The sequence below is a fragment of the Desulfovibrio sp. JC022 genome (assembly GCF_010470665.1).
GTDB lineage: Bacteria > Desulfobacterota > Desulfovibrionia > Desulfovibrionales > Desulfovibrionaceae > Maridesulfovibrio.
This window is the reverse complement of record NZ_VOPZ01000016.1, coordinates 1-51,010: the sequence shown is the minus strand read 5'-3', so window position 1 is coordinate 51,010 and position 51,010 is coordinate 1. Positions and strand designations below refer to the sequence as shown.

55 protein-coding genes are annotated in these 51,010 nt (G+C 51.7%); 18 read left to right on the top strand and 37 right to left on the bottom strand.

The window, feature by feature from the left end; all coding sequences use genetic code 11:
- The 16 genes from FMS18_RS19525 to FMS18_RS19450 all read left to right on the top strand — a co-directional run.
- On the top strand, positions 1-144 hold a 144-nt coding region (locus FMS18_RS19525; protein WP_203544713.1), incomplete at its 5' end, for a transposase.
- A 64-nt stretch (positions 145-208) separates the two neighbouring features.
- Complete coding sequence (locus FMS18_RS19520; RefSeq protein WP_239061117.1) at positions 209-718, top strand: Fur family transcriptional regulator; 510 nt, start codon at positions 209-211, stop codon at positions 716-718.
- Between the two features lie 306 nt (positions 719-1,024).
- Complete coding sequence (locus FMS18_RS19515) at positions 1,025-1,303, top strand: FeoA family protein (protein WP_239061116.1); 279 nt, start codon at positions 1,025-1,027, stop codon at positions 1,301-1,303.
- 42 nt (positions 1,304-1,345) lie between these two features.
- On the top strand, positions 1,346-3,883 hold the full coding sequence (gene feoB, locus FMS18_RS19510; RefSeq protein ID WP_163296342.1) for a ferrous iron transport protein B: 2,538 nt from the start codon (positions 1,346-1,348) through the stop codon (positions 3,881-3,883).
- 92 nt (positions 3,884-3,975) lie between these two features.
- Positions 3,976-4,293 carry a hypothetical protein gene (locus tag FMS18_RS19505; protein ID WP_163296341.1) on the top strand — a complete coding sequence of 106 codons (318 nt, stop codon included), beginning with the start codon at positions 3,976-3,978 and terminating at the stop codon, positions 4,291-4,293.
- An 87-nt stretch (positions 4,294-4,380) separates the two neighbouring features.
- The gene (locus FMS18_RS19500; protein ID WP_163296340.1) at positions 4,381-5,208 is read left to right on the top strand and encodes a DUF4198 domain-containing protein; all 828 of its coding nucleotides are present in this window, start codon (positions 4,381-4,383) and stop codon (positions 5,206-5,208) included.
- 92 nt (positions 5,209-5,300) lie between these two features.
- Positions 5,301-6,113, top strand: coding sequence for a hypothetical protein (locus FMS18_RS19495; protein ID WP_163296339.1), 813 nt, complete (start codon positions 5,301-5,303; stop codon positions 6,111-6,113).
- A complete protein-coding gene (locus tag FMS18_RS19490; RefSeq protein ID WP_163296338.1) occupies positions 6,113-7,024 on the top strand; it encodes a metal ABC transporter solute-binding protein, Zn/Mn family in 912 nt (303 codons plus the stop codon). The genes FMS18_RS19495 and FMS18_RS19490 overlap by 1 nt, the downstream gene beginning before the upstream one ends.
- Positions 7,024-7,743, top strand: a complete 720-nt coding sequence (locus tag FMS18_RS19485) for a metal ABC transporter ATP-binding protein (RefSeq protein WP_163296337.1) — start codon at positions 7,024-7,026, stop codon at positions 7,741-7,743. Before FMS18_RS19490 ends, FMS18_RS19485 begins: the two co-directional genes overlap by 1 nt.
- A 120-nt stretch (positions 7,744-7,863) precedes the next feature.
- The gene (locus FMS18_RS19480) at positions 7,864-8,769 is read left to right on the top strand and encodes a metal ABC transporter permease (RefSeq protein WP_163296336.1); all 906 of its coding nucleotides are present in this window, start codon (positions 7,864-7,866) and stop codon (positions 8,767-8,769) included.
- Complete coding sequence (locus FMS18_RS19475; protein ID WP_163296335.1) at positions 8,769-9,668, top strand: metal ABC transporter solute-binding protein, Zn/Mn family; 900 nt, start codon at positions 8,769-8,771, stop codon at positions 9,666-9,668. Before FMS18_RS19480 ends, FMS18_RS19475 begins: the two co-directional genes overlap by 1 nt.
- Positions 9,669-9,939: 271 nt before the next feature.
- Entirely contained in the window at positions 9,940-10,179 is a 240-nt protein-coding gene (locus tag FMS18_RS19470; RefSeq protein WP_163296334.1) for an HMA2 domain-containing protein, read from the top strand.
- Positions 10,176-10,526, top strand: coding sequence for a hypothetical protein (locus tag FMS18_RS19465; protein WP_163296333.1), 351 nt, complete (start codon positions 10,176-10,178; stop codon positions 10,524-10,526). Before FMS18_RS19470 ends, FMS18_RS19465 begins: the two co-directional genes overlap by 4 nt.
- A gap of 31 nt (positions 10,527-10,557) precedes the next feature.
- Entirely contained in the window at positions 10,558-10,908 is a 351-nt protein-coding gene (locus tag FMS18_RS19460; protein ID WP_163296332.1) for a magnetosome protein MamC, read from the top strand.
- Positions 10,909-10,924: 16 nt separating this feature from the next.
- Positions 10,925-11,146 carry a hypothetical protein gene (locus FMS18_RS19455; RefSeq protein ID WP_163296331.1) on the top strand — a complete coding sequence of 74 codons (222 nt, stop codon included), beginning with the start codon at positions 10,925-10,927 and terminating at the stop codon, positions 11,144-11,146.
- A gap of 14 nt (positions 11,147-11,160) precedes the next feature.
- Positions 11,161-11,307, top strand: coding sequence for a hypothetical protein (locus FMS18_RS19450; RefSeq protein WP_163296330.1), 147 nt, complete (start codon positions 11,161-11,163; stop codon positions 11,305-11,307).
- A gap of 291 nt (positions 11,308-11,598) precedes the next feature.
- Here FMS18_RS19450 and FMS18_RS19445 read toward each other — a convergent pair whose 3' ends face one another.
- The 30 genes from FMS18_RS19445 to trbJ all read right to left on the bottom strand — a co-directional run bounded on the left by FMS18_RS19445 (position 11,599) and on the right by trbJ (position 44,916).
- Positions 11,599-13,683, bottom strand: a complete 2,085-nt coding sequence (locus tag FMS18_RS19445) for a heavy metal translocating P-type ATPase (RefSeq protein ID WP_163296329.1) — start codon at positions 13,681-13,683, stop codon at positions 11,599-11,601.
- Positions 13,684-14,427 carry a FeoA family protein gene (locus FMS18_RS19440; protein WP_163296328.1) on the bottom strand — a complete coding sequence of 248 codons (744 nt, stop codon included), beginning with the start codon at positions 14,425-14,427 and terminating at the stop codon, positions 13,684-13,686.
- Complete coding sequence (locus FMS18_RS19435; RefSeq protein ID WP_163296327.1) at positions 14,427-16,565, bottom strand: heavy metal translocating P-type ATPase; 2,139 nt, start codon at positions 16,563-16,565, stop codon at positions 14,427-14,429. The genes FMS18_RS19440 and FMS18_RS19435 overlap by 1 nt, the downstream gene beginning before the upstream one ends.
- A 98-nt stretch (positions 16,566-16,663) precedes the next feature.
- Positions 16,664-17,020, bottom strand: coding sequence for a YtxH domain-containing protein (locus FMS18_RS19430; protein WP_163296326.1), 357 nt, complete (start codon positions 17,018-17,020; stop codon positions 16,664-16,666).
- Between the two features lie 24 nt (positions 17,021-17,044).
- Positions 17,045-17,635 (bottom strand): magnetosome protein MamC, encoded by a 591-nt coding sequence (locus FMS18_RS19425; protein ID WP_163296325.1) that lies wholly within the window; start codon positions 17,633-17,635, stop codon positions 17,045-17,047.
- Between the two features lie 37 nt (positions 17,636-17,672).
- A complete protein-coding gene (locus FMS18_RS19420) occupies positions 17,673-18,329 on the bottom strand; it encodes a hypothetical protein (protein ID WP_163296324.1) in 657 nt (218 codons plus the stop codon).
- A 27-nt stretch (positions 18,330-18,356) separates the two neighbouring features.
- The gene (locus FMS18_RS19415) at positions 18,357-18,668 is read right to left on the bottom strand and encodes a hypothetical protein (RefSeq protein WP_163296323.1); all 312 of its coding nucleotides are present in this window, start codon (positions 18,666-18,668) and stop codon (positions 18,357-18,359) included.
- Positions 18,668-20,902: a cation-translocating P-type ATPase gene (locus FMS18_RS19410; protein ID WP_163296322.1), complete on the bottom strand. Its 2,235-nt coding sequence runs from the start codon at positions 20,900-20,902 to the stop codon at positions 18,668-18,670. Before FMS18_RS19410 ends, FMS18_RS19415 begins: the two co-directional genes overlap by 1 nt.
- A gap of 386 nt (positions 20,903-21,288) precedes the next feature.
- Positions 21,289-21,579: a hypothetical protein gene (locus FMS18_RS19405; RefSeq protein ID WP_239061115.1), complete on the bottom strand. Its 291-nt coding sequence runs from the start codon at positions 21,577-21,579 to the stop codon at positions 21,289-21,291.
- Positions 21,580-21,728: 149 nt separating this feature from the next.
- On the bottom strand, positions 21,729-24,044 hold the full coding sequence (locus FMS18_RS19400) for a zincin-like metallopeptidase domain-containing protein (protein ID WP_163296321.1): 2,316 nt from the start codon (positions 24,042-24,044) through the stop codon (positions 21,729-21,731).
- A gap of 2 nt (positions 24,045-24,046) precedes the next feature.
- On the bottom strand, positions 24,047-24,244 hold the full coding sequence (locus FMS18_RS19395) for a hypothetical protein (RefSeq protein ID WP_163296320.1): 198 nt from the start codon (positions 24,242-24,244) through the stop codon (positions 24,047-24,049).
- A 14-nt stretch (positions 24,245-24,258) separates the two neighbouring features.
- Positions 24,259-26,418 carry a DNA topoisomerase gene (locus FMS18_RS19390; protein WP_163296319.1) on the bottom strand — a complete coding sequence of 720 codons (2,160 nt, stop codon included), beginning with the start codon at positions 26,416-26,418 and terminating at the stop codon, positions 24,259-24,261.
- Positions 26,419-26,429: 11 nt separating this feature from the next.
- Positions 26,430-26,975 (bottom strand): conjugative transfer signal peptidase TraF, encoded by a 546-nt coding sequence (traF, locus tag FMS18_RS19385; RefSeq protein WP_163296318.1) that lies wholly within the window; start codon positions 26,973-26,975, stop codon positions 26,430-26,432.
- A complete protein-coding gene (locus FMS18_RS19380) occupies positions 26,972-28,516 on the bottom strand; it encodes a hypothetical protein (protein ID WP_163296317.1) in 1,545 nt (514 codons plus the stop codon). Before FMS18_RS19380 ends, traF begins: the two co-directional genes overlap by 4 nt.
- A 132-nt stretch (positions 28,517-28,648) precedes the next feature.
- Positions 28,649-30,595, bottom strand: coding sequence for a type IV secretory system conjugative DNA transfer family protein (locus FMS18_RS19375; RefSeq protein ID WP_163296316.1), 1,947 nt, complete (start codon positions 30,593-30,595; stop codon positions 28,649-28,651).
- A gap of 2 nt (positions 30,596-30,597) precedes the next feature.
- Complete coding sequence (locus FMS18_RS19370) at positions 30,598-31,824, bottom strand: TrbI/VirB10 family protein (RefSeq protein ID WP_163296315.1); 1,227 nt, start codon at positions 31,822-31,824, stop codon at positions 30,598-30,600.
- Positions 31,825-31,833: 9 nt separating this feature from the next.
- Positions 31,834-32,373, bottom strand: a complete 540-nt coding sequence (locus FMS18_RS19365; protein ID WP_163296314.1) for a phage tail protein — start codon at positions 32,371-32,373, stop codon at positions 31,834-31,836.
- Positions 32,374-32,385: 12 nt separating this feature from the next.
- The gene (gene pilV / locus FMS18_RS19360) at positions 32,386-33,537 is read right to left on the bottom strand and encodes a shufflon system plasmid conjugative transfer pilus tip adhesin PilV (protein WP_163296313.1); all 1,152 of its coding nucleotides are present in this window, start codon (positions 33,535-33,537) and stop codon (positions 32,386-32,388) included.
- Positions 33,538-33,645: 108 nt separating this feature from the next.
- Positions 33,646-34,074: a type IV pilus biogenesis protein PilM gene (gene pilM, locus FMS18_RS19355; RefSeq protein WP_163296312.1), complete on the bottom strand. Its 429-nt coding sequence runs from the start codon at positions 34,072-34,074 to the stop codon at positions 33,646-33,648.
- 18 nt (positions 34,075-34,092) lie between these two features.
- A complete protein-coding gene (locus FMS18_RS19350; RefSeq protein WP_163296311.1) occupies positions 34,093-34,572 on the bottom strand; it encodes a type 4 pilus major pilin in 480 nt (159 codons plus the stop codon).
- 1 nt (position 34,573) lies between these two features.
- Positions 34,574-35,644 (bottom strand): type II secretion system F family protein, encoded by a 1,071-nt coding sequence (locus tag FMS18_RS19345; RefSeq protein ID WP_163296310.1) that lies wholly within the window; start codon positions 35,642-35,644, stop codon positions 34,574-34,576.
- Positions 35,631-37,223, bottom strand: a complete 1,593-nt coding sequence (locus tag FMS18_RS19340) for an ATPase, T2SS/T4P/T4SS family (RefSeq protein ID WP_163296309.1) — start codon at positions 37,221-37,223, stop codon at positions 35,631-35,633. Before FMS18_RS19340 ends, FMS18_RS19345 begins: the two co-directional genes overlap by 14 nt.
- A 5-nt stretch (positions 37,224-37,228) precedes the next feature.
- Positions 37,229-37,888 carry a type IV pilus biogenesis protein PilP gene (gene pilP / locus FMS18_RS19335; RefSeq protein WP_163296308.1) on the bottom strand — a complete coding sequence of 220 codons (660 nt, stop codon included), beginning with the start codon at positions 37,886-37,888 and terminating at the stop codon, positions 37,229-37,231.
- A complete protein-coding gene (pilO2, locus tag FMS18_RS19330; RefSeq protein ID WP_163296307.1) occupies positions 37,875-39,098 on the bottom strand; it encodes a type 4b pilus protein PilO2 in 1,224 nt (407 codons plus the stop codon). Before pilO2 ends, pilP begins: the two co-directional genes overlap by 14 nt.
- 2 nt (positions 39,099-39,100) lie before the next feature.
- A complete protein-coding gene (locus FMS18_RS19325; protein WP_163296306.1) occupies positions 39,101-40,624 on the bottom strand; it encodes a secretin N-terminal domain-containing protein in 1,524 nt (507 codons plus the stop codon).
- A gap of 1 nt (position 40,625) precedes the next feature.
- The gene (locus FMS18_RS19320; protein WP_163296305.1) at positions 40,626-41,369 is read right to left on the bottom strand and encodes a TcpQ domain-containing protein; all 744 of its coding nucleotides are present in this window, start codon (positions 41,367-41,369) and stop codon (positions 40,626-40,628) included.
- Positions 41,366-42,241, bottom strand: coding sequence for a P-type conjugative transfer protein TrbG (trbG, locus tag FMS18_RS19315; RefSeq protein ID WP_163296304.1), 876 nt, complete (start codon positions 42,239-42,241; stop codon positions 41,366-41,368). The genes FMS18_RS19320 and trbG overlap by 4 nt, the downstream gene beginning before the upstream one ends.
- Positions 42,242-42,249: 8 nt before the next feature.
- A complete protein-coding gene (locus FMS18_RS19310) occupies positions 42,250-42,912 on the bottom strand; it encodes a type IV secretion system protein (RefSeq protein WP_163296303.1) in 663 nt (220 codons plus the stop codon).
- Between the two features lie 43 nt (positions 42,913-42,955).
- Complete coding sequence (gene trbL / locus FMS18_RS19305) at positions 42,956-44,113, bottom strand: P-type conjugative transfer protein TrbL (protein WP_163296302.1); 1,158 nt, start codon at positions 44,111-44,113, stop codon at positions 42,956-42,958.
- 2 nt (positions 44,114-44,115) lie between these two features.
- Positions 44,116-44,916 carry a P-type conjugative transfer protein TrbJ gene (gene trbJ, locus FMS18_RS19300; protein ID WP_163296301.1) on the bottom strand — a complete coding sequence of 267 codons (801 nt, stop codon included), beginning with the start codon at positions 44,914-44,916 and terminating at the stop codon, positions 44,116-44,118.
- Between the two features lie 53 nt (positions 44,917-44,969).
- On the opposite strand from trbJ, the gene FMS18_RS19295 reads away from it, so the two are divergent.
- Positions 44,970-45,266: a cytotoxic translational repressor of toxin-antitoxin stability system gene (locus FMS18_RS19295; protein ID WP_163296300.1), complete on the top strand. Its 297-nt coding sequence runs from the start codon at positions 44,970-44,972 to the stop codon at positions 45,264-45,266.
- Positions 45,223-45,597: a helix-turn-helix transcriptional regulator gene (locus FMS18_RS19290; protein WP_163296299.1), complete on the top strand. Its 375-nt coding sequence runs from the start codon at positions 45,223-45,225 to the stop codon at positions 45,595-45,597. The genes FMS18_RS19295 and FMS18_RS19290 overlap by 44 nt, the downstream gene beginning before the upstream one ends.
- 1 nt (position 45,598) lies before the next feature.
- Here FMS18_RS19290 and FMS18_RS19285 read toward each other — a convergent pair whose 3' ends face one another.
- Genes FMS18_RS19285 through FMS18_RS19255 form a run of 7 tightly spaced genes read right to left on the bottom strand, consistent with a single transcriptional unit; the run spans position 45,599 to position 50,972 of the window.
- Entirely contained in the window at positions 45,599-48,022 is a 2,424-nt protein-coding gene (locus FMS18_RS19285) for a VirB4 family type IV secretion/conjugal transfer ATPase (protein ID WP_163296298.1), read from the bottom strand.
- Positions 48,019-48,318 carry a conjugal transfer protein TrbD gene (gene trbD, locus FMS18_RS19280; protein ID WP_163296297.1) on the bottom strand — a complete coding sequence of 100 codons (300 nt, stop codon included), beginning with the start codon at positions 48,316-48,318 and terminating at the stop codon, positions 48,019-48,021. Before trbD ends, FMS18_RS19285 begins: the two co-directional genes overlap by 4 nt.
- Positions 48,315-48,635, bottom strand: a complete 321-nt coding sequence (locus FMS18_RS19275) for a TrbC/VirB2 family protein (protein ID WP_163296296.1) — start codon at positions 48,633-48,635, stop codon at positions 48,315-48,317. Before FMS18_RS19275 ends, trbD begins: the two co-directional genes overlap by 4 nt.
- Positions 48,622-49,581, bottom strand: coding sequence for a P-type conjugative transfer ATPase TrbB (gene trbB, locus FMS18_RS19270; RefSeq protein ID WP_203544711.1), 960 nt, complete (start codon positions 49,579-49,581; stop codon positions 48,622-48,624). Before trbB ends, FMS18_RS19275 begins: the two co-directional genes overlap by 14 nt.
- The gene (locus tag FMS18_RS19265; protein ID WP_163296294.1) at positions 49,581-49,994 is read right to left on the bottom strand and encodes a hypothetical protein; all 414 of its coding nucleotides are present in this window, start codon (positions 49,992-49,994) and stop codon (positions 49,581-49,583) included. The genes trbB and FMS18_RS19265 overlap by 1 nt, the downstream gene beginning before the upstream one ends.
- Before the next feature lie 7 nt (positions 49,995-50,001).
- Complete coding sequence (locus FMS18_RS19260) at positions 50,002-50,721, bottom strand: conjugal transfer protein TraL (RefSeq protein WP_163296293.1); 720 nt, start codon at positions 50,719-50,721, stop codon at positions 50,002-50,004.
- The gene (locus FMS18_RS19255) at positions 50,709-50,972 is read right to left on the bottom strand and encodes a TraK family protein (protein WP_163296292.1); all 264 of its coding nucleotides are present in this window, start codon (positions 50,970-50,972) and stop codon (positions 50,709-50,711) included. The genes FMS18_RS19260 and FMS18_RS19255 overlap by 13 nt, the downstream gene beginning before the upstream one ends.
- Between the last annotated feature and the right edge of the window lie 38 nt (positions 50,973-51,010).

Genomic DNA, 51,010 nt, shown 5'->3' with positions numbered 1-51,010 from the left:
GCACGCGGTTATGCGGGGCAAAGTTTTTGGGCTCGTGGCTATTTTGTGTCTACGGTCGGGCGTGATGAGAAAGTAATCCGCGAGTACATCAGGAAACAAGAACAAGATGACAAGCGGTTGGAGCAACTGAAATTCCGCCTTTAGGGGGGTCTTAAAGCCGCTTTGAGCGGCTCACAAATTTCAAGCCCCCGGCTTTGCCGGGGGTATTATGACTAGTGATATGTGTCGGCAGCGTTTATTTAATCTGCAACAAAAAGGGCGTTCTGCTATGCAAAAAGAACCGCAAACCGTATTCATTGAATATCTGAATAAAAAAGGTTTGAACATTACCCCGCAACGCAGGGCAATTGTTGAGACTTTTCTTGAGACTGAAGGTCATTTCACTGCGGAGCAATTAGCCGAATATGTCCGCAAAAGAGTGCCGGAAATCGGCATGAGTACTGTTTATCGGACCCTGAAGCTCCTGATTGATTCCGGGGTGGCCGATTGTCTTGATCTTGGCGAAAATGTTTCTATGTATGAACATGCATACGGGCATAACCACCATGATCACTTGGTTTGTACCCAGTGTGGTAAAAGGGTTGAGTTTGTATGCGATGCCCTTGAACGCAGGCAGGAAGTGCTTGCCGCAAATAATGGATATACTCTGACCCGTCACCGGGTGGTCCTTTACGGCATTTGCTCCGAGTGTCAGGAAAAAGGAATTCCCACAGCCTGATTTTTTAAGAACAGCCGCCACGTGAATTCAAAAATTGAATTTTATTGATAAATTTACCCACAAAAAAATTTCTTTTGTTTTTTTTTGAAAAAAACAAAAGAAAAACCTTTAACTTAACCAAAGCAAGAATGATAGGCAAATTTTATTTGTAAATTTATCCTTGCTATTTTTCGCTTAAAATAGCATAAAAAATTTTCTTTTGGGTAATTGAGAAACGTATTCAAATTCATAATCGCCGATAACTGTATTCAACTTCAAAATCGTCGAGAAATGAATTCAATTTCAAGATCATTGAGGGAGACGGATATGCCGGGACGTAGGGATAGACACGGCCATGGTCATGGTAAGGTTTGCAAGTGCTGCACACTCATGGAAGTAAGCTCTGGTAAAAAGGTAAAGATTCGCTGCCACCATGCGAAAGGCGCGGTTCGCCAGAGACTGCTTGATCTCGGCTTCGTACCTCAGACCGACATTGAAGTGATTCGCAGGGCTCCTCTTGGAGACCCCATTGAGTGCCGTGTTGCCAACTACAAGGTGGCACTTAGAAAATCAGAAGCCTGCCTCATTGAGGTTGAGCAGTACTAATCCAGCATAAACAGGACAGTCAGGACTGATAGGATAATAATAATGAACAGCAGCAACGAAGCCCGCAAAGATAACCTTTTGGTCGGGCTGGCCGGACAGCAGAACGCCGGTAAATCGACGACTTTCAATATGCTCACCGGGGCGAACCAGCATATCGTCAACTATCCCGGTGTTACCGTGGACAAGAAGACAGGTTTTTACCGCTACAAAGATGTGCGGGTGGAGACTGTCGACCTTCCCGGAACCTACAGCCTGACTTCATTTTCCCTGGAAGAGCGTGTTGCCCGCGACTTTCTGCTTACCGAACAGCCTGATGTCGTTGTCAATGTTCTGGATTCCTCATCCTTGAAACGCAGCCTGTATTTTACCTTGCAGGTGCTGGAAATGGACTTTCCTATTGCGGTGGCTCTAAACATGATGGACGTTGCCAAGCGCAACGGGACTCATGTGGATGTGGAACGACTTAGCCACCGTTTGGGGGTTGACGTCATTCCCACTGTTGGCCGTAAGGGCAAGGGAAAAAACGAATTGCGTGATGCCATCATCGCCACCGCCAATAGAAAGGAACACAACGTCCTGCGCGTAACCTACGAAGAACTTGAACCTGAAGTGGCTGCTCTGGAAGAGAGTATGGGCAAAACCACACTCTCCGGGAAATATCCTCTGCGCTGGATGGCGGTCAAGCTTATTGAGGGGGACAGTGAAGCGCGGCGCATTGTGCGCGAAGAACTCGGCGAAAACAGCGCAGCGCAGACCAAGGCGAACGAGATCAGGGACAAGTTCGAGGAAGACCATTACATGGATGTTGCCGATTTCATGCTCGGCTGCCGTGACCGTCTGGCTACTGATATTGTCGAATCCTGCGTGACCGAGGACAAAGAAGGTCGCGACACAATTACCGACATGATCGATAATATCGTCTTGAACCGCTTTGCCGCTCCTTTTTTTCTGGTGGCTACAGTTTTCGTCATTTACCAGTTGGCCATTGTGCAGGGCTATGAGCTTACCAACTACTGGTGGCCTTACCTCGCCAAAGTGAGAAGTTTCATCGCTGATCTCCTGCCCGCTGCCGGATTGCTGGAAGATCCCTATGTCCGCTCCATGGGCTTGTGGATGGTGGACTCCGCTAACGGGTTGCTTAACTATATCCCGATTTTTGTGATCCTGTTTTCGCTGATCGCCATATTGGAAGACAGCGGATACATGGCCCGCATCGCTTTTATTTTGGATAAGCTGTTCCATTCTTTCGGCCTGCACGGGCAGTCGACCCTGCCTTACATTCTCGGCGGTGTTTTTGCAGGGGGCTGCGCGGTTCCCGGTGTCATGGCTACCAAGGGCATCCCGGATGAACGTTCCAGAATGGCGACCATCCTGACCGTTCCCTACATGAACTGCCTTGCCAAGATCCCGTTTTACACCCTGCTGATCAACGTGTTTTTTGTTGAGTATAAATCGTGGGCCATGCTTTTCCTGTCCACTTTTACCATCTTCGCGGCCCTGCTGATTTCAAAGCTTTTGACCTCCACGGTGCTCAAAACCATGGAGACCGCTCCCTTTGTCATGGAGCTGCCCAAGTACCATCCCCCGACCATCTTCGGAGTGGGGCAGAGGGCTGTTGAGCGCACATGGCAGTACATCAAGAAGGTCGGTTCCATTGTTGTTGCCGTTTCCGTCTGCGTGTTCACCCTGCTTCAGTTCCCCGGCCTTCCGGCTGAGAAGATGGCTGAATTCGAGGGGCGCATGGATCAGGCTCTGGTGACCTTCCAGACCAAAATCAAGAAAAGTTCCTATGCTGGAGAGTTTCAGGATGTTCAGTCCGTTGTGAACTTGCTCAACCTTTATCACGACTACAAGAACGACAAGATGTCCACCCGTGGCAAGGAAGCTTCACTGGCTCTTAATGAGAAGTACAAAGCTGAATATCCGGGCATGTACATGTTCCTCAAGCCCGGAGCTGACAAGGACGCCAAGGTTGTGAACCGTGCTTTGCGTAAACTTTCTTCCTCCCGTAAATCATTGCGCCGTGAGATGAAGGAAGTCCGCATCAGCAACAGCTTTTTGGGCATGGTCGGGCGCAGCCTTGAGCCTGTGACCCAGTGGGCCGGGTTCAACTGGAAAATCAACGTGGCGATCATGTCATCCTTTGCGGCCCGTGAATCCAGCGTTGCCACCATCGGTGTGCTTTACCAGCAGGGTGCGGATGAAAATAAAAGCCTTGAAGAGCGCGTGGGCAGCGAGTCCGGCGAAGGCGGATTCACCCCGCTGCATGCACTGGCGGTCATGATTTTCTTCGCCCTTTACCCGCCTTGTCTGGCGACCACCATCATGATCAAAGTCCAGACCGGATCGTATAAATGGATGACCTTCTCCATTCTTTTCCCCACCGCCCTCGGTTTTCTGGTTGCATCGGTGATCTATACCGGCGGTAGTGCTGCGGGGCTGAACGGAATCCAGATGATGGGGGTCTTTTACAGTTTTGTGGTCTTGCTGACCATTGTGCTGGGGCTGTTTGATAACTGGCGCAAGGACCCGGTACCGCTACCGGATTTCAGTCAGCAGGCAACCAAAGAAAGAAGCTGATTACAGGACACCGGGGATGGAGTTTTGTTTCACCGTCCCCGACTGTCCTTGAATTATAGAAGTTTAATTAATCGTTCCACAGGAGAGATAAAATGAAAAAGATTCTCGTAGTTCTTACTTTGGCTGCACTTCTGGCATTTGCCGGGCAGGCTTTTGCGCACACTCCGCTCATGAGTTGCTTTGACAACGGTGACAACACCATTACCTGTGAAGGTGGATTTTCCGACGGTTCTTCCGCTTCGGGCGTAAAAATGTTCGTGAAAGACGGCAATGGCAAGACTATCCTCAAGGGTGCGATGAGCGAAGACAGCGAATACAATTTCGATAAGCCCGCCGGTGCGTACCTTGTTATTTTTGATGGCGGTGAAGGACATCAGATTGAAGTCAATGGCGTCGACATCGTAGAGTAAGGTTTTGATTAAGCATGGGGTGGTCCTGTGCTTAATTTTTTGTAATAATATTGAGATTAGCACTCAAATTCAAAAAATGGAGATGTGATGAAAGCTCGTTTTATTCTTCCCCTGGCTGCACTTTTCGTGCTCGCATTCGGTAGCACTGCCTTTGCTCATTTCATGATGGTGTACACCCCTGAAATCGCGATGGATAAGGGGCAGGAAATGGACATGCGCATTGTCTTCACTCACCCTGCTGAAGCAGGCCATATGATGGACATGGGCGGCATTGAAGAATTCTACGTTGTCAGCCAGCGTGGTGACTCTAAAGCCAAGAAAAAAGATCTCAAAGGTCTTTTGAAAGAAATTACTTGGAAAAACCCTCACTCCAGTGCTCCCGCATACGAAGCCAAGATTCCCAAAAAACTCGTCCGCTCCATGGGTGACTATGTTTTCGTAATGAAGCCCGGCTACTACTTTGAAAAAGAAGAAGACGTTTACATGCAGCAGATCACCAAGCTCATCGCCAACGTCGGCGGTGTTCCCGGTAACTGGGCCGAGCCTGTAGGTCTTCCCTGCGAAATAGTTCCCCTGATCAAGCCTTACGGCGTATGGACCGGCAACGTTTTCAAAGCTCAGGTTCTTTCCGAAGGCAAACCCGTTGCAGGTGCTGAAGTTGAAGTTGAGTACATGAGCCACATGCCCAACCTCAAAAACAACTCCATGCCCGAAAAATCCTCCGTTGATTATCCCCACGATTCTTTCGTGACCCAGACCATCTTCTCCGATGCCAACGGCTACATCACCTTCGGTATTCCCAAGGCCGGCTGGTGGGGCTTCGCAGCTCTGGGCGTAGGTCCTGAAAAAGAATACAAAGGCAAAGAACTCGGTCAGGATGCAGTTATCTGGATCAAAGCCGAAGACATGAAATAATCTCTCGCAAAGCGTACTCTACAGCAACAAGAGTATCCTCCACTACACGGCGGGTCGGAGCCCGGCCCGCCGTCTTTTTATGAGGTTTTCACATGGGCCATACAGATAATGCGGGGTGCGTAAAAGTCATCCGCCCCTCCAGTTCCGGCAGGGAAACAAAACTTGTTTTTGCGACCATGCTGCTCACACTTGTCATTTGCGCTTCCAGCATAGCTATCAGACATATTTCCAAGAAAGAATATTCCCATCCCGACTGGCAGATAAATGCCTTTGATTCCCTTAATGCGCAGGAGCTTGCGGTTTATAACGGGCTGGTCAGCGCGGGGGCTGAAATCGATGCCATTCATGCGGACGATAACAACCGCTGGCCGACTATTGTCGAGTTGGAAGAAGATTTTATTCCGCCCTTTACTAAGGACAGCGGTTGGGAAAAAGATGGCCGTATCTTTTGGCAAAGAAAAATTCTGGACAGCGGCTATTCTCATTTGGCTCTTTACCGGGGCATTTCAAAACAGAATGATAAGATCAGGGGAACTTTCCTGCTGGCTATGATTCATGACCACGTAAAAAAGCAGGGTAATGCCGTGTCCGATGCACAGGCGGAACTCGATTCTTTTAAAATAGATTCCTATGAGACAACTCCGCAGCCCGCAGAGAAAAAATTTCCTGCCATGACCACAGGTATGGAGGAGATGGATTCTGAGCAGCCTCATGTCCACCCGCAAGGGGGGCACAAGGTGAAGCAGGGTCACGCTCCTTATGAGATCTGGTTTCATGCAGCAAACGATAAACCCTTTCCCACCATAATTACGGATCAAGCTTTGATTAACGCGGGCTGGAAGGAAATAGTCTCCCGCAGCGGAGAAGACGAAATGAAACGCACCAAGGGTGAGGAGTTCAATTAATGCTTAGAAAAATAATTTTCATTCTGCTTTTTGTCTGCCTGCTCCCGGCAGCCGCATTTGCAAACGCCAAACCGCGTATTGGGGTGACCCTCCATCCCTATTACAGCTTTACCAAGGCCGTTGTGGGTGACGGTGCCGAAGTTATTCCGCTCATCGGCGAAGGGTTCAACCCCCACAACTACCGTCCCCAACCCGAAGACATTAAAAAATGCATGACCCTTGACGCGCTGGTGGTCAACGGCATCGGCCATGATGAATTTGCCTTTGAGATTGTCGAGGCTGCGGACATGAAGGGCAAGCTGCCCCTGATCATGGCCAACAAGGATGTCTCGCTCATCCCGGTCAGTGGTACTCTTGACGGACGCAAGATAGTCAACCCGCATACCTTTGTTTCAGTCACCGCTTCCGTGCGTCAGGTCTACACCATCGCCAAGGAATTGGGGAAGCTTTACCCCGAAAACGCAGCCTTTTACCGCAAGAATGCCCGCAACTATGCCCGAAAGCTCAGAAAGCTCAAGGCCCGCTACATGAAGCGTATTACAGGGTTGCCGAGCATGGAATTCCGCTGCGCCACCATACACGGCGGCTATGATTACCTGTTTCAGGATTTCGGATTGCAGGTCACTGCGGTCATTGAGCCGGGGCACGGCTTGAAGCCCACCGCCAGCCAGCTTGCCAAGACTATTGACGAGATCAAACGGCTGGGCGTGGACGTGATCTTTACCGAGATGTCCTTCCCGGACAAATATGTGGATACCATCCACAAGGAAACCGGAATTCGCATTCGCCACCTCTCCCACCTGACCAACGGCAAATACACTGAGGAAGGATTCGAGCAGGGCATAGAAGCGAACCTGAAAGCCCTGACCGATGCTCTGGTGGATGCCCAGAAATTGAAGGAAGGGCAGTAATGCAGAGTGAAATCACTTTAGAAAAAGGGCCATCCATCAATTTTGAAAATGTTGGTTTGAGGCTGGGCGGCAATCTTATTCTGGATAAGGTTGCTTTCACGGTGCAGTCCGGCTCCATCCATTGCATTATCGGTCCCAATGGCGGCGGCAAGACTTCACTCCTGCGTTGCCTGCTGGGTCAGATGCCCCACAGCGGAGAGATCACTGTTTGCTGGAACGGCAAAGCAGTAGTGGGCTATGTGCCGCAGTCCCTTGATTTTGACGATACCCTGCCCATGACCGTGGTCGACTTCATGACCATGGTCGGCCAGAAAACACGGCCCGCTTTTTTGGGCATGAAAAAAGATCGCAGCAGGGAAGTCCGGCTGGCCCTTAAAAGAGTCGGCATGGAAGCAAAGATGGAACGGCCCTTCGGGTCACTTTCCGGTGGGGAACGCCAGCGGGTGCTGCTGGCCCAGTCACTGATGCCTGACCCGAAGTTGCTAATTCTCGATGAACCGGCCACCGGGCTGGATAAATCCGGCGCGGCAATCATGCACGGGATCATTGAAGATCTTGCCGCAGCCGGGACCACCGTGCTCATCATCCATCACGATCTCGCGGTTGTGCGCGACATGGCCCACGGGGTGACCTGCATCAATAGGAATGTCCTCTTCTCCGGTGATCCACAGCAGGAACTGACCGCGGAACGCATCTTCACTGTTTTTTCTTCTAACTAATATGCCTTCGGCGACCCTGCCGGGGGCTTTAAACCCTTTTTTGCAAAAGGGTTTAAGAATCCCAAAACCTTTTATTAGGGCTTCGCCGTTTGGGATTCCAAATCGTCTACGGGATATACAATGGAACAATTATACGATCTTCTGCGTCTTCCTCTTATGGAATGGGGAAAAGCCGGACTGCTGCCGGAATTTTTCCAGTATGCTTTTGTGGTCAATGCTTTGATCTGTGCTTTGATGGCCGGGCCGCTTTTGGGCGGTATTGGAACCATGGTTGTGGCTAAGCGGCTGGCTTTTTTCTCGCAGGCAGTGGGGCAGGCCGCTTTGACCGGGGTCGCCATCGGGGTCCTGCTGGGCGAGCCGGTTACCGCGCCCTATGCATCGCTTTTCGGGTTTTGCATAATTTTCGCGCTGGCCATGAACTATACTCGCAATCGGACCCGCATGACTCAGGATACGGTCATCGGGGTTTTTCTTTCCATATCCTTGGCGGTGGGGGCCTGCGTGCTGCTTTATGTGACTGGTAAAGTGAATATGCATGTGCTGGATAATATCCTTTTCGGTTCGATTCTGACGGTTAACGATACTGATATGAATGTGCTGCTGATCATTGCCGCCCTTTGTATCGGAATTGGTTTTCCGCTCTACAACCGTATGCTGCTGGCAAGCTTCAATCCCTCGCTGGCCATGGTCCGGGGAATCAACGCCAAGCTTTACGATTATATCTTTGTACTCATGATCACGGTCATTACCGTGGCTTGTTTGAAACTTGTCGGCGCGGTGCTGGTGGAAGCTTTGCTGATTATTCCGGCTGCGGCGGCGCGTAACGTGAGCCGTTCCATCAAGGGATTCTTTTTTTACAGTGTTGTGTTTGCTACTGTCAGCTGCATTCTGGGGATTATTATTCCCATGCAGTTCGAGATTCCGGTTCCCTCCGGTGGTGCGATTATTCTTGTGGCTTCGTTTATTTTTGCCGGAACTGCGGCCCTGCGCTCTGTTTCCGGTTCATTCAAACAGGCTGGTGCGTAATGAAGAAATCAGTGTTTGTTTTGTTGTTGGCGGTGCTTTTATTCGGGGCAGTTTCTGTTGTTCAGGCAGAAGAAAGGCCTACTGTGCTGACCTCGCTCGATATCACGCAGGTGCTTTGTGAAGTGCTTTGCGAGGATACTAATATTAATATTGAGAACGTGGTGCCCGGAGCTTATTCCATGGGCGGACACAAAGCCTATTTCAAGAAGCACCAAAAGAAATTTTTTGCCAGGGCCGCGAAAGCTGATGCTGTAGTTGCTGTCACTTCAGTCTGGGCTGCTGATCCCCTTTACCTGTGGGCCAGAAGGGGAAATATCCGTATTGTGGACATTGATGCCGGGAAGCCTCTTGACGGATACGGTGCCGGGGTGCCGCTCACGGAAATTAACGGAAATTATGTTCCTTACGTTTGGCGCAGTCCGGCCAACCTGACCCGCATGGCGTCCATTGTGGCTGATGATCTGGGCCGGATGTACCCGGATCAGGCAGAGAAGATTAACGGGAACTTGAAGAAATTACAGGCTGCTTTGTTCAAGCTGCGGTCAGAGTACGAGGATAAACTTCTTGATCTGGAGTCCTATGAATTCGGTGCGTTGACTGCCGGTTATGTTTATCTTGCTGATGAATTCGGTCTCAATGTGCATTTTCATTTCCTGAAGCAGGAAGATTACTGGACCGAAGGTGATGCGCAGAACCTCGGTGCGTTGATCAAACAGGATGAAGTCAAAGTAGTTATCTGCCCTTGGGAGCCGGGGGAAGCTGCAGCCAAGGTTATCGCTGATTCCGGGGCGCGGGCGGTAGTGTTGAATAAATTTGTTTATTCAAAAGAAGCGGTTCCTCTTGAGCAGCTTTTAAAGTGGTATAAGAGTAATCTTTCGGCTCTTATTGGAAAGAGTTGACGCTGAAATTGATTTTATTATATCAAAAAAGATTTAAAAAAAATTATGGAAGATAACCCTGTATATTTAGACAGGGTTTCTTTTTTTTGCTTTGTTTCTTGTAAGTGTCTGAATTTAAATGTGTTCTATTTGGTAATGTATATCAATTTCGATCTCACGTGAAAATGGAACTCACTGTCCACGTTTTACTAAAAGATTTTGCGGCGTATAATGGGCTTATATTAATTGTCCACAACTGATTTAAAATATTTGCCATTTAAGGAGTCTAGCTATGCAAAAAGTTAGAGTAAAACACAGTTTGCCCCACCGCGTGAGAATTAAGCTTCCCGCTGTGCGCAATGCCAAGACTGCCAGCTGTCTTGAAAAATACGCTGAAGATATTGAAGGCATCCACTGGGCCAGAGCAAACAGGCTTTGCGCCGGACTCGTGGTCCGTTTTGACGGTTCTGTATATACTGAAAAGGAAGTAGTTGATATGTTTAAAAATCAGGCTACCCAGAGGGTTATGTGATGGATCTTGATCTCATGCTCGGTCTTCGTGACCATATAACCGTAGGAAGCCATGTTCCAGGAAAACTGAAACTCAAATTCGACCTTGGTGTTATCGGCAATCCTAAGGTAATAAAGTACGTGAAGGTGAACGGTTTCGGACCGCCCAAGGGGCAGGATATGCCCGGAATCAATAAAACATCATTCAATCCGCTGACCCGTTCCATGACTATGCAGTATGATGATGAAATTATTGATCCGCAACTCATGCACAAACTTTTTACTTGTGACAGTGCGGATGAGTTTCAGGAAACAGCAGTGGAGCTGGCTGATGTAGTAAATTTTGATTTGTCCACTTTTTTGAACTAACCCCGGTTTCCGGGTTTTAAGGAGTTTCGTTATGGCTGTAGATTCCAGAGTATTACTCCCTGCCGCAGTAAGCGCGTCAGGTACTGTGGGTGCTGTTGTCGGTGCTACTGTCGCAGCAGCCAAGGATATTAAACGCATTAGCGATGGCGAAATGACCAAAGGCGAAGCCGCAGCCGACATCGGCAAAGAAGCGGTTGGAACCGGGCTTTCCACAGCCGCGGGCGTTGCGGTGACCGGTATTCTAGGTTTTACCGGGTTGTTGGGAGTAGTCAGCATCGTGGGCGTGGCCGCCGGAACCAAACATCTTTGGGACAAGAAATTCGCTTTTAAACCCGAATCCAAAATTGAAGTTGAACCCAACGCTGAAGAAGTTTCAGCTTAAATGTAAGGAGAAAGTTATGAGTCTCGGAAGAGTAGCTATTTTTGCAGCTGGCACTGTTGTTGGCGGTGTTGTAGGATACGCAGCCACCAAATCTGAAACAGTTAAAAAAGCAACCCAGTCCACCATCAAGGCCGGTATCAAGGCTAAAGACTGGACCGTTGACACTTTTCAGAAAGCAACCAACGAAGTAAAAGAAATGATCAATGACGCCAAGGCGGAAGCTGAGGTTGAAGCATAGATCAGGGAGGGATTATGAATTCTCTGTTTACCTTTGCATTGGGAGCTGTTTCGGCTCTTGTTTTGGTCCCCATGATATTCGGCGGTAAAAACCGTCATCGCCATACCCATAGAAAGGGCGGACTTGTCGCGAAAAAAGGCGGCGGCAAGCGCGGTAAATAGTCAGTCCCTCAAATGAAGATCAAAAAGCCCATGTTCCCGGTCACGGAAACATGGGCTTTTTTGATAAGCCTCCGGCGGCTGGGGAAGGGGAGAAAACCTTTTGCTAACGCCCAAAAAGGGTTTCTCCCCTTCCCCAGACCCCATCCCCTCTTCCCAAAAGACGTTTTGGTTATGCTTCGCAAGTAGCTCGCTAAGACTATCTTTGAATAAAAAGCTGGCGAAGCCCTACTAAAAGGGTTTAAGCCGCCGGAGGCGAAATCTTTCAATCAAAAAGCGCGAAGCGCATCCAAACTATATTTTTCGGGATGAACTCCAGGCGGCCGCGCCGAGTATGGCGAAGGTGTTCAGGTTATGCAGGGCTGCTGCTGCGGTGGGCTTAAGCAGCCCGGCAGTGGCTGCGCCCATGAGTCCCACATTGACTCCCACCCCGGCCCGGAAACAGTTCTTCAGGATGGTATTAACCCGCAGTGAAATGTTCCGTGCATCAAGCAGTCCGTGCAGGGAATTCTTGGTCAGGACAATTTGTGCGGATTCACGGGCCAGTCCGGTACTTTGGGACATGCAGATTCCCACGTTCGCTACAGTGAAGGCCGGGGCATCATTTACTCCGTCACCCACTACCGCGACTTTGTATCCTTCATCCTGAAGTCTTTTTACCTCGGCTGTCTTTTTGTCCGGGGTCAGTTCAGCCCTGATTTCATCCACGTGCGGGAACTGCGCGGCGAAAAAATCGGCGGTTCCTTTATGGTCCCCGGTAAGCATGATTACTTTTTTGATGCCGTTTTCCTTTAATGATTCAACAATCTCTGCGGCTTCATCACGAATGGTGTCCATGAGCGCGGCAATACCGATCAGCTTTCCGCCAGCGGAAACATAGACAAGGGTTTTGCCTTCAGCGCGTAGTTCTGCTGCTTTTTCGGAAACAGCGGAGCAGTCCACCCCGCAATCATCAGCAATAAAATGGCGGTTGCCGACCCGGATCAGTTTCCCACCCACCATGCCGCTGACACCGTGGGCAATGGTCAGATCGATTTCCGTTGCCGGGCGGGGAGTCAGATTCCGTTCCTCGGCATTGCGGATGATAGCCAAACCGACAGGGTGCCCGTAACGGTCTTCGACCGCCGAGGCCAGCCTGATGAATTCATCTTCATCATAATCGGCGCAGAGTTCGATGTCTGTGATAGCCAGTTCGCCTTTGGTCAGGGTTCCGGTTTTGTCAAAGACGATGGCATCAACCTCGGCCAGATATTCAAGGGCCGATCCGCTCTTAAAGAGTATGCCCTCTTTGGCGGCGGTGTGCATGGAAGTCTTGATGACCACCGGGGCGGGGAATTTTACCGCGCAGGCGAAATCAATGGTCAGCACGGACAGAGCCCGTTCCATGTCGCCGGTGACAGCGTAAAGGGCCGCGCCAAGGCCGAGGGTAATGGGAGTGAGGGCATCGGCAAGGCGGTCACTTTGTTTCTCGGCTTTGGATTGTTCCTGCAATGCACGGGTCATGAACTCGGCAATGCGGGCCATGCTGGTGTCGGCACCGGTCTGTGTGGCGGAAATCGCCAGCTTGCCTTCCACAACCACGCTTCCCGAAATGATTTCATCACCCGCAGTGACCATGACCGGAGTTGATTCCCCGGTGATGGAACTTTTATCGAGCAGGGCTTCACCTTTTGTGACCACTCCATCCACAGCGACCAGATCTCCGTTGCCGCAAAGGACTGTATCTCCGATTTTGACTTCATCGAAGCTGATGCCCTGTTCTTTGCCGTCCCGTTTGACCCAGACCTTGTCCACCGGATCGGCGGTCAGGCTTTTGAGCAGGGAGTTGGATTTATCGTCGGTCATGGTGCGCAGATAATCACCGACTACCACCATGGCCGCGATTGAAGCGGCGGTGGTGAAATCGGTTCTGAGCAGACTGGCTCCGATGGTGGTCATATCAAGTACACGGGCCGTAAGCCCTTCGTTGATCAAGGAATCAAGTCCGCTGAGCACCACCGGGCCGCCCATGGCAATGGCTACAGGGGCCTGTACAGCCGGAGGCACGAAGGGCAGGACTGCGGCAAGATGTGCGCTGAAGGCGGCGTCAATCAATCTGCGCCTGCGCTTGGCAAGTGCCTTTTTCCCGAAAGCATCACTGGGAATGCGCTCAAAGCCGGCGAGAATCTGTTCGCGGCTGTCCGTTGTGCCATCATATTTAATGACCAGACTGCGGGCCGGGGGATTGATTCTTGCCGCATCCACACCGGGCAGGTTGCTGAGCCACGCCTCCAGATAATCCGGGTCAAGTTCCGGGCTGAGAAGTTTGGACCATTTGAAGCGGATTCTTTTGGCAGTCTCATGGACTATGCGCGGTCCGTGAGCTTTTGCTGTGCTCATTTATGCTTCTTCCCCGGTCTCGTCTTCATCGTCATAGGTGACGATGACCATGTCCGACTGGTCGTGGCGCAGGAACAAACGCAACCCTTCATGGGTGTTGATGACGCAGCGACTGCGTCCGGTCATCTGGTAGCTGGGGGCTTTTTCCACGGATTCCAGACGCAGGGTCAGTCCGGGGGTGATTTCAAGGGAACCGATGGCCCGCTGTGCGCGTTTGCCGCCGATGATTTTGTCGACCACAAAATCAACCCCGGCCTGGGCATTGGCGAACTGGCATTCAATATCGCCCATGTGTCCGAGAATTTTGGCGGCCATGCCTTCGGCAAGGCGGATGCGCCCGCGTCCTTCGATCACGGCGACAAATTCCATGGGCGGCAGGATGCGGATCATTTCAATGTTATCGTCATCCTTCAGGCCTAGGGCTTCCATGCCTTCACGCAGGGGACCTCCGGCGGTGACGCATTCCACATGTCCTGTTTCGCCGGGTTTCATTTCCAGCAGGGGAACCATGCGTCCGTCATCAAGGTGGGCAATAACTTTACCACCCATGCCTCCGCCAAGGACAACTTCACCCTTGGGACCTTTGACCCGGATGGTCTGCAGGGCTACCTCTTCATCAAGGCGGGTGATTTCCCCGCCGATGAAAAGCCCCATGCGGCCCATGCGGGCTTCCAGATCTTCATCGTTTATACGTGATATTTTGAGCGGAACCCCGGTGGGGGCATTGAATAAGCTTGTATACATTAGTTCTTCTCCTGAGTTGCGGCAGAGGGAATCAGGTCTGCGGAAGCCGGTTTCTTGCGGCCTGCTGTGGCTGCGTAGCCCAGAATGCCCAGTGTGCTGGCGTTGTGCAGGAAGGCGGAGACAACCGGGGAAAGTTTTCCGGTGGTGGCTCCGACGAGAACTGCGGAGTTGATGCCCACTGCGGCCTGAAAACATCTTTTTAACACATGCTGGGTGTTTTCGGCTACATCGCGGGCCACGGCCAGAATGCGCAGGTCGTCTTCAAGTAGGACCACCTGTGCGGATTCGCGGGCAAGGTCCGCACCGCCGGGCATGCAGATACCCACATCGGCGGAAACCAGTGCCGGGGCATCGTTGACCCCGTCTCCGGCAAAGGCGAGGAAATCGCCGGATTCCTGAAGCTGCTTGACCAGATCGGCCTTGTCTTCGGGTTTGAGTTCCCAGTGCACTTCATCAATACAGTCCAGTTCGGCGGCAATTGCTTTGGCTGTATCCTGATGGTCCCCGGTGAGCATGACAATTTTTTTGATGCCACGCTCTTTGAGCATTGCCATGGCCTCAGAGGCTTCTTCGCGCAGTTCGTCGCGCAGGGCTATCAGCCCAAGCAGTTTTCCTGAGCGGGCAACATAGAGCAAAGAATTTCCGGTGGAGCGGAGCTTCTTGCCTTCATCCTCCACGTCGGAGCAGTCCACGCCTTCGTCGTCTTCAAGGAAATGGCGGCTGCCCACCAGAACCTGTTTCCCATCAACATAGGCAGAAACGCCGTGGGCGACGATAAAGTCGACCTGACTGATGGGCGGCAGTTCCAGTTCGCGGGCTTTGGCTTCAGCCACAACTGCGCGGGCTACCGGGTGGGAGTAGTGTTCTTCCGCTCCGGCGGCCAGTGCGAGCAGTTCTTCTGCTGACATGCCCGGCTGGGGCATAATGTCGGCAACCTGCAAGTCGCCTCTGGTCAGGGTTCCGGTTTTGTCAAAGACAATAGTATCGATGCGGGCCAGGTTGTCCAGTGCCTGCGCACCTTTGAGCAGCACTCCGCTGTGTCCTGCCGCATGCATGCCTGTTTTTACAGCCACAGGTGAGGCTAGCTTGATGGCGCAGGAATAGTCAACGGTAAGCACAGATGCCGCACGGGTGATGTCGCGGGTCAGGGCGAAGAGCCCCAGACCGAGCCCGAAGGTGATGGGCACCAGTTTATCGGCCAGTTCGTCGCTTTTTTTCTGGGAGGTGGACTGGGTGCGCAGGGAGTTTTCAAGAAATCTTCCGATGCGGGCCATGCTGGTTTCGCCGCCGACGTTGCTGGCCGAGATTTTGATGCGTCCGTCTTCAACAACCGCTCCAGAAAGGACTTCGTCTCCTTCGGTAACGGCAACAGGCAGGGATTCCCCGGTAATAGAACTCTGGTTCAGGGCGGCGTCACCGTCGACAACCACGCCGTCCACAGGGATCAGTTCCCCGGAACCGCAGATGACCAGATCGCCGACGACCAGTTCAGTGAATTCAATCTGGACTTCCTGCGCATCGCGCTCAACCCAGACCATCTCCACTTGCGGACGGAGTAGGCTTTTGAGCAGGTCGTCTGATTTTTTCTCGGCCAGTCCTTCCATGTAGGAACCAAGGCCGAGCATGGCCACAATGGCGTTGGCCGTAAAATAGTCCTGTCTAAGCAGGGAAAAGGCTACTGCCGAAGCATCGAGCACTTCAACTTTTACGCCGTCATAAAGCAGGGTATGTAGACCTTCGAGCATAGTCGGCATGCCCATGAGCCAACTGGCCGGAGCTGCTGCTTCGGGGGGCATGAAGGGAGTGAGTGCTGCTGTAGCCCCTTGCGCTGCCACTGTGGGTAGGGAAACTTTTTCGGAATGCGTTCCTCCGGGCATGTATGCTTCCATGGGAATGTTTTCGAGCAGATTGAGGATGCGTTCCCGGTTTTTCCGGTTGCCGTCATATTCAATCACAATGCTCGAACCCCACTTATTGGTCCTGACACTGGATACGCCGGGAAGGTTTTCAGCCATTGCTTCAAGATAATTGAGGTCCAGCGAGGGATCGAAAAGCCTGCGGCTGCGCAGCCGGATTCTTTTCTTGACCTCATGAGCAATGGTGAAGGCTTTTTTCTTTTGTTCCGCTTTCACGGTCATTTTTTTTCTCCGCAAAGATAGCGTGCATCAAATTCGAGTATTTAATGCATAAAGTGAATGTTGGTTCAGTCTTGTAGTGATTGGCTTAAAAAGCCGCACTAATCCTGCTGGCTGATTTCCGCTTTTGCGTCCTGAACCTGTTCTTTCAGCTCTTCAACTCCCCCCTGAAGGGCAGCCCAGAGTTTGACAGTACCGGAGACCACTGCTTTCTGCACGGTTGGGTTGGTTGCAACAAGGGCGATACCTGCGCCGAGAGCCAGTCCTTTGAGATAGTCTGTGTTGGTTACATTTACCCATGAAGTCAGGGAGGAATCAGTAGTTGCCGGAGCAGTTACCGGGGCGGTGGTTACTGCGGTCTGGGTAGGTTGCTGCACAACGAAATTCTCGGTGCTGGACTGGGTAACGGTTTCGTCGGGAGAAGTGCCGGGCTGGGGCTGGTTAATATAGTCGTTCACTTTTTTATTCCTTGCGTTTGTCCGCTATTTTTCAGTGGTTTCGGTTTTGCCGGAGTCAGTCTTGGGTGCTTCAGTCTTTTGGGTGGCTGTTTTTTTTGTAGTAGTTTTCTTAGGTGCTGCTTTTCGGGTTGCTGTCTTCTTGGTGGTTTCTTTTTCAGCTGTATCTTTTTTAGCAGTAGTCTTCTTGGGTTTTTCGTCTTTGGATTCCATAACCAGAGGCGCATGTTTTTTCTTCGGTTTGGTCTTAGGTTCCATAACCAGAGGAGCATGCTTTTTCTTGGCCGGAGTCTTCACTTCCGCAAGAGCTTCAGCAGGCTTGAGTACGCTGTCCATGGCGTATTTTGTTCCGGTTGCCACGGCAATGATGCCTACTGTGGATAGGACCGGGCCGAGTTTAAGAGCACCGACTGCCGCAGCGGATATGCCCGCCGCAACAGCTGTTGCTCCGGCTTCCTTGGCAACGTCAATTACAGCTTCCTCTTTGCTTTTCTGCTCGTTGCTTACTTCACGGATTGCTTTTGCAGCCGCTCCGGTGCCGCCGATGATTGCACCGAGGAATGCGGTGCCGAGGGTTGTCTGGAGCAGGGTTGTTTTGTCGTTGTTTTGTTGTGCCATGTTAAAATCCTTCAAATTAGAAACGGATATTTATAGATTAAGAGTCTTTTTCAGTATCAGTGGGTACGGTAACCTGCGGGCCTTCGGGATCTTTTTCTCCGCCGAGCATGGAACCGACTACTCCGGCCACTGCACCGCGTACTGATTCATTGCTGGCCAGAAAGCCTACTGCGGCACCGACAATGGCCCCTTTCCAGAAATCACCGTCAGTATCCTGAAACAGAGACATTATTTTTTCGGGATCGGCCTCACCGTTCATGATGTCGGTCATTACGCCGTACATCTGGCCGAGCTTGTTCTGGTCAACTTTAGCCTGGGCGGTTTCGGGGGCAGCCTGAGCGTTTAAATCGGGCTGAAATGTCTGGGCTGCCTGCATGGTCGGCGCGGGCTGTTGTGCTGGTTGCTGCGTTGGCTGCTGCATCGGCTGAACCTGCACGAATCCTGCTCCGGGCACATACTGGTAAAATCCCCCGGCCTGCGGCTGGGCATACTGCACTGAGCCCATGGCGGGCTGAGCGTACTGGGCAGAGGGCTGCTGGGGGGCAGTCATCTGGGGCTGTGCAGCATTCATTTGCGGGGCAGCCTGTTGCGGCTGAACCGGTTGCTGTGGTGCGGCCTGCTGGACACTGGGCTGGGCCTGAGCATTCTCAGCGGAATCGCCGGGGGCGACATAGGCCTGTCTGGTGTCTTCCATTTTTTAGTCTCCTTTATTAAACGATGGTTATGCGGTCATGATTGATTCAAATTCCGCAGCCAGTTCCTGAAATCTTTCCGGGTCGTCGGTGGTCAACGCCTCATGCAGTTTTTCCGGGATAATTACTTCCGGGTCGTACTCAATGACAGCGTTGCGGGTAAAAAAGTTGAACTTGCTGCTAATAATACAAGGAGGCGGGGTTTCCCCTGCCTCCTCTTTTAGCTTTTTAGTTCTTGGATCAGCCAGCAGTTTTGCAGCTAATTTTATGCGGATGCGTCCGGGAACATGATGTTTTATCGTCAGGTAATCCCGGAGTTCCATCAACAATTGAAAATCCATTATGTCGGTTGCTCCTTTGGAGTTACTTCTATTGGAGTTGCTTCTATTGCCAGTGTCGGCGGTTCGTAGCGCAGCAACCGTGCTGAGTTTGCCAGTACTCCCAGAGAATGTCCAATGTGGATCATACCAGCCATGATAGGGGTCAGCATGCCCATGGCACCGAAAACGACACCCATAAGGTTGGATCCGGTGGCGATCCAGAAGTTCTGGTGAACCACTTTCAAAGTCTGTTGGCTTAAAGACTGAACGTAGACTAGTCCGTTCAGGTCGTCATTGACCAGAGCGATGTCCGCCGCTTCAATGGCGACTTCGCTTCCCCCGGCACCCATGGCAACACCTACGTTTGCGTGGGTCAGGGCAAGAGCGTCATTCACGCCGTCGCCGACCATGAGTACTGCTGCGCCTCCGGCCTGCATTTCATCGACAATATTTGCCTTGTCTTCAGGCATTACCGAGGCATGAACCGTGGGGATGCCCAGACGCTTGGAAAGCTCTTTGGCAGTGTTCGGTTCATCCCCGGTAATGAGAACAATATTTTCGGCACCGTTGTGTTTCAGTTGCTGTACCACCTCTGTGCTTTCGGGCCTGATCAGGTTGTCGAAGGCCAGCAACCCGATGATTTTTTTGCTTTCTGCTACGAAGAGCACTGTGCGGCCCTGTCTGCGCAGGGGAGCGGCTTTTTTGGCCGCATCCGCAATTTCCACCTCATGTTTATCCATGAGCTTGCGGTTACCGACCAGAATATCGTTGTCGCTGACTTCCGCACGCATGCCCATGCCCAGAAAATATTCGCAGACCGAATGTTCTTCAGGCGCGATCTCGCGGGCGTCGGCTTCCATTTTAATGGCCTGTGCCAGCGGATGATGGTTGTGCATTTCCACTGAAACAGACATTTGCAGGATGCGCTGTTCGTTTGAGCCGTTCAAAGGAACAATCTTAGTCAGCACCGGTTCGTTGGTGGTCAGGGTTCCTGTCTTGTCAAAGCAGACGGTATCGGTTTTACCGACCTCTTCAAGGTAACGTCCGCCTTTGATTAAAATGTTGCGCTTGGCAGCCGCGCTGATTGCTGCGGATACCGCAGTGGAAGCCGCCAGAACAGTTGCACAGGGGCAGGCCATGACAAGCAGCACGGTGAATGCCCGGTAGAGGCTTCCGGTCAGCAGCCATGTTCCCGCAGTGGTTACAAAGCCCACTTTGATAAGGTTGGCGGCCAGTTGGTCGGCGACACCTTCAATGGGGGCGCGGTTTTCCAGCGAATCTTCAACCATTTTCAGAACCCTTGAGAGGTAGGTCCTGTCACCTACTTCATTGGCCCGCACATAAATAACACCCTGACGGACAAAGGTTCCGGCCAGAACTTCATCGCCCACTGTGCGGGGCACGAAGTCCGAACGTCCGGAAATGGGGGATTCGTCCATAAGAGCTTCGCCGTCGATGATTTCGCCGTCCACGCAGACCTTTTCGCTGGTGTGCAGGACGACAATATCGCCTTTGCGCAGGTCCTTTACTTCCCTTTCAACCTCCACGCCATCCACCAGAACGAAGGTGTGATGGGATGTTACTTCCAGAATACTGCTGATGGATTTGCGGGAACGTTCGGTAATCCAGGCCTTGACCAGTTCGGCACCGGAGTTGATCCAGAGTACTTCAAAGGCGGTCAGGGCTTCCCCGGCTGCAACAGCGGCAACACAGCTGGCTCCAAGGAAGGCTTCAAGGGTGAACCGTTTCTTTTTCAACTGGTCGTATGCTTTTTTAAAGAGCGGCAGCGAAAGCCCCATGGCGATGATGCCCAGAGGGCTGAGCGCAGTTTCAGCCACAGTCAGCCCCAGAATCGATGTGCGTACAAAGACAACACCCATAACGGCACTGACAGCCACAAATCGTCTGAAAGCTGATTTTACCGGATTGCATCCGGCATGGGTCACTTCACAGGCGTTGCATTCGCAGAGGTCGGAAGCACAAGCGGGACCGCCGATGCCCAGCGGTCTGTTTATTTCAGCCGAGCCGAGCAGCTTATTAAGGAACGCGAAGAGTTGTTCCACGCTGGTTTTATCTGCCTTGAAACGGATGACGAGGCTTCCGCAGCGGATATTGGTGCGTACATTTTCAACATACCCGGTCCTGCCTAGTTCCAGATCAATATTACCGGCAAGGTGCTCATTTCTAACGAGACTGCGAATGTTGAATCTTACTCTGCCGCGAGTAGAGTGTCGTAATACAATATTTTGTTTCACAGTTAATCCCAACTAATTTTAATAGTCATATTTGGTTTTTATACAAATCAAGAACGTGATATTCATTTTCAATGGGGGACTCGATTTGTTCAATTAAATAAGGTTTGTCTTGTCCGGCTATAGTTTACAAAAGCTCGCAGTATCATTGCGGCGTATAATTATAAATAATGTATTAAAAGCCGAACATGAAGTTGATAATGAAATTCCAAGTCATTGTCACGGGTTTATTATAAATGATAGATAAGAATTAAAATGAAGAGGGCGAACTCGGAGGTATAGCAACAAAATCATTCACAGCGCAGATGAAATCAGCGCATTGGAGCCTGGAAGTCGTGATTATGAATGAAATTTCTAAGGAAATAGCTCACTGAACAGCGTGTGCCTTGTTATTTTGCAGGTCTTGCCGGTCTGGCCGAAACCGCCCAGTGTACGGCAGTAAAGCCGAGGAAAGCAACCGAAGCCCAAAGGTGCAAGGGTCTGGCAGCCCTGAATTTAAGTATGCCCGATGCTGCGGAAGCACCAAGGGTAGCAACCATGCCGACCTTGGAAACAGTCTTGGTTGTGCTGGGCTGCAGGGGACAGTCCTTACACTGGCGGAATTTTTTTGTTTTGGTTTTCTTCTGTTTCATTTCCACTTCGGGGAAAGAATATTTTGAATTTTCGGGGAATGTATTCATGGTTGTTGCTCGTGGTTTTTTTTGTTGAGTTTGAGATTGAATCTCAATTTAAATCATAGGTACAAATACAAATAGATTTTGTCAATTGGTAATAATTGCAGTCTCAGCCATTCTAAATGGTCCCCCCTCAGAGCCCATCTGATTAATCCTTACATTGCCATAGCCAAAGGCAATTCCCCAGCCTTCATGGATTTTGCCATCTTGATAGTCTGGGAGAGTTTCTTCTGTACTTCTCCTATCCCGCGAGACTGGTGCAGATCATTGAAGTCGGATAGGCCTTGCGTTTTTTCGTCCTCGCTGAACTTGGGCGTTACCAGCAAGCCACCGACGGCTTTGGCTGCGGCTTCTGCCTTTTCTACCCCGACATTGTTTTTGAGGTGATGGTCGTTGTCGCTGACCAGCACGATGGTGCTTTTGGGGTATTTGGCTTTCAGGGCTTTAGCGACCGGTTCGAGATTGGAAGCGTCGAACGCTGCGACAGTGGGCATATTGCTTGCCATGTGTGCGCTGGCAGCCGTGGCGTAGCCTTCGGCAACGAGGATCGGCCCGCCTTTGGCGATCTTTTCGCCGGGGTCAATGGTGTGGAACATGCCTACTTTTAGGCCGCCTTTTTCGAATAGTTTACCGTCCGAGGTGATGGTTTGCAGGGTGTGGATATGGCCTTCAACGTTACGGCCCGGCACAAGCAGATCCCCGCGTTCGTTTACCTTCACCGCGTAGTTGGGAACTCCTTTCTTGCTCAGGTATTCCTGTTGTTTGGTGGCCCATTGAGCGTTGGTCCACTTGGCATAGGAACGTTTTGAGGCTTTTTCGCGTTGCTCGGCGAGGGCCCTTTCACGTTCCTGTTTTTTTTGGGCGGCCTGCGCTTTGAGCTGTACTTTCTGTTCTTCGGTCAGCTCGGTGCCTTCTGCTTTCCAATTCATTTTCAGGCCGGTTTTGTGGTTCTGGATGAAACCGGCGGGGTGGCCGTCAAGGAAGCCTTTGTATGCGCCGTCTTTTGAATTGAGCTTGCCGTCTATTACTGGCACGCGGTGTAGTGTTCCGTCCATGATCGGCATCTGGCCCTGAAGATCAAGCCCGGCTTCCTGTATGGCCTTGGCGAACTCCTGAACCGCGTTTGTTTCCGGCGCGATGATCTTTTCCTTAGGCAACCATTGAGCCAGTGGTCCAAGATCAGTGCCAGTGGGGGCAAACCAGAGCTTTGCGGACTTGTCCCAGCGTGCTCCGTGCTTCTTGGCAAGCCATTTCTGTTTATACGGCACGTTCAGGTAAGTCTTTTTCATTGCTATATTTTTCACTGTGGCCTCTTTCTGTTGTTTAGATTCTTTGGCCGGAGCCTGTGATTTTGAACCGGGCATCCAACGGGCGAGCTGTTCAAGGTCTGTGCCTTCAGGAGCGAACCACATTTTCTTGCCCTTATCCCACTTGGCCCCATGGTTTTTAGCTTCATTCTTTTCAGAGAACGGGACTTTGAGATATGTCTTACCGTTTGCCGGGACTCCGTACATTGATTCCCGTTGCTCAAGATTGGCCTTATCCGAGGCGGAGATTGAGATTCCTTCTTCCTTTGCTTTTTGCAGGCTGCGTTCCTTTTCAAAATCCAGCGTGTAATCCTTGATCTTTTCCGCACTCTGGCAGGCCCGGATAATTTCAAAGGGGTCTTCCTCAAGCACTTTGACCCAGTTTTCAACGTAACTGAGATGCTGGCCGGGGTCATGGCTAAGGCCGAGTTCCGCGCTGATCATCCAGCTTGCAATTTCGGCACGCAGCTCCTCTTTCGCGTAAATTTCGGAACCGAAAGGCCCGAATTCACGGTCAAGGCGCGATTCATGGCCGGTCCAGTGCCCCAGCTCGTGCAAAGCCGTGCTGTAATACTGATCAGAGTTTCCAAAGGCGGCGTGCGGCGGAAGATGAATCTCATCTGAGGATGGCCTGTAAAATGCCTTGTTACGCTGGTCATGGGTGATGCTGGCCCCGGAGTTATTGAGAATGACTTCGGCCCGGTCATCCGGGTTCCATGTGATTTCCCGGCCATCCCATTCCGGGATTCCGTCAATCTGGCTGGCGTGGAAGACATTGGAGAAGCGGATAATCGGCTTTGCGAGCATGACCGTCTGCGTCTGGGCGTTGCCGTCATCATCCAGAATGTTCTTGTTCTCATCATCCTTGAGCGCGATCTGGCGGGACATCTGCCAGAAAACAATGGACCGGGATGTTGAGCCCTTGCGGACCTGCCAGCCTTTGGACTCTGCCTGCCTGTAGGTTATGAATCTGGGGTCATTCAGATCATCCAAACCGAGCATGAGCTGGTTAATTCCACGGTACACAGTACCGGAAACCGGGTTGAAAGCAGGCTTATATTCACCGGCTTTCCAAGGCTTGATCCATGGGGCTGTCCCGTCCTTCAGCTTCTCAATGACTTCTTCAGCAAACCGTTGATAGTATGGAGTTTTGTCTTTCGCCATGGCTATTCTGCCTCCTCAAAAGGATCGAAACAAGCGTCCTGCGCATCTTCAAGGCTGAGCGCGGTTTCTTCAAAAGCCCCCATATGATCGGCCAGTTCCTGATCCACTTCCATGGCCGCGCCGGGGTTTTCGCTCAGTTCCCGGTCAATCTGCCGGGCCTGTGCGTCCATATGTTTTTTGATTTCATTGTTTGTGTACATTTTTACTCCTTGGTTTAATTTTCAAGTTTGGGTTTTCCTTTCTCGTCAAAGCAACGGAATTTGCAATCCGGGAATCCGCTGCAACCCCACCAGAACAACCCTTTGCGCTTGGCTGGCCTACGAATCAGACCCTTGCCGCAATCCGGGCAGGTGTGTTCCGTGGATGGGGCCATTTTCTTGGCAGGCTTGGCCTTGAGATCAGGCTTGCCGGATTTATCGGGGAAGGTTGCTTTGCAGTCGGGGTAATTTGAGCAGCCCCAGAATTTTGTTTTGCCTTTGCGTGCTCGCAGAATTCCGGTTTTGCATTTGGGGCATTGCACACCTTGAATCTTGATATTCAGCCCTTCGCGTTTAACGCGCTTAATCTCCCTAGCAACCGAATTGTCCACCTCCTCAATGAACTTGAGGTGATTCAGTTCTCCGGCTTCAATCTGCTTTTGCTTCTCATGCCAGAGCGCGGTCATGTCCGGCTTAACAGCGAATTCCGGCAGGGCATCATGGAAATTACGGCCCAGTTCGGTGCTGACTACTTTTTTTCCATCCTCACCCAGAAAGCCGCGCCTGAAGAGCGTGTCGATATGAGCATCACGGGTGGCCGGGGTTCCGATTCCACCGGCTTCATCCTGCTTGTCGCTGTCTTTGTCCAAGAGCAGCTTTTTGATTTCCGGGTCGGTCACGTACTTTGCGACTGAGGTCAGTTCTTTGAGCAGTGTTTTCATGGTGTAACGTGCCGGAGGCTTGGTGAAAGCCTGCACAGATTCGGCGGATTCCGCCGGACCTGAATCTCCCTGCTGAAGCCGGTACAGCTTCGGTTGCCGTTCTGCCTTTTCGTATTCCTTGAGGGCCAGCTCATCCAGCATCCTCCAGCCCGGCGAGCTGTTCACTCTGCCTTCAGCCTTGAAAGTGTGACCGGCAATTTCAAGTTCAACTTTGGTGCTTACAAACTCCGCCGGGGGATAGAACTGGGCAATGTAAAGCTTGGCGATCAGCTCATAAATGCGCCGTTCATCCTGTGTGAGTTTGTCGAGCTGCGGCACGTTCATGGTCGGAATGATGGCATGGTGCGCGGTAACTTTTTTGGAGTTGAAAGCCTTGGATTTGAGCTTGGGTGTGGCGTATTCGGCCATATCCCCGAAGGGCGGAGTCAGGGACAGCAATAGCTCCGCAGCTTCCGCGTGCCGCTCGTCATTGAGGTAACGGCAATCACTGCGGTTGTAGGTGATGGCCTTGTGCTGGTCGCGCAGCCGCTGAGTGATTTCCAAAACCTTTTTGGGCTTGTAGCTCCAGAGTCCGGCGGCATCGGCCTGCAAAGCCAGCAGGTTGTACGGCAATGGAGGATCGTTCTTGCGCTCAGTGGTCTGTGCAGAAAGGGTTGTTGCCGGTTTGCCTTTAATATTGCTGACAATTTTGCTGGCAAATTCAGCCTCAATGACCCGCCCTTTGGCGTCCACGGGCGCATCTTCCGCTGGAACAAATTCCACTTCCACAACCTGATCCGTCAGAGCTATCCGGGCTTTGACGATGTGGTATGCCTGCTTTTCGTGCCCTTCATGGGCGCGGTCACGGGCAACTACCAGCCCCATAATTGGAGTCTGGACCCGGCCCACGGAAAGGACACCCTGATAGCCTTTTTTCTGGGCCATAGTGGAATAGCAGCGGGTCAGGTTGTATCCGACTCGCTGGTCGCAGACCGCACGGGCCAGAGCGGACATGGACAGCCCGTGAAACCTGCGGTTGTCTTTCATGTCCTTCAGGGCCTTAAGGATTGCCGGACTGTTGTTGTCGTTAATCAGAATTCGTTTGGTCGGCTTGCCTGTTAATCCGGCAAACTCGATAACCTCATCCACCAACCGCTGACCTTCAGGGTCCGGGTCGCCTGCGTTGACCAGCTCGTCTGCCTGATGGGCCATTTCGATGATTTTTTTCAAATGGGCGGCGTGCTTTTTTTCCGGGACATAGCTGACCGGCCATTTCATAGGCAGTGTTTTGAGATCCCAGAGCTTGTAACGCTCATCGTGTTCTTCAGGATCAGTAAGCCGCAGCAAATGCCCCCAGAGCCATGTGATACGGTCGTCGTTGACATGGAAAGCCGCTCCGGTCGGTCTGGCAGGACCGCCGAGAGCTTGAGATATGGCTTCCGCCACATCCCGTTTTTCCGCTATGAATAAACGCATAATCTATCCTCCTAATTTGTCAGGCTGTTGAAAAACGGCGATTTGTTTTTGAACAGCCTGATGGTTAAAACAGGTACAACCCTCTGCAACCGGTCAAGATCGACCAGCCCGAAGTAACGGCCATCAAAGCTGTTTTCGGAATGAGTGGACAGGGCCAGACATTTGCCGGAGGGAATAACTGTTGAGTTCAGGAAAATTGGTAAAGGCTTGCCGTGTCGGTCGGTAGGCTTGGCTTTGCTGCGCGGCAGCAGCTCGGAATTGATACTGATGCCTTCTTTGTCGATCTGGAGAGTGTCGCCGGGAAGACCGACCAAAACCTTGAGCAACGGCCTGTTGTTCCAGCCCAGATAATGACGCTCTAGGGCGATGCTGAAATATGGATTCTGTTCATCGAGGCTGAAGGTGATCAGGTCCCCGCGCATAGGTTTGCCGGGAACGATTTGATAGACGCCATGGGCCATGGAATCGGTCAGGTTGATCCGATACCCGGCAGAGTGCAGCAGGAAAACAAGTGTCAGCGCATGACAGCAGAAAGAGATCAGCAGGAAGTTTTTCATGCCGCCTTCCTGTTGATATTTTTATTCCAGTAAAACTTGCGCCATGTGCGTTTGGATTGGTCCGTTTTAGGGGGCGTTGGACAGCAGCGTCCGTCTATTTGGGTCAGCTCTTCAGGTGTCTGCGCAGCGAGCCATTTTTCAAATTTTTCATCCTGCCCGGCCAGTTTCGCTTCTTTCGTTTGCTGCTTTTCCAGCTTTTCTATCTTGCGGATTACTGTTTTTTCTTTCTCCATGTTGGCAAGAATTTGCTCGTTTGGAGTCTGGAATCCCACCGGCTTACGCCATGTGCCTTTGCTTTTCAGGGTGGCAAAAAGATAATTGCACGGACCTTTGTGGGCTTCGGGGAAAGTGTCGTGTTCCAGTTCCCATTCAACGGCATGGAGTGAGTTCTCGATGTCAGCAACGCTTTCGTCTACTGGCAGCCGATGCTGAACAATCTGACGAATTTGATTCGGGCCGAATTTTTCGGCATGGAGTCTGGGCCAGAGAATTTCAAAATCGTCCGCGCTGAGGGACAGCAGTCTTCGCGCCCATAATTCATTTTCTTTAAAACCAGATAGATTTCTTTTCTGTCTATCTAATAAGAGGAGGTCTTGATACCGATCTCCATTGGTTTCAGATTGCGATTCGGAATTGCTGTCAGCCCTTGAATTGCAAGGGGTAACAGCCTGTTTTACATGATCGGCAATAGCGGAAAACGGATACCGGTCCCGCTTGGTATCAAGATCGGTATCATTACGATCAATATACCGATCATGTTTGATAACACCGGATTGATACCGATCAGCTTTGCAAGCATTTTCGGTATCAGCCTGCACGGGAAAGGCTTGCAACAGCTCCTTCATACGTTTCATAGGCTTGGCATTCAGCTTAAGAATGATACCGAAACGGGGCCCGCGTTCGTGCAGACTTTTGGTATAAAATCCGTTTTCATGGCCCTGTTTGATTACCCTCCGTGCGGTCACTTCGCTGCAAAATGCTTCTCTGGCAACGGACTGAATTACAAGTGGAATTTCATCATTCTCGGCATGGTCAGCAAGCCCTGAGATGATACCGAAAACACGTTTGCCCTGATCGGATAAGCGGGAAAAGAGCAGGTCGGCATTGTCCTCCAGATTCAAGGATTGGAAGGCGTCCCGGTCCTTCCGGTCATGGCTGTTACCAATGGTATCGGGATACCTGTCAGCATTGGTAACACCATGCTCTTGATATCTTTCATCTTTGGTAACAGGTGACTGACCGTATTCTTCGGTATGCAGCTTAAGAAACCGCTCGCAGCGTTCTTTATTCAGGGTGAGAATACTTCCGTGTCTGCGGCCTGCTTCGTGGCTCTTGCGTTCAAACAGCCCGGCACGCTCACCTTTTGGAATAGTGCGCAGGACGCTTAATTTGCTACACCCAGCAGTGTGTTGCAGGCTGGAAAGAACAAAAGGAAACTCCCTTTCCATTGTCGGTGCAGACTGGATAAGGGCGGCAATGATCCTTTTGCCGGTCGGGGAAAGGGAATTGTAAAATTCGTTTTTATTCGCCACTGAAGTCATAAAAGTAAGGTGCTGTTATAGGTTCTGGAAATCGCAAGGACGGAGTCATCTCTTCTTTATGTTTGCCGGGAATGCGGACATAGACAGCGTTGACAATGTCCGCATCTCTAAAAGTTCTTTTAGGATTTAGGGCTATTCGTGTTTTTCATCGGGACTATTTTCTTCAATGAGTTCATCCATCTGCTCGCTTAATTCTTCAGCGGTAGGCTTCGTTTTTACCGGGCCTTCAGATATGGACACATGGATGATATCGGACTTCTCCGGGGCCGGGATCATCGACCGTTCAAGGAATTCAGGATCAAGGAAAAATAAGATTTGCATTCCGTAGATAGGCGCGAAACCGGCGGGGAATATGAGCATGTCCCCGGCCTTGGTAATCCCGCCGCTACCGTCCTTTTCCGCGCCGGGTAGGCGCATGCATTCGTCTGGAGTGAGCAAGGCTCGCTTGGCTTCGGAAATGCTGACATTGGCCTTGTTCATATGCCCGGAGCGCGTGCCGGAGAGTGAAGTCTTTTTTTGGACTATGGTTGCTTCGCCGGTCATTTTGGACAGGATCTGCGCGGTTTCGATTTTGTTGGGTGCGTAGGCGATACGCAGATGGCAGTTGCTCATGATCGATTCTTCCTTGCCGTAAGCGGACTGAAGTTGAGCCAGATCCTGCACAATGATGTAGGCCTTGATTCCGTACCCGGCCATGAAGGCCAGAGCGCGTTCAAAGATTTCCATCTTGCCCAGTGAGGTGAATTCATCAAGCATGAGCAGCAGACGGTGGCGGTATCCGGCTTTAGCCTGCCCGTTTTCAAATTCCATATTCTCAGTGAGGCGGCGCAGAACGATGTTCAAGATCAGGCGTACCAGCGGACGCAAACGGTCAATATCTGAGGGCCGGATCACCAGATAAAGCGAAACTGGTTCCTCAGTGTTCATCAAATCCTTGATGCGGAAGTCACAGCCGGAAGTGGCCCGGCTGACCACCGGATCACGATAAAGGGCCATGTTTGCTACGGCAGTGGAGACAACCCCGGAAAGCTCGGCCTCGGCTTTGTTGAGCATTTCACGGGCAGCGGCGGAGATGAATTTCTTGATAGCAATGATTGAATTTTCGTCCATTGCATCACCGAAGAGTTCACGCAGATATTTGTCATGCTTGTCGGTGAGCATCTCCTCAAACAAAGCGGAAATATCACGTTCCTCGTCAGCAAGCATGAGTGAAAGATCGTTGAGTGTGGCGTGCCGATCTTCCCTGATCCGGTAAAGAATCAGGCAATGCAGGATGGTTCCGCCGAGGAAGGAAAAAGCGGCTTTGTTCCAGTAATCCTTGAGGCCCTTGCCGTCCGGGTCGACAATCATGCTGGCAATGTTCTGGGCATCGGGGATGGCGTGCGGTCCGCCAAGACGAATTTCGGAAAGCGGATTGTAACGTGCTGCGTTGCCAGTGGCATCCGTAGGGTCAAACCTCATGACCTTGTGGCCCTGCGCCTTGCGCCAGCCGGAGGTCAAAGCCCAGTTTTCACCCTTGATGTCCAGAACAATAGTACTTCCTTCCCATGAAAGAAGGGTCGGCAGTACCAGACCAACTCCCTTACCTGAACGGGTTGGGGCAAAGGCCATTATGTGTTCGGGGCCGCTGTGGCGCAGATAGCGCAGGACTTTCTTGTTCTGCCAGCCGCCCACATAGACCCCGGAACCGCCGAGTAATCCAGCCTGTTTGATTTCCTTTTTATCGGCCCAGTGGGCGGTTCCATGGATGTCCTTTACTCCTTTAGGCTTTTGGGCAAAGAGCAGCAGAAAGCTGATCTGAAGCATCAAAGGGATGGCAAAGACGAGCTGGGCATCGGATATGATTTTATCCAGATATTTGCCGGACGGCAGCAGGGGAAGCCACCTAAAGAACATCCATGGCCAGTAGAAGTTCTTATAAACGGGCATCCCAAGATTTTTATGATAGCCGAAAATCTCCGCAATTTGCTGCGTGGCATAGCCCATGGCGGCTAACGCAATTACAAACATGATTGTCAGCTGATAAATCCAACTTTTGGAGTCAGCCTTTTTGCCAAGGCCATAAACATTCCTGCTCATAATCAGCTCCGATACGGGGTATAGGGGCGGGCAAAAACGATGTCCTTGGTGACCACCATGTTGAATCGCTTACCCGGCGCGGTGCTGATGGCCGGTTTGATGCTCATGTTGCTTTGCAGCAAAGAGAGGGTAGACTGGCCGAGCTGGCTGGAAAGAGCCGAACCCAGTTCATCCTGAAGGGACGGATTGTTGTTTGAGGATGAACTTTTATTGAATTTGTCCATGGCGTAGGCCGTGCCGCCGCTGACCATGCTCATGATGGCAGAAGATCCGAAGATACGCAGATAATGGTTGTCCACATCTCCGGTGTAACCGGCATAACCGCCTACATCCGTACCGGGCATAATGCCGAGGGTGATGGAAGAGCCATCGGGAAAGATAATCCTGTTCCACGCGACCAGAACACGTGATTGCCCCACGGCTATCCGTGAATCATAAACCCCGATCATGCGCGAACCTTGCGGGATCAGCAGGTGCTGGCCCGTGGCAGTGTCATAAATATTTTGACTGACCTGCCCAAGAATCTGGCCGGGCAGATCGGAATTAATACCGCTGATCATTATCCCGTTAATGACCGCCCCGGTTTTCAGCTCAAAAGGCTTGCCGGGAACACGTTCATAAGGAAGCTGCCAAGATCCATCCTTGCCAGCGCGGGAGTTAAGAAAATCTTCCTTTGCCTGCTTATCATCTTTTTGAACGGGTATTGTGGACGCTTCGTTTATGCCCAGCGGATGTCGGGAACGGATGTCCTCAATGCTCGGCGTGCTGATGATTTGCGTCTGGGGCAGTTTCTTTTCAGGAATAGCAGCCGCAGCCCTGAGCGGAGAATTAAGAGCGGCCTTCATATTTTCAATGCGGAAAGCTCGCAGCTCGACTTCTTCTTTTCTTCGCTGCTTTTCAAGCTCTGTAGGCTCTTCAGGGCGAACTACTGTGACCAGTGATTTGCTCAAAGGTCTTGTCTTTTCCTCTTCATGCTTTTCGCTCTGCGGAGGCATGGAAAGCCCGGATTTTTGCTCCGGGTCCTGAAGAGGCTGCCTTGTGTCTGCTTCGGTGATCTGCGCAGTGGTGCTAGAGTCCTGTATGGCTTCTTTTTTATTGGAGTTCTGGACGGCATAAACCAGAATTACCACCAGCAGCAGACCGACAGCGGCGATGACGTACATGATGCGTTTATCCAGTCTGGCTACTTTGACCTTGGGACGGGCGAGGCTGTTGGGAGAATCTGACATATCCACCACCTACTCAGCCTTGATGATGTACATCATCGCCACGTTGCGCGGGCGAGTCTCAGAGCCGCCGGTTGTGGAGGTGAAGAACCAGCGATTGCTGACGCGCCCTTCATCATCACCAACTCCGCCATGGTCGGGACCACTGGTATATCCATATCTGGTATGTCTACCGGGGTTACGCACGTTTGTTTCAGGCAAACCCTGAATATGGTTGTGCGCACCCAGCATGTGGGACTGCACATTCAGCAGACTTCTGCCGCCATCAACGCCTCGGCCATGATCCCAGCCGCGAATGAATTCACCACGCAGATCGGGGACTCTGCTGCCCACAATTGCGGTCAGCTCTGAATGGCCGCTGGTGGATTGTCCGTTGCATTCAAGCCAGCCGTCGGGGACTGACCCGGCAGGCCATGGAACAACGGTTCCCACTGGAACGCCGCTGATTTTTTGCGGTGTGACGTTGCTCAGGGTGTAGCTGGTGGCGTCTCCGGCAAAGGCTGCGGAGCAGAACAGCAATATAAATATGAGGGGAAAGAATATCTTTTTCATGTTTAGTTTCCTTTAATTGCAGGTAGTGAGGACCATGATTCTGCCGGTCCCGGCAGGTGGAGAAATCCACGATGAATCAGAATCAGCGGTGCGGATGCGCATGTGTACGCGCCAGTTGTTGGCGTCTTCACTGGTGGCCCAGCACTGAACGGCAACGATGGATTTTGAAACAGAACCTTCGGCAAATGCGGCAGGAGCCACAAAGATTTGCGGGGTGGAACTGACGCCGGGGGCACAGGTCGGTTTGGGAATAAGTTCGCCGTTGATGGCAACAGTGGAGCCTTTCAGGAATTGAGAGTTGCCGGAATCGGCAATGACTTGCGGTTCACCGGCACGGCAGATGTAAAGGCCCACGGCAGGATCAAAGAAAACACGGCCTTCCTTGTCTGAATCTCCACAGAAACCGGATGCGTCGATGTCGGCAAGGGTGTGTTTTTCAAAGTGAATTTCTTTGACTCCCTCAATGGCGTGATCGGTCATATCCAGCTCGGTGGACATTTCATTCAGTTCCGGGTGGCCGGGGACTTCCACGCGGTATAGGAAGTCCTTGCTGATGTCCTTTTCACGCAGGAAAGCACGTCCGCCGATATGGCCGGGAGCAGGAACAGGGATGTCCGTGCTTGCAAGATCAACAGTCCAGCCGCCGTAAGATCCGCGCAGCTCCGATGCTGATTGGCCGGGCATTTCTCCGGTAGGGATATAGCCTCCGGCACCGCCGACCATGGCCGCAGTTGCCGGGGCGATGGTGGTGCTGAAGTTTTTGTCATTTGCTGAGTGGGTACGTCCGGCATAGGTCAGAACTACGACCTGTAAATCTCCGGCTGAGGGCTGGAGCACATAGATTCCGTATCTCTGACCCCAGCCGTTGAGATCCTGAAAACTGTCAGGGAGAAAGCCCCCGCTGCGGAGCTGGGCCATAGTGACCGCAGTCGCACCGGAAGCAGTTGAAGAGGTTCTCAGGGAGGAGTAGTTTTCCTTGGCGTAATCGGAGGCGGCATCAAGCACGGCTGCAAGGTGATTGCTGACATTACGCTGCTTGATCTGCTCGACACCGCGGTCGATGAAATCACCGAGCAAGGGCATGAGCAAGGCAAGGATGATTAAAGCCGCCAGTACTTCAATTAGGGTGAAGCCCTTCTGTTTAATTTTATATTTATCTGTCATTTTAATTCCTTTCCCGCCTTCCAACTAAGGATTCCAAAGGGGATTATCCCCTTTGGCCGCCGGAGGCGAAATGCGATCATCAAAAGCGCGAAGCGCATCCAATTCTTCTTATTTCTTAATCATGCTGACGATGCAGCCTTCGGGTATGAACGAGGGCAGCGAAACGCCGTTCCCGTATTTGTTGAAAAGCTTGCCATTGCGGTTGATTCCGATGGCGTAGCTGTTCAGAAACAAGTCCCTGATAGCTTGTGCTTCCATGCTGTTGACCGATCCCCAGACGTAGATGTGTCCGTTGTCGAACCGGTTTGTCCAATTGCGGATGGGATTCCAACCGGACGGCAACCTTAGAAGTGAGGTGGATATTTCGCCGGATGATGGCGCAGAATTGCTGAGCGCGTAATTGTTTACGGCGTCGCGGTAGACACCGTAATTGGTGGCTACCGTTTCGGCCTGATATGTCCGGGGACTGAAGCTTGACTCGGCCATGACCAGAGCCATGACTCCGAGAATGCTGAACAGTGCGGCTAGGATTTTCATTTGGAATCAAAGCCTCAGCTAGTTGGATGTGAATACGATGGTATTGCTTTCGGCAACCTGATTGGTAATGGCCGCAACCATTCCGCTGGCCTGATCGATTTCCACGCCGTTCACAGATACGGAAACCCATGAACCGGCTTGAAAAGTTGCGAGCTTTACGCATGCATATTCGGGAACGCTGCTGTGGGTGATGGTGAAGGTGGTCGGGGCCGCGCCGGTGGCAACTGCGACCGCTCCGTTCCAGACGTTGCGGACTTCACCGGTACTTTTGATCATTCCATCGGGAACGGCTTCGTTAGTAACGGTAATGCTGGTCGTCAGCCCGTTGAAATCCGGCTCGCCCTGATAGAGGTTCTTGATGTCGAGGCGGAAGGTGGAAAGGTTCTGTTCTGCCTTGGCGATTTTGTCGTTGTCGATTCCTTTTGAAATCATGTAGCCGGAACCGCCGAGTACGATGAGGCCGATAAGTAATGCGCCGAGTGTTTCGAGTAATGTCATTTTAATATCCCATGTTTTGACCAAGTTGTTGTTGAAGTGATGTCACCGCGAGCACTATGCTGGTGATCATTGAGCTGATGCCGATGATGCAGGTTATGTTGATGATTTTGGCCTGCGTTTTGATTGTTTCCATGCCTTCTTCCAGCCATTCCTCGGCAATGAGGTGCAGCCGGGCATCGAAGCCGGGGAGAGTGGAATAGATGCGCAGATCTTCGATTATGGTTTGAGCGGGAAAGCGATAGCCGGAATCGTCCAAAGCTTCTCCGATTCCCTTTCCGAGGTTGAGCTGGGCTTTGACCGAGTTCAGCCGTTCCTTGAGCCATGGGCTTGAACCGGGAGTTTCAAGCATGTCGTTCATGGCTTGTGAGAGTTGAATCCCGGATTTCATCAGGGTTGAGAGGGTAAAAAGCCAGAGACTGCCGATGATAAGCCGGTAGAATGACCATGGCGGGATTCCGTCAAAGCGGACACGGATCTTGCCGGTCCAGATTTTGATGGTCACCAGTGAAGTGAGGAAGAGGAGCACCATTCCGACAAGCAGAATGGTCCCGAAGGTGGAATCCACAAATCCGGCCACTTGATAGAGTGTTTTTGCGCTGCCCATCCAGCGGGCAGAGTCGGAAAGCTCGGCAAGTTTGGGAACTACGTAGCGCGAGAGCACCAGCAGTAGTGCAATCAGGGCAATGATCAGGATTGCCGGATAGCTTAATGCTTTCCACATGGAGTTGACGATCTTCAATCTGGCTTTGATAAGCCGCACACAAAGTTCAAGGGCTTCATGGAGCTTCCCGGATTCCACGCCGCTCTGAAGGAGCATTGCTTCCTCAGCGGGAATGAAGCCGCGCAGGGCTTCATGGATATTGTCCCCGGAGTTGATGCGGGCCGATACTTCAGAGAGTACCGGGCTGAGCAGATTGCGTTGCTTGGCGTACCGTTCTTCAATGTAGGTGACAGCCTCAGCCACATTGATTCCGTGCCGGGTCATGGCCGCAAGCTTGCGGTAAACCCTGATCCGTACCGATTGGGTAAAGAAGAGTTTTGCCAGCAGATTGGTGTGTTTAAACAACTGCATGGGCAAACTCTTTTGTCTGGGAAACTGTTTCTAAGTGGCTGGAAATGAGACCATTGTGCTTGTGGTCATAATCCAGCGGAACGCCAAGTCTAAGCTCGGTGAGGCAGGGATCAATAACACCGGTCTGGATGAGCTCAAGGGCATGATCCACAAAGGTTCTGCCGTTCAAATCATGTCGCCAATGCTTGTATGCAGCGTCCATATTGCCGTTGCGGATGGCGTTGAGAATAACATGGTTAGTTGGAACCAGCTCAGCGGCAACAGTCTGGCCGATGATGCCCATACCCGCGCATTCTGAGCAACCTTCGCCACGAATATGGATCTGGTCCATGTCGGTTATGGTGTTCATGATCCGTTCTAAAAGCGGTTGCGGAAGGCTTCTGCGGCGCAGTTCGTTGTCGGGACCAAGGACGAAGACGTCTTTGATAGGCATCCTGCACTTGGGGCAGAGCACCGGAACCAGCCGCTGATGATGCAGGCCGGAAAGCACGGTGTGGTCGCAGAGGTATTCCAGCGGATCAGGGTAATTGGCCGCACGTAGCAAAGAAACCATGCGTTGAATGATTCCAAAAGCCGAGTTGGCGTGAACCGTGGTCCAGACGCCATGCCCGGTCTGGGCGGCATCCAGTGCGGCTGAAGCAGCCTGCGGGAAGCGGATCTCACCGATCATGATTTCATCCGGGTCGGAACGCATGGCCCCGGCAATGGCGTTGCGATAGGCCGCGCCTCTGTTTTCATCTTGATCGTTGGTGCTGACCCGGACCTGCTTGACCCGTTCCAGCGGGTATTCCGGCGGATCTTCAATGGCGAGGTAGTTCTTTTCAGGATTCTCCTCAGCCATGCTTTCCATGATGTGTTTTAGCGCGGTACTTTTGCCGTGTCCGGTGGGACCGGAAAGCAGGGAAAGCCCGGACCGCTGGGTCAAAGTCTGAAAGTCACGCATGTGCTGTTTGCAGTATCCGAGACTGGAAAGCCGCCCAGCCAGATTGCCTTTGGCCGTGGTGCGGTCGTAGAGCAGACGCAGGGCCATGAATGTCCCGGTGCCGTTGTCGGCCATGGCGCATTCCAGCGGTTCGGTGTGGATTCGAATGGAATGGACTTCCGAGGGCAGGAAGTCGTTGTTTACGATCCTGCCGTCCTGCCGTTCACGGGGAATGAAGGTCGAATCAACCTGATTGGACATGGTCTGATAGATGGCCACAATGACCTTGCGACCTTTCTCGCCCTTGAGTTGTTTGTAATCCTGCACCATGCCCAGCTTGCGGAATTTGATGGAGGCATACGGGCCAGCATCGGTGAGGTGGATGTCGGATGCGCCCTGTTTATGGGCGTCGGCGATAATGTCCACGGCCAGCGTCTGGATGTCGCTTTCAGTTTCGATGCGGGTGTAATGTTTTTTGCGCAGCTTCTGGAATTCACTGGCTTCAACCCGTTTGGTTTCCTTGTATCCTTTACGGGCGGCGTAGCTGAGAAAAGACATCAGATGCGCGTCATCTTCCAGCTCCGCAGAGATCAGGATTACGCCTTCAAGCAGTATGACACGTTCTTGCAGAATCTTTGGTATTTCGTTGTTGGTCATGCTGATTACTCCTTGAACTTCAAGGGAATATTCTTGCCGTTGTAGCGAACCACGACAGACTTTGAAGTGATGGAATCAACCCTACCAGTTCCTACTTTTTCGCCCTCGGTTACGGTCTGCACGCCGTCACGACTGACCAGAGTTGCGGACAGTCTTCCGTCCACACCCTGAATGGAAATGACTTTGGGCCAGACAGGACGGCTTTTCTTTTTGGCAGCAGCTTTGGGCTTTGTTGAAGCAGGCGGTAGGACCGGGATAACCGGCATGGTCAGCTCGCGCAGTTTCTTCTGTCTTTCAGCTATATTGACCTGCACATTGAGGACGTCGAGCTGTGAATGAAGCGCACTCAAGCCTTCAAGAGAGACGAAGGCAGGGCCGCTGATTTTAGATTTTACGGTTACCTGATTTTTCTTAGAAACATACGGTTTAACAGTAGCATTGCTAGTGCTATTGGTGGTTTCGTAAAAAGCCGGAATGGTCGCATTGGTTGCGTTACTATGTCCCGCAGCTGTTGCATTGAACGTAGTTCCATTTCCAACCGGCATGGAGCCGTTGACAGGTTCTGAAACCAGCAGTTCAGGTAAGGGTTCAGTGTCAGCCGATTCCTGTGCATAGACGGCAGTTGCCAGCAAGAGCAGGATTAGGACGAGGTTAATAAGACGCATAGATCTGTCCCTCCATGGTGTATTTGTTTTCAGTGAGGTCGATTTTTGTGAGAACCAGACCGGGGATGGTGTCCAGCTCGTAGAAGAGCGGTTCGGAAATGACCGAGATTGACGGCAGCGTGGACAGCTTCCATTCTCCTTTGATCCACGGAGCGGTGAGCTGATTTGTCTTGTCAAGCTTTTTGATTTCGGGATTTTTCCAGTTCAGAGTCAGCTTTGCACCGAGAACGCGAGTCAGCTCATAAATCCGGGCGGTAATTTCTGATTTATAGCCCAGCTCCTGCTTTGCCCGCTGATTTTTTAGTGAGTACGGAATGGTGATTTCAGCCAGTTCCGGGCGAGGGCCGAGAGTGGAATTGCCGGGACGGTCGGTGAACTGCGCACCCTGCTGATGCAGCCAAGCCATATAAATCCCTTCATCATTGCGGATGATGGATTTCAGCTTCCAGCCGAGGGTGTACGGCTCGGTATGACGCACGGCACGCAGGAATTCATTGGCGAAGTCTGAAGGCAACGCGGTTTCATTCCATGTCTTTGAGAAGAGCGTGGTGGGATCTAAGACAACCGGCTTCATTTCCTGCTGCTTGAGCTTGCTCTCAATGGCTGCAAGTCTGCGCAGTTCTGCAAGCTGATCCTGCTGGAACTGATCCCAAATCAACCAGCCCATGATTAGGGCAACACACAGCGCGACAAAAGAAATCCACAATCCCCGGCGATTCTCTTGGGCCAGCGGCTGGACTTTCTCGGAGATCCGCAGCAGTCCGTTGAAATGGTCCATGGACTCTTCAACTGTTTTACAAAGGATTTCATTGTCATCCCAGTTAGACAGGGATTTGAGGTTGTTGAAGTGGGCTTCTGCTTCAGTCCGTGAGCGGAAGTATTGGTCACCTTCAGCAGCGATATTTTTCTTGCTGACCGCGCAGACCCACCACAGATTTTCCTCCAGACAAAACATTCCGATCCATGTTGAATTGGAGCGTTCCACAAGTGCGCAGGCCAGTGACGGCAGACGTTTGATCTTTGTTTCAGCGCAGTTTCCAAGGCCGAACTGCTGTTTTCTGATTGCAACGCTATTGTAGCCGTCTTCGGGGAATTTCTCGGCCAGAATGCGGGCCTGTTCCAGCGCGTCTTTGCGTTTGCCGGAGCCGTTGATGAACTGCCACCAGAGGCCGATGGCGTACTTTTTATTTTTGATGAGAATATGTTGCATGGCTAGACCCCGGCACTTTCCATTTCAATGGTGATGATGATCAGACTTTTGCCGTACTGCTGGCTGAGTCCGCCGGAGGTGATGCCGATTCCCTTGGAATCCTGATTGCTTTCCTGCTCGAATCCGGCCAGCACCAGAGTCTGACCGCATTTCATTTTGACCCGCTGGCTGAAGCTGCGGGTGGAAACCTGCGGCAACTGGATAGTCATGGAGCCGGAGGAGAATTCCTTCATGGAATCCAGCGAAGACAGAGTGATGTTGTATTGCAGGATGGCCTTGCGGTTATCCATGATGTGCGGGAGCACGGTCATGGAAAAGCCGGTGGAAACCTCACCGGGAGTGAGTTCCGAGGTCTGAATGGAATTTTCGGTAGTGGTTGAGCTGACCCCGGCGAGATAGGAATCCCGTTTCACAACCTGAACCGGCAAAGCCTGATTGTTCATGACAATCCCGGAGCCGGAGGTCAGCAGGGTTGTGCGGCCACGCTGACGCAGGGCGCGAAGCATGAGTTTGGTATCCTTCCAGCTTCCATCAAGAATGGCGGCGGTCAGACTTCCCGCGCCTGCAATGGAGTTGTAAGGCTGTCCGCCGAGCAGACTGAAGCTTGACTGACCGGCTTTAAGCGCGGTTTCCAGATTGAAGCCGGTATCCGCATTGCGGTTCAGTTCCAGCGACCAGACCTTGACCGCAAGGGCCACCTGCCTACCCATCTTTGAGTTCAGGGAGTTAATGTATTTTTCGACCCGGCGCAGGACCGTGTTGGTGTCGGTTACAGTAACCATTCCCGCAGCTTCGTTGACCACAACCCTGCCGTCCTTGCTGAGCATCGCTTCAACTGCTTTCGCAGTATCCTTCCAGACATCACCCTCAAAGATGGCTTTGTTGGTCTGCGAAGTCTGGCTGACACTGTCCGAGGTCTTGGTTGTCTGGCCCACGCCGTTGATGTTGTTGGCGTTGCCGGAATTCCCGGAAGTCTGGGATTTATTGGTAATGGTGGATTCGTATTTGATATTTCCCGGCGCAACATCAAGACTGAATGACTTGGTCTGCAAACGGGCAATTTCAACCTTTGCGCGGGTTGAATCATATTCCCAGCCCATGCCGAAGAATTCGCACATGTTATCCAGCAGCCCTTTGAGCTGGCCGTCATACATAAGCTGCATGCGTTCAGGTGTTTTGCGTTCCTGATTATCCTGAGCAACATGCACATCGCTGTCAGTGTCCTGCACGACCTCAATATGAACGGGAACCTGCTCGCTGATTTTCCTCGCCAGCTCCGGCGCGGTCAGGGGCCTTCTGAGATTGAGGGTGACCCGTCTGGAAAAGACGTTGGGAAGTTTTTCAGAGTCCAATTCGACAGGAATTGCACCCACATATGGAGCATGAACAACGGTTACGGTTTTCTTGCCCGTTGCCTGCCGCATGGACGCAGCGCGGCCTTTTACCGACCGTTCTTGCGGGGAAGGCTGGAAACTGCTGCATCCGCAGAAAGACAGGATGAGAATAAATAAAAGAAATCGTTTCATGTTAATCCTCGCAGACTTCAACGACCTTGTTGGCCTGATAGATGGTTACGCGCAGTGAATTTCCGCTGGCGTGCATTCTGGAAAACAGCCGTTTGACAGCTCTGGGGAAGGTGTCCCGGAAGGAGGCCCCGGCCTGCATCTGGAAATCATGGGGAGCTTTCCAGACAAGCGTGTATTCAGCGTGAGCGGCCCAGCGTTTGAGCTGATCCCGCAAACCGCCGGGAACGATGTTCCAGTCTTCGTTAAGTGGGGATTCAACCTGCCGGGAGTCATTGCCCACGAATTCGAAAAAGGCGGGGGTTTGAGTCAGCAGACCGGCCTTTTCAAATCCGTCATGAGTCAGGTTGTAGACCTGCCCGAAAGACCAGCCGTCCGAAGCTTTGACATGCAGGTAATAAAGGGTGCTGTTGCCAATGCCGTCGAAGACCATGTCCATATCCAGCACGTTGGGATCTGTGGATTTTGGGCTGAACTGAAAGCCCTGTGCGCGAAGGCTGGCGTCAAACTTCCAGCCGAAGTCGGTGTCAGGAACATTCAGGTGCAGGATGGTCCGGCCCGGAGGGTAATGTCCGGCAACCTTGAGCGCGGCTTCTTCCACCAGTGGTTCAATTTCCTGCTCTTGGTACATGGTCGTCTGCTGGCTCATTATTTCAGCTTCTATCTGGCTGCCCGCACGTTTTACGGAGCAGCCGCTGGCAGCGATGACTGTCATCGCCAGCAGGAGTAAGGGGATGAATTTTATCATTTGGTTACCTCAATTCGGTTTATTTCCACCTTGGCCTGATCCGTTCCGGTTCCGGCCACGAGGATTGCTTTTTCAAAGATCTCATCAACAATCATGGCATTGCCTTTGACCCGGTAATTGACGATTGCTTCCTGCCCGGACTTTTTCACCAGCAACACCGGAATTTCGGTCTGGGTGGATGTCCTCGGAAGCTGGATAAAAGTCCTGATTCCATCGTTGTAGACGCGCATGGGCTTCCAGCTCGCATCATCACCGCTGATGGCGTAACTGAAGTCGAGAGTTGAAAGATCCACGGTTTTGCCTGCAATGCTGGTGGTCTCCCAGACCTCTTTGCGTTCTTCCTTTTTCAGGCTGGCTTTAAGGATTTTTTGCTGATCTTCCGGGTACAGAAAGGCCACATAGGGAGTGTGTCCTTTGCGCCGGGAAACCAGCTTAAGGTGATAGGTGCGGCGGTCGGTGGTGATGACCGCGCTGGTCACCAGTCCGGCATCAAGGGGCTTGATGATGAGGTGCGTGGATTCCCGGCCCGGTGTCCCGGACTGGCCCACAACCACCATCCAGCGGGCGGTGTCTCCGATGATGACGTCATTGACGTTTTCACCGGGCTGGAGTTCAAGATCCGAAGCCATGAGCGGGGAGCAGATAATGGTCGGCAGGGTCGTGCCGTATACGTAAACAACCTTGCCGTTGCTCTGCATGATCGGCTTGACCTTGCGGTTCATCCATTCTCTTGAAAGCTTCAGTGCTGCCCACTCTTTGCTGTTCAGGGGAATGTCTTTTTTGCTGATGTAATCCGGTGCTGGCAGCGGCGAGGCCCATGCCGTGCAGACGCTGATAAGCACAAGGAATATTGAGAGAAGAGTCTGTTTCATTGTGTCTCCTACTGTTCAAGAAGTTTCGCCCAGGAGAGTTCTGTGACGTAAACGCCCGCAGGGTTCCTGATAATCTGGCTGTGAGTTGTTGGTGGGGAGATGCGGACCTTGAGGGTCGCTTCATATTTGGTGCTGGAAACCGCTACACCGGAATGGTTGCGCACTGTCTCCAGCCATTCGATTCGCCAGCTCTCGGAGCTGACCGGGAGCGGGATGCCTTTGATGTCGATTTCGACAAGGGTTTTCTGTCCCCGTTGGTAAGGGTTATGGGTTTCGTACCAACCTTTGGTGGCACCTCTGGCCGCGCCGACCACAAAGGAGGACATGCGCCGGACCATCTTTTTCTGGAGTCCGATGTCAGCGGTGACCGTGCGCCAGTTAGTGATCAGGTTGGCGATTTCGGCCTGAATTATTCGCTTTGAAACCGGACCGGCCTGATCTGCGCGTTTGACCGCAACGGACTGGCCGAGTTTGTCCACTTCGACTACGTAGGGAACGACCTTGCTCTGCATTGCCTGAACAATATTGATGCTAAGCGAGAGGCAAACGGTCAGAGCCATGATCAAAGCGGCAAAACGCCATTGATTACGGCTTTTTATGTAGCTGCCATATCGCTCAAACCATTCTTCTTTGGCGGCTAAATAGGCAGAATTTGGACGGTTTTTGGGCATAGTTATCCTGTGGTTTTTAGATTTTTACTGCTAAATTGGTGGGTTAGTCAGATGAGTCCGGTGGGAATTGCATCTTGTATGCTTCGTGCTGGGTTTTGGTGCTGCTGCGGATACCGCCAGCCCGACTTTGGGATAGATTTTCCCGTATGGAATTGATGCCGGTGGCGGCCATGTGGCCCAGTTTTCCGAAGCCGGTTTTCCCGGCGGTGTTGGCGTATGAGCTGGCTTCGCGGACCGCATCGGTTCCGCGTTTGGCTTCGATCATTCCGCTGGTTGCACCTTTCACAACAGTGCTTGTACTGCTGCTTACCGCTGTGACGGCAGAGGTCAGATACCTGCCTGAAGATGAGAGCGGTCCATTGATGAGACCTGAAATGATGTCCGGGATGGACATGGTCAGGGCCAGAATGACGATTGACGCCCCGAGAATGACGAGCACTTCCGCAAAATTGATTTCCGGCTTATGGAATCCGTTGATAAAATCAATGCTCAGCGAGATCAGAAGCTGCATGGTGAACAGTTTCATCGCCACCGAGAAGGCATACTTGATGAAGTTGATGGCGTAATCGCGGGTGATTTTGGAACCACTAAATCCCAGCAGGATGATTCCCGCGTTGAGGACGATGTAAGCCTCACATTTTACGAGAATTACCTGCGCGGCAATCATGGAGAAGCTGATGCAGATGGCAATGGCAACCAGCACCAGTCCGGCGGATTTTGCGATGTCCCAGCTCATGCTTGCAAGCATGGTGTCGAAGACCTGAACACCGGCCAGAAAAATGCTGCCTGCCGTCACCGGCGGTGCTCCAAGTTCCTGTGCTGTTTTGCTCAGTCCGATAATGATCTGGTTGGTCCATTCCTTGTAATAAATGAGTATAGCAAACATCAGCCCGGCGTAGAGAATGAGCATGATGAATTCAGCCAGTGCTTCGTCTACTTCGGTCTGCTTGGTGGCTACGCGGATACCCAGAAAGCAGACATCCAGAATCAGGAGAATCCTGAACAGAACCTTGGCGTGTTCGGTCAGCAAGCCTTCCCATTTACCGGCCTTGGCATGGAATTCTGTGGCGATGCGGGAGAGTATCTGCGTGTCGTCTGTGGCTGAAGTCGCAGCATGGGCATCAGCTCCCATGAACACGATTAGCAGCAGAATCAGGACAAAGCCTGCCCACAAAATTATGTGATGGTTTGCAGTAGTCATGGCTAGAATCCGAGCGGCTCCGGGCCAGCTTCTTTTTTACAGGCTTCGCCGTAGGTCGGGGCAAAGAATTTTTCGCTGTCCTGTCGCAGAATTTGCTGATCCTTTTCCTTCTTGGCCTCGATCATGGACTGATTCTGAATCTGGGTCGCCAGCAGCGCACGAAGCTTGCGGATTTCCTGAATCTGAACACTGCTGAGCTGGTTGGCCGCTTCAAGTGCCTGCATGCGTCCTTCCGGCGTGCTGAGCAGACCTTCAATGTAGGAATTAAATTCCGCAGAATCGCTGATCTCCTGCAACTGACTGCCGGAAAGTTTGAATGTGGCCTTGGTGGCCGCATCGACTCTTTCAGACCATTTGGACCAGTATTCCTTATACTTCTTGGTGAACTTGGCGTTGGGCTGCCCGACCAGTCTTTTGGCGGAGTTGAAGTCCGGGTACTGGGCTTCGTAAATGCCGTCCAGAACCTCAATATCGCCCACGGTGCTGACCAGATTCTTTGAAAGCTGGGCCAGTCTTTTAAAGTCCCGGATGACGCTGTTTTTGATGGCAAACGGCAAGCGAATCGTGTTCCGAACCATATTGGTGTACTGCTGGATATTTTGCTGCACCATCATGATTTGCTGCTGGGTCTGCATCATTTCTTCCTTGTAGGTCCGCCACATTGATTCGAGTTGTTCAATGTTTGTGACCCGCTCCAGAGCCTGCAAGAATCTGTCACTGCAATTGACGCAAGTCACGGTCATGGCACTGGCATGAGAAAGCATCGTAAATACAAATACTAAGCTGAGTATTACGGATTTCATTTTTCAATTCTCCGGTTTGTTGACATGGTATCAAAAAATAGTACAATTGGTTCATGGCATGGATCGTTAAAATCACCGGCAAGGCCCGGAAGCAGGTTCGGCTCCTCCCTGAAAACATTGCAGAGGCTTTGCATTTTTTGCTTAATGAAATTCAGGTGCATGGACCTGTCCGTGAAGGCTGGCAAAATTATGGCAAGCTTAAAGGCAAACCGGGATTCTACCATTGTCATCTGAATAAAGGTAAGCCGCGCTATGTCGCTGTCTGGAAGGAGAGCGAGCAGGGCGTAAAACTCATAGAGGTGCGTTATGTTGGAAGTCACGAGAAAGCAGACTACCGAAGGATCAGTTGATATCTGTGTGCGAGTTCCTGCCAAGGATGCAGCCAAGATTCTTGAGGCCAGCAAGGCTTTCTGGAAGCTGGCCGGGCTTGACGTCAGGGAGTTGAACGACGAAGGCGAAGAACTTTTCAGCATTGAAGATGTTTTCGGAGAGTCTTCAACAGGACGCCTTTTGCGCGGAGCCAGATACAAGGAAGAAATGACCCAGCAGCAGCTTGCTGATAAAATGGGCATCGCCCGCAGGCATATTTCCGAAATGGAAAATGACAAGCGGCCCATCGGCAAAGCCATGGCTAAGCGACTCGGTGAAGCACTTAATGTCGGATATAAGGTGTTTTTGTAGCTCATTTGAAATCTCCAATTTTATCATTCAACCAATGTTCAGGCCAGTCAGCTCCGTGCTCGCTGGCCAATTTTTTTATCCGGGCCAGACTCGCCTTGTCGGACGCCCCTACAAACGAAAGCGCGACCGGGCCGAGTGCCAGCTCAATGAGCCGTCGACCTTCCGGGGAAACCACGTAGTAGTCGCGCTTGGGAGTGGCCGAAGCGATGATTTCAATCTGGCGTGAGTTGAGTCCCAGACCCTGATAAAGCTTGTACTGGGCTTCCTGAATTGCCGCCGGATTGGGCAGGTAGATCTTGGTCGGACAGGATTCCACCAGCACATCCAGAATCCCGGAACGGCTTGCATCTGAAAGGGATTGTGTCGCCAAAACCACCGCACAGTTGGCCTTTCGCAGAACCTTGAGCCATTCCCGGATTTTTTCCCTGAAAACCTTATGGCCGAGCATGATCCATGCTTCATCAAGGATGAGCAGAGCGGGCTGGCCGCTCAGTGCTTTTTCAATGCGGTGAAACAAGTAGAGCAGGACCGGAATGATGTTCTTGTCACCGAGGTTCATAAGCTCCTCGATTTCAAAGACCATGAAATCCGAAATGCCGAGATCGTCAGAGCTGGCATCAAGCAGTCTGCCCATGGCTCCTTCTCCGGTGTAATGTTTGATGGCCTCGCGCAGTTCTTCGTTTTGCAGGCTGTGGTAGAAGTCGGTCATGGAACGCATGTGTTCAGGGTTATTCCTGATCATGGACATGGCGATGTGAATGGCGTTTCTGTGGGCCGGAAGCACGTTCAAGCCCTGCATGGTCGCCAAAGTTTCGATCCATTCTTCCGCCCAGCTCTGTTCAGCATCCGAGTCGACGTGCTGGAGCGGAGCAAAGGACAAAAGCGAATCGTCAGCAGCGATTTCATAATGAGATCCGCCAGCCCCCAGACAGAGCGGGAGCATTGATTTGCCCTTGTCAAAAGCAAAAATGGTGGCCTTCTGATAGCGGCGGAACTGGGCTGCCAGAATTCCTAGCAATGTGGATTTACCCGCACCGGTAGGCCCGAAAATCAAGGTATGGCCGATGTCGCTCACATGCAGGTTCAGCCTGAACGGTGTTGAGCCGTTGGTGGCGCAGTACATAAGCGGCGGCGAGGAAGGCGGAAACTTGTCTGAAGGGTTATGTTCCCGGCCAGCCCAGATTGTTGCCAGCGGCAGCAGGTCTGCCAGATTCATGGTGTTGATGATTGGGCGGCGCACGTTGGCGTAGGAATTTCCGGGATGTGATCCGAGCCACGCTTCAAGCGCGTTGATTCCTTCAATGCGGCTGGGGAAACCCTGATCAAGCAGTTTACGGCGCAGCTCTCTAGTGTTTTCTTCAAGCTCACCCAAATCGTAGCTCATCAGGACAATGACGGCAGTGTAGAAACCGGCACCGACCAGCCCGGACTGAAGTTCTTCAATGGCCTGCTCTGCATCATCAGCCATGCTTTTGGCGTCCCTGTTTTCCTTGGCGTTTGCGTTGTCCTTGAGCTGATCCCATATTTTATAAATCTGCTGCGACCAAGTCTTTCTATACTTCTCAAGTTCCTGCTGGGCCTCATACTGATCCATGCAGATGAAGCGGGTGGAGAACCTGTATTCAATGGGCAGGGATTCAAAATTGGAAAGCATGGACGGCCAGCTATCCGGCGGAAAGCCGTCCACCGCCAAAACCTTGATGAACCTGCCGCCGATGCTGGGCTGCAAGCCGCCGGTCAAATCCTGCCCGCCGAGAAGAGCATCAAGATACATGGGAATTTTTGGCAGCAGTATCGGATGCTCTTCACCGGTAAGGCATTTATTCAGCAGCGACAGAAAAGTTGAATATGTATGTACGTTTCCGTGCTCGTCCGGGAACTCAATGTCTGCAAGGTGAGTCAGTTCCATTGAGAGCGAAAGGGAATCTTCCAGCTCCTGTGCAACAGTCAGGAATTTTTCCAGAGCCTTTTCAAGATGATTGACGGTAGCGGAATTTTCATAAGCAAGGTTGCTTAACTTCTGGGTTAAGAATTCCGGCTTATAAGTGATGATCAGGTAAGTCTCAGTGGAATAAAATGTCCCGGCAGATTCAAAGATATTTCTCCTTTCATCTTCAATGGCCTGAGTGACGAAATCCGGGAAAAAACTTGTCCCGGCGTGAGGGTATTCAGTTGCAGTTGAGCGGATGGCCTCAACGTGCAGCATCCAGCCGGAATCAAGGTTTTTGATGCCGCTGTTTACACGGTTGCTGACAACGGCCAGTTCTTCCGCAGTGCTGGAAGCTGTATCCTGAGCGCGGAATTTCCAGCCGGTCATGAGCGAGCCGTCTTTGCAGAGCAGCACGCCGTTATTAACCATGGCCGCGTAAGGCAGCAGATCCGAGAGTCCTTTGGGCTTGTGACGGTAATCTTTGAGCGCAATCATTTCAGCTTTGCTCCGCCGATCTGCCATGGAGTTGAACGGGCAGCGTAAAAGTTTTGCTGATTGAAATGGCACAGGCCGATCTTGGAAAGCTGCGGATCAAAGTTGGCGGTCTTTTGCAAAACGAAGACCGTTACAACCCAGAATATAAGGGCAGCACCGCCAGCGTAGAGAGTGAATCCTCCAAGGGCGATCAAGATGGCGAACAGCGCAGAATAAAGCAGCGGTTCGCGCTCGGCACCCATGACCAGCGAAGGCCGGTACAGGGAAGCGTGAATGGGAATTTTTCTTTCACTCATACTACTGCCCCGGAGAAGCTGAAAATTGAATCGACAATTGATGCGGCCAGCGCAACAAATGACATGCCGAATACGGTCTTGAGCAGGGTCTTGAATCCTCCCTCAAGTTCTTCCCTTTTCATGATGAAAGCGATGCCGGAGATCCCCATACCGCCGATGCAGATCCAGCGGCCAACAGGTCCGGTGATTGTACCGACCACCATTTCCATAGGCGTGCTGAGTTCATTGATTGAGTTGGAAGCAAAAGCCGCGTCAGGCAGAGCGGTCAGCATGAGCATTGCCAGCAGGGGTAGATATTTGTGCTTATTTGTTTTCATCGTAGAGGTACTCCATGATGTATTTTTGATTTACGGGGTCATATCCGATTACTTCCGCCACTTCGGAAACAGTCCGGCCCTTGCGGGTACGGCGGATGAAAATCAGAAAGTCCATTGCCGAGCCGATCAGTTGCGGCATGGGCGAGGTGGATGCTTCCGAGATAAGTTGCTCAATACGCAGCAGACCTTCTGCCGCAGAGTTGGCGTGAACTGTGGCAATGCCGCCGGGATGTCCGGTGTTCCAAGCCTTGAGCAGGTCGAGGGCTTCGCCTCCGCGCACCTCACCCACAAGTATCCGGTCCGGGCGAAGCCTCATTGTCGCCCGGACCAATGACTGGATGGAGGTGTACGGAGTTGTGTGCAGAAAAATTGAATTGCGTGACTGGCTTTGCAGCTCCGCAGTGTCTTCGATAATGACCAGCCGGTCAGCAGGGGAGACTTCAGAAATTGATTTGATAATGCCGTTGACCAGCGTGGTTTTGCCGGAACCGGTCCCGCCAATAACGACAATATTTTTCTTATCCTTCACGGCGGCCAGCGTTCCTTTCATGACTTCAAGAGTCATGATCCCGCTGACCACGTAGTCTTCAAGAGGAATGACCCGGCTGGCCTTTTTCCTGATGGTAAAAGAAGCACTGCGCACGACCGGCGGATACAGACCTTCAAAACGACTGCCGTTGAGCGGTTTTTCAGGGGGAAGCTCGCCCTCAATGATGGGATTCTTGTCGGTGACGGTAGTGTCCAGCGCACTGGCAACCAATGAAATGATCATGGCGGTCTGGCTGGAAGCTAGAGTATCGGCGATAAACATTTCTTCACCGAGCTTTTCAATCCAGAGCTTGCCGTCCGGGTTGACCATGATTTCAACGACCTGTTCATCCTCAAGTGCCCCGACAATGACCGGTCCCATGTTGTGCAGCAGGTTTCTAACAAGCCGTTCATCCATCACGAACCCCACACAATGACTGAGACTGAAACGGCAATAGACAACCCGAAAAGAACCCCGGCGAAAATCGCCATGGCCCGGATTGAGCTGATAAAACGGCTCATCTGCTTTTCATGCTCGCTGATTTGGGCCAGACAATTATCGATGTTGGCTTTGACCGCTTTGCTCAACAAACTGTTGGTGGACTTGCGCACCTCGGCAGCAAAAGCAGCAACATGCCCGGACATGTCAGCGGAAAGCTTTTGCTGATGGTCGGTCAAGAGCAATTCATACTCATTCAGGGCGGCGCGGTGCATGGTCACAGCTATGAGAATGGGATCATTCTCATCAAGCAGCACATCGTGCTTTTCAGCAATCAAGTCGCGCACGCCCTGAATGGTGAGGGGGGCATTTTCAGAAATCTGGTCAGACATACCGTTGCTAAAGCCCGCTGTTAGAAAGTTCCTGCTGAACTTCTTTCCAGATCATCTTCAGCCGCTGCCGGGTCATAATCGGAAGCGTGCTTTCCTGCGCTTCGTCAAACGACATTTTCGCGGTGAGTAGGTTTTCAAGGTCTCTACCGAAGGTTTCCTTTTTCTTCTGGGGAAGGCGGATCAATGCGGCTATGCGGTGAGTGTTCTCACGGTAGACCGTAAATTCTTCGAAATTCCTGTCATTCCCGTTGATGGGGCCGAAGTAGTTGTTTAGCCAAACATAGATGGGGACATCGAATGTTTTGAACAGTGAATTTAAGCCACCAAGTGTGTCCGGCAGGGCTTGTCCGCCGGTAATCACTGTGTGCAGGTTGATTTGAATTTCACTTTCTTCGAGCATCTCGAAAACTTTGTTTCCGGCAAGATAGCTTGCAAGAGGAACAAAGGTGGCTGCACCGTTATCAATGACCATTTCTTCATCACCGGAAAGGGCCAGCATTAGCTCAACTAGCTTGTCAAATTTTCTAGGATCAATGTCTTCCTTATCCATAATATTCAGTGCAGTGACATCAAATTCTTTATAACCGGCAAATGTCGCATTGATGGGATCTGTGTCTACGCAGGAGATTTCCTTTCCTGATTCCAAAAAATATTGGGTCAGCAGGCTGGCTATAAGGCTTTTACCTACCCCGCCTTTGCCTTGCAGAATCATGTTTATTGTTGCCATGTCTTTTCCTTTTCTTTAACCGCGAGCGGGTTCTGTTCTTTTCCCTGTTGCTCAGGATTATAGGAGAGGTGTTTTTTGCGCAGTCCATCAAGATTATACGAACAAAAACATTGGTAACTCATTGTTATCTTGCGCTCTTCAATCAAGTGCTCGTAGATCATCTTTTTGTTGAATCCCTTTTTATGAAGAGCCTTTATCTCATCTAAATTGGCAATGAATTCTATTCTTGCGTATCCTTTACTTTTGCTCATTCTGGTCCTCCAAAAGAATCATGAGAGCTAATTTTCTT

What these genes read in the sequence shown, in the direction of transcription:
- FMS18_RS19295 (WP_163296300.1), top strand. Translation starts at nt 44,970, where the DNA reads ATGGCATGGATCGTTAAAATCACCGGCAAGGCCCGGAAGCAGGTTCGG.
- FMS18_RS19405 (WP_239061115.1), bottom strand. Translation starts at nt 21,579, where the DNA reads ATGAATACATTCCCCGAAAATTCAAAATATTCTTTCCCCGAAGTGGAA.
- pilM (WP_163296312.1), bottom strand. Translation starts at nt 34,074, where the DNA reads ATGAAAATCCTAGCCGCACTGTTCAGCATTCTCGGAGTCATGGCTCTG.
- FMS18_RS19520 (WP_239061117.1), top strand. Translation starts at nt 209, where the DNA reads ATGACTAGTGATATGTGTCGGCAGCGTTTATTTAATCTGCAACAAAAA.
- FMS18_RS19365 (WP_163296314.1), bottom strand. Translation starts at nt 32,373, where the DNA reads ATGAAAAAGATATTCTTTCCCCTCATATTTATATTGCTGTTCTGCTCC.
- FMS18_RS19375 (WP_163296316.1), bottom strand. Translation starts at nt 30,595, where the DNA reads ATGAGCAGGAATGTTTATGGCCTTGGCAAAAAGGCTGACTCCAAAAGT.
- pilO2 (WP_163296307.1), bottom strand. Translation starts at nt 39,098, where the DNA reads ATGCAACATATTCTCATCAAAAATAAAAAGTACGCCATCGGCCTCTGG.
- FMS18_RS19255 (WP_163296292.1), bottom strand. Translation starts at nt 50,972, where the DNA reads ATGAGCAAAAGTAAAGGATACGCAAGAATAGAATTCATTGCCAATTTA.
- feoB (WP_163296342.1), top strand. Translation starts at nt 1,346, where the DNA reads ATGAACAGCAGCAACGAAGCCCGCAAAGATAACCTTTTGGTCGGGCTG.
- traF (WP_163296318.1), bottom strand. Translation starts at nt 26,975, where the DNA reads ATGAAAAACTTCCTGCTGATCTCTTTCTGCTGTCATGCGCTGACACTT.
- FMS18_RS19310 (WP_163296303.1), bottom strand. Translation starts at nt 42,912, where the DNA reads ATGCCCAAAAACCGTCCAAATTCTGCCTATTTAGCCGCCAAAGAAGAA.
- FMS18_RS19400 (WP_163296321.1), bottom strand. Translation starts at nt 24,044, where the DNA reads ATGGCGAAAGACAAAACTCCATACTATCAACGGTTTGCTGAAGAAGTC.
- FMS18_RS19420 (WP_163296324.1), bottom strand. Translation starts at nt 18,329, where the DNA reads ATGGAAGACACCAGACAGGCCTATGTCGCCCCCGGCGATTCCGCTGAG.
- FMS18_RS19425 (WP_163296325.1), bottom strand. Translation starts at nt 17,635, where the DNA reads ATGGCACAACAAAACAACGACAAAACAACCCTGCTCCAGACAACCCTC.
- FMS18_RS19285 (WP_163296298.1), bottom strand. Translation starts at nt 48,022, where the DNA reads ATGATTGCGCTCAAAGATTACCGTCACAAGCCCAAAGGACTCTCGGAT.
- trbD (WP_163296297.1), bottom strand. Translation starts at nt 48,318, where the DNA reads ATGAGTGAAAGAAAAATTCCCATTCACGCTTCCCTGTACCGGCCTTCG.
- FMS18_RS19380 (WP_163296317.1), bottom strand. Translation starts at nt 28,516, where the DNA reads ATGACTTCAGTGGCGAATAAAAACGAATTTTACAATTCCCTTTCCCCG.
- FMS18_RS19440 (WP_163296328.1), bottom strand. Translation starts at nt 14,427, where the DNA reads ATGTATACAAGCTTATTCAATGCCCCCACCGGGGTTCCGCTCAAAATA.
- FMS18_RS19475 (WP_163296335.1), top strand. Translation starts at nt 8,769, where the DNA reads ATGAAGAAATCAGTGTTTGTTTTGTTGTTGGCGGTGCTTTTATTCGGG.
- pilV (WP_163296313.1), bottom strand. Translation starts at nt 33,537, where the DNA reads ATGACAGATAAATATAAAATTAAACAGAAGGGCTTCACCCTAATTGAA.
- FMS18_RS19470 (WP_163296334.1), top strand. Translation starts at nt 9,940, where the DNA reads ATGCAAAAAGTTAGAGTAAAACACAGTTTGCCCCACCGCGTGAGAATT.
- FMS18_RS19350 (WP_163296311.1), bottom strand. Translation starts at nt 34,572, where the DNA reads ATGACATTACTCGAAACACTCGGCGCATTACTTATCGGCCTCATCGTA.
- FMS18_RS19395 (WP_163296320.1), bottom strand. Translation starts at nt 24,244, where the DNA reads ATGTACACAAACAATGAAATCAAAAAACATATGGACGCACAGGCCCGG.
- FMS18_RS19275 (WP_163296296.1), bottom strand. Translation starts at nt 48,635, where the DNA reads ATGAAAACAAATAAGCACAAATATCTACCCCTGCTGGCAATGCTCATG.
- FMS18_RS19480 (WP_163296336.1), top strand. Translation starts at nt 7,864, where the DNA reads ATGGAACAATTATACGATCTTCTGCGTCTTCCTCTTATGGAATGGGGA.
- FMS18_RS19415 (WP_163296323.1), bottom strand. Translation starts at nt 18,668, where the DNA reads ATGGATTTTCAATTGTTGATGGAACTCCGGGATTACCTGACGATAAAA.
- FMS18_RS19320 (WP_163296305.1), bottom strand. Translation starts at nt 41,369, where the DNA reads ATGATAAAATTCATCCCCTTACTCCTGCTGGCGATGACAGTCATCGCT.
- FMS18_RS19370 (WP_163296315.1), bottom strand. Translation starts at nt 31,824, where the DNA reads ATGTCAGATTCTCCCAACAGCCTCGCCCGTCCCAAGGTCAAAGTAGCC.
- FMS18_RS19390 (WP_163296319.1), bottom strand. Translation starts at nt 26,418, where the DNA reads ATGCGTTTATTCATAGCGGAAAAACGGGATGTGGCGGAAGCCATATCT.
- FMS18_RS19450 (WP_163296330.1), top strand. Translation starts at nt 11,161, where the DNA reads ATGAATTCTCTGTTTACCTTTGCATTGGGAGCTGTTTCGGCTCTTGTT.
- FMS18_RS19435 (WP_163296327.1), bottom strand. Translation starts at nt 16,565, where the DNA reads ATGACCGTGAAAGCGGAACAAAAGAAAAAAGCCTTCACCATTGCTCAT.
- trbL (WP_163296302.1), bottom strand. Translation starts at nt 44,113, where the DNA reads ATGACTACTGCAAACCATCACATAATTTTGTGGGCAGGCTTTGTCCTG.
- FMS18_RS19490 (WP_163296338.1), top strand. Translation starts at nt 6,113, where the DNA reads ATGCTTAGAAAAATAATTTTCATTCTGCTTTTTGTCTGCCTGCTCCCG.
- FMS18_RS19265 (WP_163296294.1), bottom strand. Translation starts at nt 49,994, where the DNA reads ATGTCTGACCAGATTTCTGAAAATGCCCCCCTCACCATTCAGGGCGTG.
- trbB (WP_203544711.1), bottom strand. Translation starts at nt 49,581, where the DNA reads ATGGATGAACGGCTTGTTAGAAACCTGCTGCACAACATGGGACCGGTC.
- FMS18_RS19260 (WP_163296293.1), bottom strand. Translation starts at nt 50,721, where the DNA reads ATGGCAACAATAAACATGATTCTGCAAGGCAAAGGCGGGGTAGGTAAA.
- FMS18_RS19340 (WP_163296309.1), bottom strand. Translation starts at nt 37,223, where the DNA reads ATGACCAACAACGAAATACCAAAGATTCTGCAAGAACGTGTCATACTG.
- FMS18_RS19325 (WP_163296306.1), bottom strand. Translation starts at nt 40,624, where the DNA reads ATGAAACGATTTCTTTTATTTATTCTCATCCTGTCTTTCTGCGGATGC.
- FMS18_RS19505 (WP_163296341.1), top strand. Translation starts at nt 3,976, where the DNA reads ATGAAAAAGATTCTCGTAGTTCTTACTTTGGCTGCACTTCTGGCATTT.
- FMS18_RS19445 (WP_163296329.1), bottom strand. Translation starts at nt 13,683, where the DNA reads ATGAGCACAGCAAAAGCTCACGGACCGCGCATAGTCCATGAGACTGCC.
- trbJ (WP_163296301.1), bottom strand. Translation starts at nt 44,916, where the DNA reads ATGAAATCCGTAATACTCAGCTTAGTATTTGTATTTACGATGCTTTCT.
- FMS18_RS19515 (WP_239061116.1), top strand. Translation starts at nt 1,025, where the DNA reads ATGCCGGGACGTAGGGATAGACACGGCCATGGTCATGGTAAGGTTTGC.
- FMS18_RS19485 (WP_163296337.1), top strand. Translation starts at nt 7,024, where the DNA reads ATGCAGAGTGAAATCACTTTAGAAAAAGGGCCATCCATCAATTTTGAA.
- FMS18_RS19455 (WP_163296331.1), top strand. Translation starts at nt 10,925, where the DNA reads ATGAGTCTCGGAAGAGTAGCTATTTTTGCAGCTGGCACTGTTGTTGGC.
- FMS18_RS19495 (WP_163296339.1), top strand. Translation starts at nt 5,301, where the DNA reads ATGGGCCATACAGATAATGCGGGGTGCGTAAAAGTCATCCGCCCCTCC.
- FMS18_RS19345 (WP_163296310.1), bottom strand. Translation starts at nt 35,644, where the DNA reads ATGCAGTTGTTTAAACACACCAATCTGCTGGCAAAACTCTTCTTTACC.
- pilP (WP_163296308.1), bottom strand. Translation starts at nt 37,888, where the DNA reads ATGCGTCTTATTAACCTCGTCCTAATCCTGCTCTTGCTGGCAACTGCC.
- FMS18_RS19290 (WP_163296299.1), top strand. Translation starts at nt 45,223, where the DNA reads ATGTTGGAAGTCACGAGAAAGCAGACTACCGAAGGATCAGTTGATATC.
- trbG (WP_163296304.1), bottom strand. Translation starts at nt 42,241, where the DNA reads ATGAAACAGACTCTTCTCTCAATATTCCTTGTGCTTATCAGCGTCTGC.
- FMS18_RS19460 (WP_163296332.1), top strand. Translation starts at nt 10,558, where the DNA reads ATGGCTGTAGATTCCAGAGTATTACTCCCTGCCGCAGTAAGCGCGTCA.
- FMS18_RS19500 (WP_163296340.1), top strand. Translation starts at nt 4,381, where the DNA reads ATGAAAGCTCGTTTTATTCTTCCCCTGGCTGCACTTTTCGTGCTCGCA.